The 57,671-nt window shown below is 35.8% G+C and carries 54 protein-coding genes, 3 tRNA genes and 1 pseudogene (1 of these 58 running past the window's edge); 28 read left to right on the top strand and 30 right to left on the bottom strand.

Annotation, left to right across the window (positions count from 1 at the left end; translation table 11 throughout):
- From C6988_RS09155 to C6988_RS09130, 6 genes are all read left to right on the top strand, one after another.
- Positions 1-811, top strand: the final stretch of a protein-coding gene (locus C6988_RS09155; protein WP_182134847.1) for a beta strand repeat-containing protein. The gene continues 4,412 nt to the left of window position 1, outside the view; only the last 811 of its 5,223 coding nucleotides appear in the window; its start codon lies beyond the left edge, outside the window; the stop codon is at positions 809-811.
- A 147-nt stretch (positions 812-958) separates the two neighbouring features.
- Entirely contained in the window at positions 959-1,906 is a 948-nt protein-coding gene (locus C6988_RS09150; RefSeq protein ID WP_182134922.1) for a methyl-accepting chemotaxis protein, read from the top strand.
- A gap of 30 nt (positions 1,907-1,936) precedes the next feature.
- On the top strand, positions 1,937-5,524 hold the full coding sequence (locus C6988_RS09145; protein WP_342752383.1) for a S8 family serine peptidase: 3,588 nt from the start codon (positions 1,937-1,939) through the stop codon (positions 5,522-5,524).
- A 119-nt stretch (positions 5,525-5,643) separates the two neighbouring features.
- A complete protein-coding gene (locus C6988_RS09140) occupies positions 5,644-6,252 on the top strand; it encodes a ubiquinol-cytochrome c reductase iron-sulfur subunit (protein ID WP_182134845.1) in 609 nt (202 codons plus the stop codon).
- Complete coding sequence (locus C6988_RS09135; RefSeq protein ID WP_182134843.1) at positions 6,233-7,813, top strand: cytochrome b; 1,581 nt, start codon at positions 6,233-6,235, stop codon at positions 7,811-7,813. Before C6988_RS09140 ends, C6988_RS09135 begins: the two co-directional genes overlap by 20 nt.
- Positions 7,814-7,861: 48 nt before the next feature.
- Entirely contained in the window at positions 7,862-8,326 is a 465-nt protein-coding gene (locus tag C6988_RS09130; RefSeq protein WP_255464460.1) for a cupredoxin domain-containing protein, read from the top strand.
- Here the strand turns inward: C6988_RS09130 and C6988_RS09125 are convergent.
- The 4 genes from C6988_RS09125 to C6988_RS09110 form a co-directional block, all read right to left on the bottom strand.
- Positions 8,323-8,670, bottom strand: a complete 348-nt coding sequence (locus C6988_RS09125) for a hypothetical protein (protein ID WP_182134841.1) — start codon at positions 8,668-8,670, stop codon at positions 8,323-8,325. The genes C6988_RS09130 and C6988_RS09125 overlap by 4 nt on opposite strands.
- A 45-nt stretch (positions 8,671-8,715) precedes the next feature.
- Positions 8,716-8,790 (bottom strand) — tRNA-Arg (locus C6988_RS09120).
- Between the two features lie 33 nt (positions 8,791-8,823).
- Positions 8,824-9,666: a DNA-3-methyladenine glycosylase 2 gene (locus C6988_RS09115; protein ID WP_182134839.1), complete on the bottom strand. Its 843-nt coding sequence runs from the start codon at positions 9,664-9,666 to the stop codon at positions 8,824-8,826.
- On the bottom strand, positions 9,667-10,932 hold the full coding sequence (locus C6988_RS09110; RefSeq protein WP_182134837.1) for an MBL fold metallo-hydrolase: 1,266 nt from the start codon (positions 10,930-10,932) through the stop codon (positions 9,667-9,669).
- Between the two features lie 112 nt (positions 10,933-11,044).
- On the opposite strand from C6988_RS09110, the gene C6988_RS09105 reads away from it, so the two are divergent.
- Positions 11,045-11,257 (top strand): hypothetical protein, encoded by a 213-nt coding sequence (locus C6988_RS09105; RefSeq protein ID WP_182134835.1) that lies wholly within the window; start codon positions 11,045-11,047, stop codon positions 11,255-11,257.
- 52 nt (positions 11,258-11,309) lie between these two features.
- On the opposite strand, the gene C6988_RS09100 is transcribed toward C6988_RS09105, so the two are convergent.
- Entirely contained in the window at positions 11,310-11,513 is a 204-nt protein-coding gene (locus C6988_RS09100; protein WP_182134833.1) for a hypothetical protein, read from the bottom strand.
- A gap of 125 nt (positions 11,514-11,638) precedes the next feature.
- Here C6988_RS09100 and C6988_RS09095 point away from each other — a divergent pair, with 125 nt between their 5' ends.
- Positions 11,639-11,941, top strand: coding sequence for an ATP-binding protein (locus tag C6988_RS09095; RefSeq protein WP_182134831.1), 303 nt, complete (start codon positions 11,639-11,641; stop codon positions 11,939-11,941).
- 31 nt (positions 11,942-11,972) lie between these two features.
- Here C6988_RS09095 and tgtA read toward each other — a convergent pair whose 3' ends face one another.
- Together tgtA and C6988_RS09085 are read right to left on the bottom strand one after the other, a co-directional pair.
- A complete protein-coding gene (gene tgtA, locus C6988_RS09090) occupies positions 11,973-13,484 on the bottom strand; it encodes a tRNA guanosine(15) transglycosylase TgtA (RefSeq protein WP_182134829.1) in 1,512 nt (503 codons plus the stop codon).
- A 33-nt stretch (positions 13,485-13,517) separates the two neighbouring features.
- A complete protein-coding gene (locus C6988_RS09085) occupies positions 13,518-14,069 on the bottom strand; it encodes an adenylate kinase family protein (protein WP_182134827.1) in 552 nt (183 codons plus the stop codon).
- 72 nt (positions 14,070-14,141) lie between these two features.
- On the opposite strand from C6988_RS09085, the gene C6988_RS09080 reads away from it, so the two are divergent.
- Both C6988_RS09080 and kae1 read left to right on the top strand, forming a co-directional pair.
- A complete protein-coding gene (locus C6988_RS09080) occupies positions 14,142-15,329 on the top strand; it encodes a redox-regulated ATPase YchF (protein ID WP_182134825.1) in 1,188 nt (395 codons plus the stop codon).
- Between the two features lies 1 nt (position 15,330).
- The gene (gene kae1, locus C6988_RS09075; protein ID WP_182134823.1) at positions 15,331-16,314 is read left to right on the top strand and encodes a KEOPS complex N(6)-L-threonylcarbamoyladenine synthase Kae1; all 984 of its coding nucleotides are present in this window, start codon (positions 15,331-15,333) and stop codon (positions 16,312-16,314) included.
- On the opposite strand, the gene C6988_RS09070 is transcribed toward kae1, so the two are convergent.
- Positions 16,308-16,634, bottom strand: coding sequence for a PH domain-containing protein (locus C6988_RS09070; protein ID WP_182134821.1), 327 nt, complete (start codon positions 16,632-16,634; stop codon positions 16,308-16,310). The genes kae1 and C6988_RS09070 overlap by 7 nt on opposite strands.
- Before the next feature lie 37 nt (positions 16,635-16,671).
- On the opposite strand from C6988_RS09070, the gene C6988_RS09065 reads away from it, so the two are divergent.
- Positions 16,672-17,292, top strand: coding sequence for a KEOPS complex kinase/ATPase Bud32 (locus C6988_RS09065; RefSeq protein WP_182134819.1), 621 nt, complete (start codon positions 16,672-16,674; stop codon positions 17,290-17,292).
- Entirely contained in the window at positions 17,276-17,842 is a 567-nt protein-coding gene (rdgB, locus tag C6988_RS09060) for an RdgB/HAM1 family non-canonical purine NTP pyrophosphatase (RefSeq protein ID WP_182134817.1), read from the top strand. The genes C6988_RS09065 and rdgB overlap by 17 nt, the downstream gene beginning before the upstream one ends.
- On the opposite strand, the gene twy1 is transcribed toward rdgB, so the two are convergent.
- Complete coding sequence (twy1, locus tag C6988_RS09055; protein ID WP_182134815.1) at positions 17,805-18,827, bottom strand: 4-demethylwyosine synthase TYW1; 1,023 nt, start codon at positions 18,825-18,827, stop codon at positions 17,805-17,807. The genes rdgB and twy1 overlap by 38 nt on opposite strands.
- A 138-nt stretch (positions 18,828-18,965) precedes the next feature.
- On the opposite strand from twy1, the gene C6988_RS09050 reads away from it, so the two are divergent.
- The 4 genes from C6988_RS09050 (at position 18,966) to C6988_RS09035 (ending at position 26,798) form a co-directional block, all read left to right on the top strand.
- A complete protein-coding gene (locus C6988_RS09050) occupies positions 18,966-22,097 on the top strand; it encodes a thrombospondin type 3 repeat-containing protein (protein ID WP_342752382.1) in 3,132 nt (1,043 codons plus the stop codon).
- 134 nt (positions 22,098-22,231) lie between these two features.
- A complete protein-coding gene (locus C6988_RS09045) occupies positions 22,232-24,997 on the top strand; it encodes a thrombospondin type 3 repeat-containing protein (RefSeq protein ID WP_182134914.1) in 2,766 nt (921 codons plus the stop codon).
- Between the two features lie 19 nt (positions 24,998-25,016).
- Complete coding sequence (gene dusB, locus C6988_RS09040) at positions 25,017-25,985, top strand: tRNA dihydrouridine synthase DusB (protein WP_182134813.1); 969 nt, start codon at positions 25,017-25,019, stop codon at positions 25,983-25,985.
- A 9-nt stretch (positions 25,986-25,994) separates the two neighbouring features.
- A complete protein-coding gene (locus tag C6988_RS09035) occupies positions 25,995-26,798 on the top strand; it encodes a hypothetical protein (RefSeq protein ID WP_182134811.1) in 804 nt (267 codons plus the stop codon).
- Positions 26,799-26,806: 8 nt separating this feature from the next.
- On the opposite strand, the gene C6988_RS09030 is transcribed toward C6988_RS09035, so the two are convergent.
- Positions 26,807-27,820 (bottom strand): magnesium transporter CorA family protein, encoded by a 1,014-nt coding sequence (locus C6988_RS09030; protein ID WP_182134809.1) that lies wholly within the window; start codon positions 27,818-27,820, stop codon positions 26,807-26,809.
- A 275-nt stretch (positions 27,821-28,095) separates the two neighbouring features.
- Here C6988_RS09030 and C6988_RS09025 point away from each other — a divergent pair.
- Positions 28,096-28,167 (top strand) — tRNA-His (locus tag C6988_RS09025).
- A gap of 40 nt (positions 28,168-28,207) precedes the next feature.
- Here C6988_RS09025 and C6988_RS09020 read toward each other — a convergent pair.
- From C6988_RS09020 to C6988_RS09005, 4 genes are read right to left on the bottom strand one after another with little or no spacing between them, the layout of a single operon-like run.
- Complete coding sequence (locus tag C6988_RS09020; protein ID WP_182134807.1) at positions 28,208-28,555, bottom strand: hypothetical protein; 348 nt, start codon at positions 28,553-28,555, stop codon at positions 28,208-28,210.
- Positions 28,556-28,593: 38 nt separating this feature from the next.
- Positions 28,594-29,337 (bottom strand): class I SAM-dependent methyltransferase, encoded by a 744-nt coding sequence (locus tag C6988_RS09015; RefSeq protein ID WP_182134805.1) that lies wholly within the window; start codon positions 29,335-29,337, stop codon positions 28,594-28,596.
- Between the two features lie 25 nt (positions 29,338-29,362).
- Positions 29,363-29,632: a UPF0147 family protein gene (locus C6988_RS09010; RefSeq protein ID WP_182134803.1), complete on the bottom strand. Its 270-nt coding sequence runs from the start codon at positions 29,630-29,632 to the stop codon at positions 29,363-29,365.
- Between the two features lie 24 nt (positions 29,633-29,656).
- Positions 29,657-29,965 carry a Rieske (2Fe-2S) protein gene (locus C6988_RS09005; protein WP_182134801.1) on the bottom strand — a complete coding sequence of 103 codons (309 nt, stop codon included), beginning with the start codon at positions 29,963-29,965 and terminating at the stop codon, positions 29,657-29,659.
- Positions 29,966-30,015: 50 nt separating this feature from the next.
- Between C6988_RS09005 and C6988_RS09000 the strand changes: the two genes are divergently transcribed.
- A complete protein-coding gene (locus C6988_RS09000) occupies positions 30,016-30,825 on the top strand; it encodes a GNAT family N-acetyltransferase (protein WP_182134799.1) in 810 nt (269 codons plus the stop codon).
- Here the strand turns inward: C6988_RS09000 and C6988_RS08995 are convergent, their stop codons facing one another.
- From C6988_RS08995 to C6988_RS08950, 10 genes are read right to left on the bottom strand one after another with little or no spacing between them, the layout of a single operon-like run.
- Positions 30,826-31,689 carry a fumarylacetoacetate hydrolase family protein gene (locus C6988_RS08995; protein ID WP_182134797.1) on the bottom strand — a complete coding sequence of 288 codons (864 nt, stop codon included), beginning with the start codon at positions 31,687-31,689 and terminating at the stop codon, positions 30,826-30,828.
- A gap of 5 nt (positions 31,690-31,694) precedes the next feature.
- Positions 31,695-33,407: a glutamate--tRNA ligase gene (locus tag C6988_RS08990; protein WP_182134795.1), complete on the bottom strand. Its 1,713-nt coding sequence runs from the start codon at positions 33,405-33,407 to the stop codon at positions 31,695-31,697.
- 1 nt (position 33,408) lies between these two features.
- Positions 33,409-34,371 (bottom strand): polyprenyl synthetase family protein, encoded by a 963-nt coding sequence (locus tag C6988_RS08985; protein WP_182134912.1) that lies wholly within the window; start codon positions 34,369-34,371, stop codon positions 33,409-33,411.
- A gap of 11 nt (positions 34,372-34,382) precedes the next feature.
- Positions 34,383-35,024 (bottom strand): isopentenyl-diphosphate Delta-isomerase, encoded by a 642-nt coding sequence (gene idi / locus C6988_RS08980; RefSeq protein ID WP_182134793.1) that lies wholly within the window; start codon positions 35,022-35,024, stop codon positions 34,383-34,385.
- 1 nt (position 35,025) lies between these two features.
- The gene (locus C6988_RS08975) at positions 35,026-35,769 is read right to left on the bottom strand and encodes an isopentenyl phosphate kinase (RefSeq protein WP_182134791.1); all 744 of its coding nucleotides are present in this window, start codon (positions 35,767-35,769) and stop codon (positions 35,026-35,028) included.
- Between the two features lie 23 nt (positions 35,770-35,792).
- Positions 35,793-36,737, bottom strand: a complete 945-nt coding sequence (gene mvk / locus C6988_RS08970; protein WP_182134789.1) for a mevalonate kinase — start codon at positions 36,735-36,737, stop codon at positions 35,793-35,795.
- The gene (gene amrB / locus C6988_RS08965) at positions 36,734-37,570 is read right to left on the bottom strand and encodes an AmmeMemoRadiSam system protein B (RefSeq protein WP_182134787.1); all 837 of its coding nucleotides are present in this window, start codon (positions 37,568-37,570) and stop codon (positions 36,734-36,736) included. Before amrB ends, mvk begins: the two co-directional genes overlap by 4 nt.
- Positions 37,570-38,193 (bottom strand): 30S ribosomal protein S2, encoded by a 624-nt coding sequence (gene rpsB, locus C6988_RS08960; protein WP_182134785.1) that lies wholly within the window; start codon positions 38,191-38,193, stop codon positions 37,570-37,572. Before rpsB ends, amrB begins: the two co-directional genes overlap by 1 nt.
- Before the next feature lie 8 nt (positions 38,194-38,201).
- Entirely contained in the window at positions 38,202-39,440 is a 1,239-nt protein-coding gene (locus tag C6988_RS08955) for a phosphopyruvate hydratase (RefSeq protein WP_182134783.1), read from the bottom strand.
- 1 nt (position 39,441) lies between these two features.
- Positions 39,442-39,678, bottom strand: a complete 237-nt coding sequence (locus C6988_RS08950; protein WP_182134781.1) for a DNA-directed RNA polymerase subunit N — start codon at positions 39,676-39,678, stop codon at positions 39,442-39,444.
- Between the two features lie 51 nt (positions 39,679-39,729).
- Between C6988_RS08950 and C6988_RS08945 the strand changes: the two genes are divergently transcribed.
- Positions 39,730-39,814, top strand: a tRNA-Leu gene (locus C6988_RS08945).
- 15 nt (positions 39,815-39,829) lie between these two features.
- Here C6988_RS08945 and C6988_RS08940 read toward each other — a convergent pair.
- Entirely contained in the window at positions 39,830-40,444 is a 615-nt protein-coding gene (locus C6988_RS08940; RefSeq protein WP_182134779.1) for a translin family protein, read from the bottom strand.
- Positions 40,445-40,517: 73 nt separating this feature from the next.
- On the opposite strand from C6988_RS08940, the gene C6988_RS08935 reads away from it, so the two are divergent.
- Genes C6988_RS08935 through cobT form a run of 3 tightly spaced genes read left to right on the top strand, consistent with a single transcriptional unit; the run spans position 40,518 to position 42,842 of the window.
- Positions 40,518-41,165 carry an NAD(P)H-hydrate epimerase gene (locus C6988_RS08935; protein ID WP_182134777.1) on the top strand — a complete coding sequence of 216 codons (648 nt, stop codon included), beginning with the start codon at positions 40,518-40,520 and terminating at the stop codon, positions 41,163-41,165.
- A complete protein-coding gene (locus C6988_RS08930) occupies positions 41,162-41,773 on the top strand; it encodes a hydroxyacylglutathione hydrolase family protein (protein ID WP_182134775.1) in 612 nt (203 codons plus the stop codon). Before C6988_RS08935 ends, C6988_RS08930 begins: the two co-directional genes overlap by 4 nt.
- Positions 41,774-41,777: 4 nt before the next feature.
- Positions 41,778-42,842 (top strand): nicotinate mononucleotide-dependent phosphoribosyltransferase CobT, encoded by a 1,065-nt coding sequence (gene cobT / locus C6988_RS08925; protein ID WP_182134773.1) that lies wholly within the window; start codon positions 41,778-41,780, stop codon positions 42,840-42,842.
- Here the strand turns inward: cobT and glmS are convergent.
- Genes glmS through C6988_RS08910 form a run of 3 tightly spaced genes read right to left on the bottom strand, consistent with a single transcriptional unit; the run spans position 42,829 to position 45,893 of the window.
- Positions 42,829-44,589 (bottom strand): glutamine--fructose-6-phosphate transaminase (isomerizing), encoded by a 1,761-nt coding sequence (gene glmS / locus C6988_RS08920; RefSeq protein WP_182134771.1) that lies wholly within the window; start codon positions 44,587-44,589, stop codon positions 42,829-42,831. The genes cobT and glmS overlap by 14 nt on opposite strands.
- Before the next feature lie 38 nt (positions 44,590-44,627).
- Positions 44,628-45,260, bottom strand: coding sequence for a 30S ribosomal protein S4 (locus C6988_RS08915; RefSeq protein ID WP_182134769.1), 633 nt, complete (start codon positions 45,258-45,260; stop codon positions 44,628-44,630).
- Between the two features lie 9 nt (positions 45,261-45,269).
- The gene (locus C6988_RS08910) at positions 45,270-45,893 is read right to left on the bottom strand and encodes a 30S ribosomal protein S13 (RefSeq protein WP_182134767.1); all 624 of its coding nucleotides are present in this window, start codon (positions 45,891-45,893) and stop codon (positions 45,270-45,272) included.
- A 107-nt stretch (positions 45,894-46,000) separates the two neighbouring features.
- On the opposite strand from C6988_RS08910, the gene C6988_RS08905 reads away from it, so the two are divergent.
- The 3 genes from C6988_RS08905 to C6988_RS08895 are packed head-to-tail and all read left to right on the top strand — an operon-like array spanning position 46,001 to position 49,283.
- The gene (locus tag C6988_RS08905; RefSeq protein WP_182134764.1) at positions 46,001-47,632 is read left to right on the top strand and encodes an AAA family ATPase; all 1,632 of its coding nucleotides are present in this window, start codon (positions 46,001-46,003) and stop codon (positions 47,630-47,632) included.
- Positions 47,619-48,965, top strand: coding sequence for a VWA domain-containing protein (locus C6988_RS08900; protein ID WP_182134762.1), 1,347 nt, complete (start codon positions 47,619-47,621; stop codon positions 48,963-48,965). The genes C6988_RS08905 and C6988_RS08900 overlap by 14 nt, the downstream gene beginning before the upstream one ends.
- A 6-nt stretch (positions 48,966-48,971) precedes the next feature.
- Entirely contained in the window at positions 48,972-49,283 is a 312-nt protein-coding gene (locus tag C6988_RS08895; RefSeq protein WP_182134760.1) for a helix-turn-helix domain-containing protein, read from the top strand.
- Here the strand turns inward: C6988_RS08895 and C6988_RS08890 are convergent.
- A complete protein-coding gene (locus C6988_RS08890; RefSeq protein ID WP_182134758.1) occupies positions 49,276-49,821 on the bottom strand; it encodes a hypothetical protein in 546 nt (181 codons plus the stop codon). The genes C6988_RS08895 and C6988_RS08890 overlap by 8 nt on opposite strands.
- A 105-nt stretch (positions 49,822-49,926) precedes the next feature.
- Here C6988_RS08890 and C6988_RS08885 point away from each other — a divergent pair, with 105 nt between their 5' ends.
- On the top strand, positions 49,927-50,961 hold the full coding sequence (locus C6988_RS08885; RefSeq protein WP_182134910.1) for a multicopper oxidase domain-containing protein: 1,035 nt from the start codon (positions 49,927-49,929) through the stop codon (positions 50,959-50,961).
- Positions 50,951-52,126 (top strand): ZIP family metal transporter, encoded by a 1,176-nt coding sequence (locus C6988_RS08880; RefSeq protein ID WP_182134756.1) that lies wholly within the window; start codon positions 50,951-50,953, stop codon positions 52,124-52,126. The genes C6988_RS08885 and C6988_RS08880 overlap by 11 nt, the downstream gene beginning before the upstream one ends.
- Here C6988_RS08880 and C6988_RS08875 read toward each other — a convergent pair.
- Complete coding sequence (locus tag C6988_RS08875; protein WP_182134754.1) at positions 52,123-53,481, bottom strand: cation diffusion facilitator family transporter; 1,359 nt, start codon at positions 53,479-53,481, stop codon at positions 52,123-52,125. The genes C6988_RS08880 and C6988_RS08875 overlap by 4 nt on opposite strands.
- 3,420 nt (positions 53,482-56,901) lie before the next feature.
- Between C6988_RS08875 and C6988_RS08865 the strand changes: the two are divergent.
- Positions 56,902-57,671 (top strand): annotated as a pseudogene (locus C6988_RS08865) (hypothetical protein); the annotation flags it as partial.

Below are 57,671 nucleotides of genomic sequence, written 5' to 3'. Positions count from 1 at the left end.
AACTGATGGATTCTTGCCAGCAGACGATGATGATGGTATTACAGTATCCTTTGAATTCTCAGAGGATGAGACTGTAGTCGGATCAGCATTGATTCGATGGAATATCGGTGAAGTTCAGTGGCTTGAGGCAAGCTACCCAGCAAAAGGTACAGGTGTTGTACGCGTAGTTGACCCAGACATGAACTTGGATCCAGAAGCAGTCGACAACTTTAACGTTGACGTCTGGTCTGACTCCGACGCTGGTGGTATTGACTTGACTGTAACTGAAACTAATGAGGCAACTGGAATATTCGAGGGAACAGTGTTCTTCACTACTACCGATGAATCATCCGGTCACAGACTCAGAGTCTCAGAAGGTGACACAATCACCGCAGAATATGAGGACAATACACTACCTGATCCATACACAACTGCAGACGAACTCGACATTACTGGCACTTCCATCATCGGAACAATTGTACCACCTCTAGAGAGAGCACCAGCTGCTAACGCTAGAGTTGTTGACGCCTTTGGCAATGCACTATCTAGTGTATCCGTAGACCAACAAGTACAAGTAACCGCTGATTTGGCAAACGGCCAAGATAGAGAGCAATCATTTGCATATATCGTACAGATTCAGGATGGAAACGGCGTAACAGTTTCACTGTCATGGATTGAAGGATCCCTAACTGCTGGACAATCATTTAGTCCATCACAGTCTTGGACTCCAAGTGCATCCGGAACATATGAAGCAACAATCTTCGTATGGGAGAGCATTACCAATCCAACAGCATTGTCACCTCCACAAACACTATCAATCACTGTAAATTAAGACTAGAAACATCAAACTATCCTTTTTTTCTTTTTTTTGAATTTAGCAGTTAACGAAAGTTATGCACAAATATCTGGATCATTTTAGCAGAAGTAATATCTAGTAGATGGGAGAAGTCATGTCGAATTGAAACTAATTATTATTGGTATGATGATTTTTCTTAGCTTAGGACTAATCCAAAATTCATACTCTGAAAATCTTAATCTTTTTACAAACAGTAAAGTGTATTCAGAAGGACAACCACTTCTGACTTATGGTAATGCACTACCTAACGAAGATTTACTTATACGATTATTTTCTCCAGATGGCACAATAGCAAACTTTGATCAAATAAAGGTAGACAAAGATGGTATGTTCAATCATGTATTGGTGGTTTGGCCGTCTCCTTCAGCTAATTTTCCATATGGAACATATACTGTTGAAGTACTCAGCCCAGAACAAAATGGAATCTCAAAAAGAGTTGATGTAAAGTTTACTTCTACTTCAGAGCTAGTTGATGTCCCAGTTGACAGACAAATAAACACCATTGTGTTTGTTCCTGAGACAGGAGTAAGAAATGAATCAATCCGTGTTTTTGTTCAAACAACTAGCGATGGATTGCTTATAGAAGGTGAACCCACTACCCTATTAGCCACTACACATGTGCACTTACCAAACGGTTCCGTAGAAAACCTTTCAAATTCATTTCAAACATTACATCAAGGATTGTATTATGTTGATTATATTCCTAAACTATTGGGAACTTATGTCTTTCATGTAGTAACCTTTCATCAAGGAACTGTATCTCATGGCTCTGCAGCCACTACTATACTAAGTCAAGATATCAAAGGAATATCTGAGCAAATAATTGAATTAAATTCAATTCTAGATGAAACATCTGCTGAACTAAATGTCCTAAAATCTGAAATTGAAGGATTTGGCTCTACACTAGAAAAAGCAAGTGGTAATATTGATGCAAGTGTATCTACTGTTTCAAACTCTGTAAGAAATATTGAAGAAGCTTCAGTCCAATTAAACTCATTACTCTTTCCAATAGTAGCATCAATTGGAATTATTGTAGCATTACAAATAGTAATCATTGCACGAAGAAGATAGCTATAATAGTAAAGATACAAAGAAATTTACATGATGCCACAAGTGGCAATTTTTTTAATAGTATTGTTGTTATTTCCGACTTTTTCAGCTCAAGGATTTTTGGGCGGTGATCTACCTTTATCCAATAATATCAATTCCCAAAGTCCATTAATCACAAAATCAGGAATTGTTGAAGTACCACCACAAATTCATGATACTATCCCAAAAGTAAAACGATATCTTGTTTTTGGGAATGAAAATGTAGATGTAAATCAATTCTCATCTAATCAAATTTACTCTATTAACTCTGGTACAGGATTTTTCTTTGTTGGTTTATTTTCTGATGAGATGATACCAAAATTACAAACAAGGGGGTATCACGTAATAGAAGATTTTAAAGTAGATTTTCATTCTAATTCAATTCAAGATGGATCAAAAGTTGCATCTATAATTAATTCTGAATTGGTTCATGAAAAATATGGATACACAGGAAATGGAGTAAACATAGCTATTGTGGATACTGGGGTAGATTTTTCAAACCCTGATGTGGAACATTCTCTTGCTAGGGATAAAAATAATCATCCAATTATGTTGGATGCAGATGGTCAAGGAATCATACTTACAAATGCAACATTTGTCGCAAACATTAATGATGATAGAATAATTAGAAATTATTCAAAAACATTACCTGATTTTGCAACTTCATCAGTGTACAAGACTCGTGATGGGGTCTTTCTTGATGTAAAGCAAGGTGGCAAAGGAACCATAATACAAATTTACAATTCATTTTTTCCACATCAAGGACCTACTCCTGTCTTTAATGGTACATTAAATGACGACATGAAGATAGGTAAAAACAGTAGGGAATTTATCGATTCAAAGAGTGGAATTTATCGCCTTGGAGTAATGTATCAGGGTGCACTGGAAGGACCGCTCACTAGATTACAAGTTGTACCTGTCTTAGTTGTTGATGCAAATATAGCTGGAGTATATGATACGATAATTCCTGACTTGTCAACATCATGGGAAGATTATGTTAGGTTTGAATTACCTAGAGGACAAAAACCAAATTATGATTTTGATTTTACAGATGAAAAACCCATTACACTTGGAAGTGGTAATGAAATTTTAAGGTATGATTTTGATAAGGATGGAAAATTTGATTACAGTGCCGGAACAGTTGGTGCAAGCGTAGTCGATGTCTATGGTGCTGTAACTGATACAAAATCACAACTTGATAAAACACTAAAAGCAATTAACGGAACAGTTCTTCCTCCTATGGATCCTAATGGACAATTTTTTGGTGTTATGACTGATTTTATGGGTCATGGAACATCTAGTGCAGCATCAATTACTTCCAAGGGAATTGAACAATACGATATTTACAATAATACAAAGAAATTTTCAATAAAGGGAATCGCACCTGATGCAAAAATTATACCTGTAAAGGCATTATGGTTTGGTGACAGTGTTTATGCTTGGTTATGGGCAGCAGGGTTTGATAATAAAAACAGCAAGTGGGAATTTCAGGGGCATCCTAGAGCAGATATCATCTCTAACAGCTGGGGAGTTTCAAATTTTCCATTAATGCAGTATGCACCTGGAATGGATTTACTTTCACAAATACTCAACACATTAACAATACCAAAATCATTAGATGAAAACTATCCTGGCGTATTAATGGTATCAAGCGCTGGTAACTCTGGCCATGGATATGGAACAATTGGATTACCAAATGCAGCGCCCTTTGGTCTTGCAGTTGGTGCTACAACAAATAATGTATTTGTTGGATATGGGCCCTTCAAAGATCAACCACGATTTGGAAATACAACCGATCATGCAAATCATATTGTTGATTTTTCCAGTAGAGGCCCTGGATTAATTGGTGATCCAAAACCAGATATTATGAGTATTGGAGCTCACGGTTTCACTCCATCTGCAGTAACAAAACTCAAAAAGGATTCCAAACAGGAGGCCTTCTCCCTGTATGGTGGAACCAGTATGGCCGCCCCTTTGGTATCTGGCAGTGCAGCAATAGTAGTTGAAGGACTAAACGATAATTCTCAGAAAGCAGATTCATTTAGAATAAAAAATATCTTAATGTCGACTGCCACTGATCTACAAAATGATCCTTTCACGCAAGGCTCTGGACTAGTTAATGTAGGCAGCGCAATAGAATTTGTAAAAGGTAAAGATGGAAAATTTATTGTCTATAATGATGCAACTTATACAAACATTAAAAAAATTTTAGATGGGCCTCTATCACTAATCAATTCTACCTCATTTGGTCTAGAAAGATTTGAAATGCCTTCAAAGATAATGCATACCTCTAATTGGTTTGGTGGTCAGTTGTTACAAGGAGAGAGAAGTTCTGCAAAATTTACAATTGAGAATCCAACTAATGTAACCTTGAAGATCCAAATCACACCAAAATATTTTGAGTTAATAAAGACAGATAAATTCAGTGGAGAAACTATTCCGCATGTTCAAGATCCGGTATTACAAAAACCAAATACATTTTCACCAAATTATATTCAACTTGCAGATGTAAAACAGTATGATGATTTAGCATCTTACTATTCTGAAAAGAAATTCATTCCAGAAGATGCATCATTATTGGTTCTTAATGCAAATTTTAATTTTAAACAATTCATGAATTTCACTAATGATATTTATGCAAATGATCTACGGATAGCATCGCTTTATCTTTATGACTGGTCTGATAACAACAACGATACCAAAGTTTCAAGTGATGAACTATCAATGGTAAATAGAGCAGGCTCATGGGGAACTGTTCAAGAAATGCGAGTAGCAGAACCTTCTTCAAAATTTTCTGATGTTCCATTAGTTGGCGTGTATCCTGTTCCAACACGATACTCATACTGGTTGGGTGACACACGACTAAATTCTACATCAATGGAATATGATCTTTCTGCAAACTATTACAAGAAAAATTTTTGGAGTACTATATGGCTTGATAACAATTTCATTGAAGTACCGCCAGAAAGCAAGTCACATGTTTATGCAACAATCTTTGTACCAACTGGATATCAAACAGGAACGTATCAAGGATTTTTAGAGTTTGCCAGTGATTCTCATACAGTAAACATTCCAGTTTCGTTTGCAGTAATACAAAAAATTCCTAAAGAAGATTCACTTGTGTTAATTAATGGAAAAGAAACAGATGATGTATTGTATGGAACAAGTTATACCAAGGGTGCATTTGACATGGTAAACCGATACATGGCGGGTGATTGGCGACAATTTTATTTTGACATTAATGATGCACAAATCAATACTGCTGCAATAGAGATATCTTGGGAAAATCCAGATACGAACCTTTCAGTATTTGCTGTAGATCCAAAAGGTCGAATAGTTCAAAGTAATGTTCCATCTGGAGTATTTGGTCATTTCATGAGCTGGGCCTCAAATGACTGGCTTGGTCCTTCTCCGTTTAGTCAAGGTGGGGGTTTCTTCCCAGTAAAAAACAAAGATGATACCTCAACTGTTTTGTATGTGCCAATTAATCAAACTGGAACATACAGTCTGATGACTCACACTACGCTATTTGGTGGTAACTCTACAACAGAACCAATTACAATAGCTGCAAAATTTACTAACATCTCTCCAAACCAATAATCGATTTTATCTAATATTGCGATCACAGATGAAATTTTCTTTTTGTTATAACTGGGAAGATAATTTTATCAAAAACCTGAAACAAGGTTTATAAACAATTTGGCGAGTACGGAGCTTGAATGTCAGAGCAGGGGCGCCAAAAGAGCGGTGGTTTATCTAGACGAGATTTTCTAAAATTAATGGGTGCTGCAGGAACTGGACTTGCATTTGCTCCTTTTGTTCCATGGGGAAATTTCATGCCAAACCCATCATCTGCGACTTTAGAAAAAGTTCCAGTTGAATTACCAGATGGAACACAAGCTAACGTCAAAACTTTTCCAATTAATCATGCTGAAGTAATCACTTATCCAAAAACTGGTGACAGAGTATTAGATGAAGAAGCATTTCGAAAATGGCAATTTATTAGATTACCAAAAGAACTAGGTGGAGAAAAACAAGAAGCTACATCATTTAGAGCTTTTAGCATGGTGTGTCTTCATCTCTGGTGTTTGTGGAAGTATTGGCCTGATGAGGGTAGAAGAAGAGGTGAATGTCCATGTCATGGAAGTATGTATAGTCCTACCACAGGAACTGCTTTTGCTGGACCTGCGTCATTACAAGCACCACCATCTAACACATTACCACAATTAACTTTTGAAGCTGATGCCGATGGATTCTTGTGGATTCAACCACCTACGTGGGGAGTAAATGAAAATGGAGTAATAGGATATGGCCGTTTCGTTAAATAGACATACGGGAGCAGTTGCTTTCTTTTACTGGATATGGGATGGATTAGATAGAACCATCTTTACTGCAATCAAGTTTTCATTCCCTGCAAGATTTGTAAGCCCATTTGGATTTTTGGGGATGTTAACATTCATCGTTTTTGTTATTCTTGGAATTTCTGGCGCTCTGTTGATGTTTTACTATCAACCAATACTAGATAGAGCATGGGATAGTGTAAAATTCATCAACGACGAAGTTCCATTTGGTTTTCATATTAGAAATATTCACTATCATGGTTCCAACGCAATGGTTCTCTTGGCAATACTACACATGTATTATCAATACTTTAGCGGAAGATACAAAATTAGAAATGAAATTCTTTGGGTTACTGGTGTTATACTAGGTACTGTAACTATTCTTGAAGCATTCACGGGATATGATATAATATTTAGCGAAAGAGCTGAGCTTGCGATTAGTATTGCTGCATCACTGACAAACTCTATACCTGTAGCAGGGCCTGTCATACGGGATACGATGTTCGGTGCGGGATTCTCGGACTTTGTGTTACGATTCTATGCACAACATGTGTTCTTGTTGCCTTTGGTAATGTTAGGATTGATGGCAGTCCACTTCCCACGATTCCTAGTATTTGACGTACCAATGGTAATGGCAATTTCTGGAGCTATTCTGATCACTGGAGGTGTATTCCCAATTGACATGGGATTCAAATTTGAACCCACGGTGCCGCCTGGCATCACAGTACCCGAATGGTACTTGACTGGATTGTATGCATTCCTTAGAACTCAATATGACAAGTTTGTTACTGGCGTTCTTTGGCCTGGCTTGTTCATTCTATCGTTGTTACTGATACCATTCCTTGATAGATACAAGAAATTTTCATGGAAAGATAGACCGATAATCACAGCATTTGGTATAACTGGAATTGCTCAAATCATGGTTACGACTTATTGGGGATTCTATATTCCTGCAGATACAACATTACCTCTAGTCCAACGACTAGTCATTGATCCAATTTACCTCTATTTGGTCATGATTCTGCTGGTTCCAATGGGCTTTGGATTTAGTTATATGATGATTCACTTGGCAAAAGAAGCGGAAAGAAAAGCCAAGATTGCAAAAGAACAAGGACCAAAGAAGATCGCATCAATTAATTTATCTCAAAAGTGGATTAACTGGGTAATTATTGGATTAATTGCATTCCAAGTTTTCCTAAACATTACGGCGTATAATGCTGCTATTTCAGGAATGAATAATCTGTCGTTATTCTTTGTAGGCTTGATACTGATTGTCTTTGCAGCATTCTTCCATGTCTATCGTTATGGACTAAACGAGGCAAAGAAGGCCCCACCTGCACCTCCAAGCATTATGACAGAAGAGCGACCAAAGGCAATTACTGAAGAGTCACAATCAGAGACCCCAAAATTACCTGAAGGCTCTCCTAGTCTAGATGACAAAAAAGAACCACCAAAAGCTGAAGTTGCAACACCCCAAGTAAAAGCAGACGTTGGTTTAAACAACGAAAAAGACACCACACTTGGAACTTCTGATCTAAAGAAATTCTAGTAATTTCTAAAGAAGCTTTATAATATCATCGACGAGTACTGAAATTAGTTGAGCACATCTACAACTTCTCATGCATACGGCATTGGAGTAATTACCGTAATTGTTGGATTAACAGTTGCAATCGGATTTTATCAGATGTTTTATTTGCCAGAATCACTTGCAAAACCTTCAGTTGATGAACATATCCTACACCCAGTAAAAAAGACAATTATTGATATGATACCTGGCTCTGCAAGTGCTGATCAACAAGATAATTTTGTTCCAAAACTTGTCAATATTCAGCTAGGAATAGATAATCATATAGTTTGGAAAAATCTAGATGATGTTCCACATACTGTAACTCCTGATCATCGTATGGCTGATTCTTACAGTGGAGACTTTGGCTCCCCAGGTGTAATCAAAGCTGGTGAAGAATATGAGTTCTTATTTACTGAACCTCATGTAGTTGAGTATCACTGTACACCACATCCTTGGATGACTGGAAAACTAGAGATTACTAAACAAAGATTCTAAGAAATCTTTGCAAAAACAACATCACTTTCAATCTCTTTATGTTGTTCTATAATTGATGCACGAAATTTCACTTCATGAATTTCTTTAGGAATAAATTCTATAACGGCAGTAAATTCTACTTTGTTTTCTGGCATCATATCTCTATTTACAAATAATCGTGAAACATTTTGTGAGATTTGCTTTCCATTATAGGACTTGTAGATGATTAACTCATTTGAATTAAGAATTTGGGTATTAATTACTACGCCATCGTATCTCCCAGGAAAATTTACTTTTATGATGCCTTTTATCTCTTCATTAGGTTTGAAATCTAAATTTTCTAGTTTTAATTCAATATCCTTCATGTAGAATCAATTATGTCAGAAAATAAATAATTTTGTAAATTTAAGCGGGCCCGAAGGGCTTCGATCCCTTGGCCATTGGATTAGAAGTCCAACACTCTATCCATGCTGAGCTACAGGCCCAAGAGTCTGAAAAATATTTACCATATTAAGGGTTTACAACCATTTTTTATGAAAAGCATCTCTTTCCATTTTGAAAAGAAATTGTTGAGAGTATCCTGCATATGGACCAAAATGTGATATGATTTTTTCATGTAACGTATTGTATCTTTTTTCTGTAATTGATTTTCCCTCTATTGGTAAAACATCTTCGTAATATTTTCTCAAAATTTTTAGCATCCAAGTATCCAATGGAAATGCCTCTAGTTTTTCTAATGAAAATAACATTATGCAATCTGCAACTTTATTTCCTATGCCAAAAATTCTTAGTAATTCTTTCTTTGCATCATCATAGCTCATTTTTTTTAGCAATTTCAAATCCATAATTCCATTATCTACTTCTTTTGCTGCTTTTTTTACAAAATCTGCCCTATAGCCCAAACCACATTCTAACAACTCTACATTTGATGCTTCTGCAAGACTGGCAGAAGTAGGAAATAAGAAAAATTCTTTTTTATCAAACTCTATCCTTTCTCCAAATTTTTTACATAATTTGTTTAATGTTGATTTGATGTTTTGAATATTGGAATTTGATGAAACAATAAATGAGATATAGCATTGAAATGGGTCCTGACGAAGCAATCTGAGGCCCTCATTTTGAGAGATTGCTGTTTTTACCACCTCGTCTTTTTTGAGACTTTTTAGAATTTTTCCAATATCATCAGATTCCCTAAAGTAATCCACCTTTACTCCAGAGCTTTTCACTTTCAAATTAGTAGAATCTATACAGAGTACTCTATCCCCATCAATTCCATACCAAAAACCACCCTCCTTTTTCCAAAGAAACACCTGACCGCTATTTATCGTTGAATCTAGATTTATGGTACTCTTTGATGCCATTTAGACTGTGATGATTTCATCAAATGTTGGTGCATGAGCTTCAAAACCAAATTTTTCATGAATCTCTTCTGCAAATTTTATACAAGATTGATTGTCTCCATGTACTGTCAAAACTTTGGGGTTTCCCTTGATCTGTTTTAGCATTTCAAATAGTTCACTTCTGTCTGAATGACCAGAAAACTCAAACTGTTTTACTTGTGCTTCAACTTTCAAATCCTTTCCACGTGTAGAAACTTTTCCAGTCTCCAAAAGTTTTCTTCCAGGAGTTCCTTCACCCTGATATGAAACCAAAGCAATTCCATTTTTGTTATCAAATGCCAAATGTTGAAGATAGTAAACTGCATTTCCACCAACCAACATTCCAGCTGGAGAAATTACGACGCATGGCTCTTCTAGCGCTCTTTTACGTTGTTCATGATCATGAATAGATACTGATTGATTTATTGCATCAGAAAACACTTTTGGATCTCGGAGATACTCTGGATATCTAAACATGATTTCATTTACCTTCAATGCCATTCCATCCATGATAATTTTGTGCTTAAAATTAGAATTTTTCAAAACACATGCAATCTCCTGTGAGCGTTCAACTGAGAAAGAAGGAATGAACAGCGTTCCTTTTCTGTCCATTACCTCATTTGCAAATTCAATCAATCCTGCTTCGGATTCTTGGCGAGGCATTTGATCTGTTTGGGAATAAGTGCTCTCAGTTATCAGCAAGTCAATTTCGCCTACATCAAGATCTGCCTTTCGAAGCATTCTGGAACCTTTAACGTTGATATCACCTGTGTAGAATAACTTCTTTTTTTCTGATTCTAGTAAAACTGTAGCCCCGCCAATTACATGTCCTGATTCTCTAAATTCAAAGGAAGCAGCACCGCGGTTTATCTTTTCTTTGTAACCAATCTCTTTGGTATTTTTAATCATGTTATTTACTTCTGGAATGTCAAATGGATGTGTATTTTTTTCAATTTTGAGCATATCTTCAATTAGTAACCGACTTAGCTCAATGGTTGGTGGTGTCGCATAGACTCTCGAATTTCCACTTACAAACATTGATGGAACATAACCTGAATGATCAAGATGTGCATGGGTGATAATTATCGAATCAACATCCTTTGGTTTGACGTGCAAGGGATATTGTGGTGGGGTCCCTCTTTTTCCAAATAAAACCCCATAATCCAACAAAAGATTTGTTCCATTACAATCGACTAAAAATCCAGAACGACCTACTTCTTGAGCCGCTCCAAGAACTCTTACTTTCAAGAGTCAATTGCTAAAACATCCACCTTAAAGTCTTGTTGATTTGATTCCGATCATTCCATTATGGATGTAATCTTCAAAAGCTTTAATTAGTGCAAGCTAAGATCCGATCCCCATGGGAAGAAGCTTTCAAGAATGGTTAAATCAACAAGACCCAGCATTCGTAGCAAAAGTACGTGCTGGCGATGAGAACAATAAACCACTTCTAAACCAAATTAACTGGATTTGGGTAAAGAACCTTATGGACAAAAAGGCAGACCTAAATCCTTCATCCGCAGAACTTTTGGACTGGGTTACCTCAGGCCAAATCGACGCAATGAGAAAGTAAAACGTGAACTTCACGTTCTTTTCTTTTGTTTTTTAGATATTTTTTAAAAAGATTATCCGCGTTTTGCTTCAATTTCTCCGTCTGTTATCCAACTTAATAGATCCTCTACTGTTGGAATAGACGATGATTCTTTACTTCCCAAAATATTATTCACCCAAAGATAGTTTATCAAATTGAGATGTGGTTTTTCATTCAATGGAATCATCTCCTTTGCTTCATCTGGTAAACTATTGAACCACTGATCAAAACTCCTCATGCAAACTAGTATTAGCTAAAACTAATAAAATTTCAAAACGCGATCACAAAATAGCTATAACCCTGTTATGGATTTCGATTATGGTTTAAATAGTAACTGAGCACTGATCAAAATAAGTGAAATAAATGCCAATAGCAATACTTCCAGACATCGATGAACAGAGATGTATCGGATGCGCACTATGTGTTGAAATCTGTACTTCTCTTGGCCCAGATGTACTTCGTGTAAAACCTGTTGAAGGTTGGAAGAGAGGTAAAGCATTTGTTTTCTATCCAGAGAGATGCATCTCAGACGGTGCATGCATTGGGGTTTGCCCAACAAAATCAATCTTCTGGATGAGACCAATGAATTACACTGCAGGACAGCCTGTACCTCTTCACAAGAACGGAGTTTTCATCAAAGGATGGGCAGAAGACGCCGCTCTATAAGCGCGGTATCTTTCGTACACTTTTTTCTTTTTTAATTTAGAGATTTTTTTCTAGCTGATCTTGGTATCTTTTTTGCAAAGAATACTAAAAATTCATCTTCTCTATCAAAGTAAACACTAGAAAAATTATTTTTTGCAAAGAATACTTCCCATGTCTTTCCAAATTCTGTATAGTCTTTTGAGTCCCTTTTTTTATCTGCCATTACATAATGAGATGCAGGAAACATATCTGAAATCTCAATTGGAACCAATCCCAAAAATGGATTGTAGATGCAAAACTGCACCAAATCAACATCTTTGAATTTATTTTCCAGTCTTTTGTATTCTGATGACAAATACGCTGGCTTTAGTTTAGTCTCTTTGAAAATTACTAATGTCTTGTTTTTGGTTCTAAACTTTCTAACTATATTATGAAATGATTGAATCTCTGGTCTAAACTGGTCTTCTTTTGAAAATAGAAAGATTGCCTTTTCTTTGAATTTGGGAGTTGTTTTAATGAAATATTTTGCATTATGGGTAAAAACATCAATAGTCTCAAAGAGTTTTGGATGTGCACGTGCCTTTTTTATGACATATTCCCACAATCTGCCTTCATGAATTGACTCTTTGACCCTCTCTACTTCAGATTTTATTGCATACAAATTATGCAATGCAAGATTGTTCTTCTTGTCTTCATAGGATAAACCCGACAACTCACTAGGCAAAAATTTAGAGCATACCTCACAGTTGCATGAAAATTGCTTTATCTCTGTAAGATGACGAGTGCCATCCTCTGTAATGTATCTATCTTGTTTTGCATATAGCATGTAAGAGGCAGAATCAAATGTATCGCAACCAAGTGCCACCGCAAAGGGAATTGTCAGTGGATGTCCGGCGCCAAAAAGATGTAGTGGAATAGAAGGAGGAATCTGCTTTTTTGCAGCCACAATCATCTCTGCTAGTAGCTTGTACTCATATGATTCCATAAATTCAACTGGACTTCCAAGTGCAAGCATTTCAAATCCCTGGTTTACAAGTGCTTGAGTTGATTTTTTCACCAAATCAAAATGCTCTCCTCCTTGAATTGGGCCAACCCAAATTTGCCCGTTATCCTCACTTGACTCTAATGTTTTCTTTGATACATCAAGTGTGTGTTTGACATAATCTAAGGCAAGCTTCTTTGGTAATCCAAATCCTGTTGGCTTGTCCAAAGGAATTGCAATGTCTGTTTTGATTCCAGTCTCAAATTTTGCCATCTCTTCATGTGAAACTTTGACCTTTCCGTATTCAAGAACTTGATACCCTCCTGAATCAGTCATTACTGAACCATCAAAACCAATTATGTCGTGAATTCCTCTTTGGATGGCTTCCTCTCCATAATTATTTTTTGTAATGTATGCATTAGTTATTACAAGATCAAAACCAAGCTCACGAAATTTTTTTGCTGGAATAGATTGTTTTACAGGATGAATTACAGGAACAAATGCCGGCGTCTCAATCTTTCCGTGATTTGTCTGTAGTATCCCAATTCTTGCAGCAAGATCACTTTTTATTATTTCAAACAATGTAAGATACCAAATATTTGATTCATTATTAAATCAGTAGGAAAAGAATTTTTTTAAATGATCTTTATCTGCTATTAGACTGAGCCAGTCAACATTATCGCTTTTTTTATTTCCATTTGCTGCTTTCATTACGTCCTGAACCGTTTTTTTAATTGTCTTATTAGTGGTATCAATTTGGATGCATTTTGTTTTTCCAAATTCTTTCATGGAATCATAAGCTATGATTCCTAAAATTTCACTATCAAGATTCTCTATAGATTTCTTTTTTGAATATCTTCTTTTTTTATAAATTGAATTGAGTTTGTATGGGTTTTTTCTTAAAATGATTACTTTACTTACTTGATCCTTTGATAACACATATGGCGCCAAATGGCCAACTGTAATTGAATTTTTCAAAACTTTTTTCTTCAAGTAACGCTTGATTTTTTTTACATCTACATCAATCACACCATTATTTTTTTCATAAAAATTTGATTCTAAAGCAATTTTGTTAATATCACAAATTTCAGAATTTAATTTTGTTGCAATTATATTTGCTATGGTGTGTTTTCCAACTCCAGGATTTCCTGTAATTACTAGCGACATATTCTATCAGAAAAGAATCTAGATTAAATCATTGCTGCAATACTAATATGTATAATCTGATTTTGATTTTCCATGCAAATTGGGCTGTTGGGAAAAGCAAACGTTGGAAAATCAACATTTTTTTCAGCAGCTACTGAAACATCTGTCCCAATTGGTAACTTTCCATTCACCACCATTGAGCCAAATGTTGGGGTGACACACATCAAAACTGATTGTGCATGTAAGCACTTTGGAATTTCTCATAATAGTCAATTCTGTATTAATGGAACGCGATTTGTTCCAGTAAAATTAATTGATATAGCTGGTTTGGTTCCAGATGCACACAAAGGAAAAGGATTAGGAAATCAGTTCTTAGATGATGCAAGACAAGCAGATGCGTTAATTCATGTTGTTGACATTGCTGGAACAACAGACATTCAAGGCCAACCTGTCAGTGTTGGCAGTCATGATCCTCTTGAAGATGTCAAGTTTGTAGAAGAGGAATTTGTACAATGGTTTAATCAAATCCTAAAACGAGAATGGCAAAAAATTTCAAAGGAGATAGAACAAAAAACTACAAAGCTTGTCGAGGGTATTACAAAACGCTTTAGTGGACTTGGAATAAAGGATTTCCAAGTGCAGTCTGTTTTGCAACACACAGGACTGCAAACAAAAAAAGTCTCAGAATGGAATGATGATGATCTTTATAATTTTGCCAAAGAACTGCGTAAAATTACAAAACCAATCTTGATTGCAGCCAACAAGGCCGATTTGTGTAAAGATTTATCCATCATAAAAAAAATTCAGGACACAATTGTTATTCCTTGTAGTGCTGAATCTGAGCTCTTACTAAGAAAGGCCTCCAAATCTGGAATGATTGAATACGTTGCAGGCAGTGAGAAATTCACAATAAAAGAAAACTCACTAAATCCTCAGCAAAAAAAGGCATTAGATCTAGTTTCGTCTGTATTAGAAAAGATCACTACAACTGGTATACAATCTGCACTAAACAAAACTGTTTTTGATCTCTTAAAATTTATCGTAGTGTATCCTGTAGAGGATGAAACCAAATTTACAAACAAAGACGGCAAAATTTTCCCAGATGCAAAACTTTTACCACTTGATTCAACTGCAAAGGAATTAGCAAAGATCATTCATGCTGATATCGCAAAAGGATTCCTTCATGCCATTGACTGTAAAACAAAACAACGAATTGGTGCTGATCATAAATTAAAAAATGGAGATGTAATCAAGATTGTTTCAAGTATGAGTAGAGGATAACATGTTATGTTTAGGCGTTGAAAGCACTGCACACACATTTTCTTGTGCAGTTCTTGAAAAAAATAATAAAAAAGGAAAAATTCTCTCTGATATCAGAAAGATCTATAGGCCACCGGAAGGTGCAGGCATACATCCTCGCGAAGCATCTAGACATCACATTGAAAATAGCGCACAGGTTTTACAAGAAGCATTACAAAAAGCAGACGTATCAATTTCTGATTTAGATATCATTGCATATGCTGCAGGGCCTGGACTAGGACCATGTCTACGTGTTGGTGCAATAGTTGCACGTTCCCTAGCATCATATTACAAAATTCCAATTTATCCTGTTAATCATGCACTAGGACACATTGAGCTAGGAAAGCTATTAACCGGATCTAAAAATCCATTGGTACTATTAGTTTCTGGTGGACATACAATGTTGCTTGCATTGACATATGGTAAGTGGCGCGTATTTGGTGAAACACTTGACATTACGTTGGGACAGCTATTAGACCAATTTGGTCGTTCACTGGGATTTTCATCACCATGTGGAAAACAAATTGAATCACTGGCTCTTCAGACAAACTTGTATGCATCACTACCTTATTCTGTCAAAGGAAATGATGTTTCTTTTTCTGGATTATTATCTGCAACAAAGTCTCTAATCCCTAAAGGAAAAGAAATTGCATGCTTTTCATTACAGGAAACTGCGTTTGCAATGATATCTGAAGCAGTAGAGCGCGCTTTGGCATTTACACAGAAAAAAGAGCTAATGGTCGTCGGTGGTGTAGCTGCAAATAAGCGACTCTCACAAATGCTTCATCAAGTTTGCAAACGACAACATTGTAAATTTTTTGTTGTGCCATTGGAATATGCTGGGGACTGTGGCTCACAAATAGCTTGGACTGGTCTACTTGAATCAACAACTAAGAGTGGCGCAAAATTAGATGAAACCTTTGTTAGGCAGTCATGGCGATTAGACTCTGTAGAAATCAGTTACTGATTTTTCGCTTCTTCAATGGCATCTTGAAATGTTTCTAACCAACTACCGTTACTGAAAACACCAAATTTGTAAGACTTTTCTCCATCTTCGGTTTCTACTGAAAAACATACTTTTTTCATAAGTAATCCTTCCTTCCACACTTTTTTTATTTTTACGAGTGGCACATCAATTACAGTATCTCCAAATTTCTTTGAAAAGTCCATTATTCTTCCCCTAGTTTTATCAAATGCAATTCTTTTGTTTGTAATAGTAAGAATTCCTGGACCAAATCCATCCTCGCTGCAATCTTCTTGCCTGATTTTTTTTTCATCACTTTCCATAATTAGCTTTTAATCACATCTTATGGATATAATTTTAATGAAATTACTCAAAAAAGGAGCCGAGGGGGACCTTTTTCTTACCAAATGGAATGAAAAAAAATCAATACTCAAAATTCGTAAGAAAAAAGACTATAGAATTACACAGCTTGATGAAAAAATTAGAAAACAAAGAACAATTCATGAGGCAGAAATAATCTCCAAAGTCAAAGAATTTGGTGTGTCTACACCATTAATCTATCAGGTAAATCTTAGTCAGTTTAGCATTTTGATGCAATTTATTGATGGAAAGACCATTGGTCAACTTCCACCTAAATTGATAGTTGAAAAGTGCAAGCAAATTGGGAAGATTGTAGGAATTTTACATATTAATGGTATAATGCATGGTGATCTAACTACCTCTAATTTTATTTATTTTAAGAAGAAAATTTTTCTTATTGATTTTGGATTATCAATTAAAACAGAAAAACCAGAAGATCATGCTGTAGATCTTAGGCTGTTTAAGGAAATTCTAAACAGCGCTCATGCAAAAGTAATTGATTCTGCATGGAAAAATTTCTTATCTGGATACAAAAATACTATGGGTGCTTCGCGATTTAGTAAAATTATTCATCTAGTTTCAGTAATAGAGAGCCGAGGTAGATATGCGACAGTCGTATGATTTGATGTTTGCATCTTCAAATAAAAACAAATACAATGAAGCAAAAGAGATCCTTACAACTTTTAACATTGCCTTGGGATTTTACAAATGTGAATTAGAAGAAATACAATCTGATTCATTAAAAAAAATTGCATCACATAAATCACAAAACGCATTTTCAAAATGTAAATGTCCAGTCATAATAGAAGATGATGGACTTTTTATTGATGCATTAAATGGATTTCCAGGTCCATACTCATCATATGTCTTTAAAACAATTGGAAACAAAGGAATTCTTCGACTAGTAAGTTCGGATCTGAGAGCAAAATTTACTTCTATCATATCTTTTAGTGATGAAAAAAACTCGTCAAAAATATTTGAAGGAACCATTTTAGGGAAAATTTCACAAAAAGCATTAGGAAATGGATGGGGTTATGATCCAATCTTTATTCCAGAGGGAGAAACAAAAACATTTGCGCAGCTTGAAAATAAAAATGTTTTATCCCATAGACACAAATCATTAGAAAAATTTGCTAAGTGGTTTGGTAAGCAGGTATCCATCGATCGATGAATCGTTCCATATTTTGCAAGACTACTATTCTTGATATGGTACTAACATCCATTACAGAAAACATTTTACTTTGTCGCGCAAGTTCTTTGGAAAATTGTTCCACTTCATTAAACTCTAACATATTGTCTCGTTCTAACCTGTTTCGTGAGCGTCCAATATGCATGTAGGACTTTATTTCTATAAAGTTTGGGCTTGATTCATTAATCATTTTTGCAAAACTAGGAATCATTTCGTTGATGTTATTGTAATCTCGAATTAGAGTTATTCTAAGAACAGTCCTAGTGTCTAGATGTTTTAGCATTCCTAATGTTTTGTTCCATCTTTCCCATGAATCATTGTACCGAGGACGATTTATCTTCAAAAATGAATTGTAATCAGCTGCATTAGTTGAGAGATATAGCTGTGTTGGTAAAGCATCCTCATCAGCTAATCTTTGTATCATGTTTGGCTCTTGGCCGTTCGTCACTAGGAAAATTGATTTTGTACTTTTTAGTGATTTTAGATATTTGATCAACTCTGGTAATTTTGGATACATTGTTGGTTCACCAGACAATGAAATTGCGTAATGACTTGGTAATCTAGACTCATCTAATTTTTGTTTGTCATTTCTTTTATCACCATAATATCCCATGATCAATTTTTCTCTTTCTTCCATCAACTTTGTCAGAATTTGTTCTGGTTCTGCAACTTTTTCTGGTTCCATTGCTAATGAATCATAAAATTCCATCGGTCTCCAACAATATACACATCTATTTTCACAATGCATTCCGGCAGGAGAAAACTCCATGCATCGATGTGTGGAGATTCCATAAAACTTGTGCTTGTAGCAATCTCCTTCATTCTTGAATGATTTCTTTGTCCAATGACATAATTCTACAGTAGAATGATCTGAGACTCCGTACTTTGCTTTTTTTAATTGCTGCATTACATTTGGCTTTATCTGAATAAGCTCTTCTTCTTCAACAATTTCTCCTGAGCAACTCACGTCGATAATTTTCTGATTGATTTACTTAAACTGATCGCAATATCATTGATGAAAATTTCAAATTCTCAAAAAATCCACTTTGTGTGGAAAATTTTAGAGTGAGGTTTAATAACAGGATCGTGAAGGTATGGTTGGGCGTTGACATCAAAATTCACTCTTGGCTTCATATTTTTACTAATTTCTACTCTGACTAGCATTCCTATGCAGTCAGTCTATGCTGCAGATGATGACTTAGATAATGATGGAGTTCTCAATGATTCTGATAGATGTCCAAATTTACAAGAAGATTATTTAGGTAATATTGATGGATGTCCATCAAAATTTGTTCCATGGTATGATAAGGACTTTGATGGAATTGAAGATCATATAGATGCATGTCCAACTCAAAGAGAGCGTTATAATAATTTCCAAGATGAAGACGGTTGTCCTGATGTTGCTCCATCCAGTGGAGGAAAAGGTTTGCCAGATACTGACGGTGATGGTTTTGTTGATGATGTCGATTTATGTCCTAACCAACCAGAAACATTCAATGGCATTTCTGATAGAGATGGTTGTCCGGACAAATTAATGTCATCAAGAGACTCTGATAGAGATGGAATCCCTGATGATGTTGATCAATGTCCACTTAGCGCTGAAACTTACAACAAATTCCAAGACCTTGACGGTTGTCCTGACTCTATAACAAGTTCTACATTTTTAGACTCTGATAACGATGGCATTGAAGATAAATTTGATTTATGTATCTTTGAACCAGAAACATTCAATGGTTACAATGACTTGGACGGTTGCCCTGATGCTGAATCTGATTCATTTTTCTTAGATACTGACGGTGATGGCATTGCTGACAAATATGATACATGTCCCACTGAACCAGAAACCTTTAATCGATTTGCAGACTATGACGGTTGTCCAGATACTATACCAAACTTTTCAGCTAGTTTAGGTGACACCGATGGTGATAGAGTCAAAGACATTGATGATGCATGTCCACTCGAACCAGAAAGATACAATGGATTTGAAGACGAAGACGGTTGCCCTGATATTCCACCATATTCAACTGATAGAGACTCTGACAGAGATGGCATTTTAGATAGTAATGATTTATGTCCTGATGCAAAAGAAACTTACAACAAATTCCAAGACTCTGATGGATGTCCAGACTTTGTTTCATCAGGTAAAGATATAGCTGACTCTGATGGTGATGGAATACCTGATGTAGATGACTCATGTCCTAACCAACCAGAAACATTTAACGGAATTTTAGACAGAGACGGCTGTCCAGATTCTTCATCAACTAAAGACTCTGATAGAGACGGAATTGCAGATGCAAATGATGCATGTCCAACCGCTGCAGAAACTTACAATAAATTTGAAGACTCTGATGGATGTCCCGACTTTGTTGCTAGTGCTGGATTATTAGATGCAGACGGTGATGGAATTGCCGATATTAATGATTCATGTCCACTAAAGCCTGAAACTTTCAATAACTACAAAGATCAAGACGGTTGTCCTGACACAACTCCATTCCCTGATGCAGACAGAGATGGTGTTGCAGATGCTAGTGATGCATGTCCAGGAGAACCCGAAACTTGGAATAGGTTCCAAGATGATGATGGATGTCCTGATTCTGATGGTGGAGACACTGACGGAGATGGAATTCCAAACTCAGTAGATGCATGCCCACTTGAACGTGAGAGATTCAACAATTTTGAAGATACAGACGGTTGTCCTGACATTCCACCTTATAGCTCAGACAAAGACACTGACCGAGATGGAATTTTCGATAGTCTAGATCTATGTCCTAATGCTAGAGAAACTTACAATTTCTTCCAAGATACAGACGGTTGTCCTGATTCTGTAGTGTCTGGTAAAGATGTTTCTGACTCTGACGGAGACGGAATAATTGATCTTGATGATAGATGTCCTAACCAACCAGAAACATTTAACGGAATTTTAGACAGAGACGGTTGTCCTGATAACAATTTATCAAAAGATACTGATGCAGATGGAATTGCAGATGCAAATGATGCATGTCCAACCGCTGCAGAAACTTACAACAAGTTTGAAGACTCTGACGGTTGTCCTGACTTTGTAGACTCTACAAAAATATTCGATGCTGACGGTGATGGAATCACTGACTTGTTTGATAGATGCCCAACAAAACCTGAAACAATGAATAATTACATGGATGACGATGGTTGTCCTGACTTGGCCCCATTCCCTGATGCTGACGGTGATGGTGTAAGTGATAGTCAAGACCAATGTCCAACCGAGTCAGAAACTTGGAATCGTTTCTTGGACCTTGACGGTTGTCCTGATGCAATAAGAGAAAATGACTCTGATTCTGATTTCATTTTGAATATTAATGATGCATGCCCACTTGAACCAGAAAGATACAATGGTTTCCAAGATGAAGACGGCTGTCCTGACATTCCACCATATACAATGGAAGGTGATTCTGATTATGATGGTATTCCAAACTCAGTTGATCAATGTCCTCTAATCCCAGAACGTTACAACAAATTCCAAGATGAAGACGGCTGTCCTGACTATGTTGCATCTGATGCAAACGTTCCTGACTCTGATGGAGACGGAATAATTGATCTTGATGACAGATGTCCTAACCAACCAGAAAACTATAATGGTATCTTAGACCGTGACGGTTGTCCTGACACATCATCATCTAAAGACACTGACTTTGATGGAATTGCAGATGCAAATGATGCATGTCCACTTGCAGCAGAAAACTATAATCGATTTGAAGACTCTGATGGTTGTCCAGATTTTGTAGATGTATCGATATCTGTTGACTCTGATGGAGACGGAATTATTGATAAAAATGACATTTGTCCAAATCAACCAGAAACATTCAATGGTATTCTTGACTCTGATGGCTGTCCAGACGAAACCCCATTCCCTGATGCAGATGGTGACGGTGTCAGAGATAGCTTAGATTTGTGTTCTACTGAAGCTGAAACTTGGAACAGATACATTGACTTTGATGGCTGTCCAGACGAAATTCCATCAGTAGCATCAAAGTTTGACTCTGATGGTGATGGAATATATGATAATGATGATCTCTGTCCAGCAGAAAAAGAAACATGGAATAAATTTGATGACTCTGATGGATGCCCAGATGTAGTTCCAGAGCAATCAAGATATCTTCATGATACTGATCTAGATGGAGTTCTCAACGAAAATGATCTCTGTCCTACAGAGCCTGAAGATTATGATGGTGATAGAGACACCGATGGCTGTCCTGATCCATAAACCTCACATTTAGTACATTTTTCAGAAATCTAATTTTTGATCTTCAAAACTGAAATTCTAAGAAATTTAGTCCAACTAGCTAAAAATTTACCGTGACGTTTAATAAAGACGTCTTGGCAAAACCGACGGGGAGTATGAGAAAACACCACATTTTGGGATTCCTATTGTTGCTAGTATCAACTATTTCAGCAGTACCAATTGCCTCACATGCAGCACCAAATGATGTTGACGGTGATACAATTGCCGATGCTGTAGATGAATGCCCATTTGTAAAGGAGGACTTTGATGGACCTCTTGATGGATGTCCATCTAATTTTGTTCCCTGGTATGATGCAGATTATGACGGAATTCAAGATCATTTAGATAACTGTCCAACAGTAAAAGAAAATTATAACAAATATCAAGATGAAGACGGCTGTCCAGACGTTCCAGTTACTGGAAGTCCCGATGAATTCATAGATTCTGATAAAGATGGATTTACAGATGCAATTGATTTATGTCCTAACCAACCAGAAACATTCAATGGATTTTTAGATTTTGATGGTTGTCCTGATAATTATTTACCACTAAAAGATTCTGATCAAGATGGTATTCCAGATGCTGTAGATGAGTGTCCATTTGAACAAGAAGTTTACAATAAATTCCAAGATATCGATGGTTGCCCTGACTCTGCACCATCTGTAAGCACTGATTACACATTCCCTGATACTGACGGTGATGGAATTGATGACAGATGGGACTCTTGCATAAACGAGCCTGAGAACTTTAACAATTATTTAGATTGGGATGGTTGTCCAGATGTCCCTGGACATACCTCTGATGGATTAATTGATACTGACTATGATGGAATTCCAGATTCATCAGATCAATGTCCAACAGAACGAGAAAATTATAATAAATTTGAAGATGAAGACGGCTGTCCTGATGTATTAAACCTCCAGTCAACAGGTGATTATGATTCAGATGGTATTGGGGATCTTTTAGATAAATGCCCATTCAGTAGAGAAGTTTACAATAAATTCCTTGATGAAGACGGCTGTCCTGATTACATTGGTACTGAGAAAGCAACACCTGACTCTGACGGCGATGGAATTAATGATTACTTGGACTTATGTCAGATGCAACCAGAAACATACAATGGATTCTTAGACCAAGACGGCTGTCCTGACAAAGTATCCAGTGGTGACTCTGACAGAGATGGCATTCCAAATAACATTGATCAATGCCCAAATGTTCCTGAAACATTTAACAAATTCCAAGATTGGGACGGCTGTCCTGATTCTGTAAGCTCTGACAAATCAGCATACCAATTTGCAGATACTGACGGTGATGGAATCGAAGACAGATGGGATTCTTGTATTTCAGAACCTGAAAATTATAATCAATATTTAGACTGGGACGGTTGTCCCGATGTACCTGGAACCACTGGTGGTAGCGTTATTGATACTGACTATGATGGAATTCCAGATGATTTAGATCAATGTCCAACTGTTGGTGAGCGTTACAACAATTATTATGATGAAGACGGTTGCCCAGACATCCCACCCTATCTATCTGGCATCGATGCAGATTCTGATGGCATACCTGATAACGTAGACCTATGCCCACAAATCAAAGAGACTTACAATAAATTCCAAGATGATGATGGCTGTCCTGATTATATTGGAGGCCAAAAATCTACTCCAGACTCTGATGGTGATGGTATCGTAGACGTTTTAGATTCATGTCCTAACCAACCAGAAACATTCAATGGATTCTTAGACCAAGACGGTTGCCCAGACACTTCATCAACAAAAGACTCTGACAGAGACGGAATTGCAGATAGATTTGATCAATGTCCAAATGTTCCAGAAACTTACAACAAATTCCAAGACCAAGACGGTTGCCCAGATTCTGTGACCTCTGGAATGGCAGAATTCCAATTCCCAGATACTGACGGTGATGGAATCGAAGACAGATGGGACTCTTGCATAAACGAGCCTGAGAACTTTAACAATTATTTAGATAAAGACGGTTGCCCAGATGTTCCTGGCGTCTCTGTTGAGGGATTACTTGATTCTGATGATGATGGAATCCCTGACTTTGAAGACATGTGTCCAACTGCAGGCGAAAGATACAATGGATTCCAAGATGATGACGGTTGTCCAGATGTACAACCATATTTAGTTGATCGTGATACTGACTTTGATGGTATTCCTGATAGCGTAGACCAATGCCCACAAACTAAAGAAACTTACAACAAATTCCAAGACTCTGACGGTTGCCCAGACTTTGTATCTGGCCAAGCAGGAATTGCTGACTCTGATGGCGACGGAATTGCTGATGTCATAGATTCATGTCCTAACCAACCAGAAACATTCAATGGATTCTTAGACCAAGATGGATGTCCTGACACTACTACTTCAAGAGACTCTGACAGAGATGGCATTCCAGATAATGTTGATCAATGTCCAAATGTTCCTGAAACTTACAACAAATTCCAAGACTCTGACGGTTGCCCAGATTCTGTGACCTCTGATGCAAAATCATTCCAATTCCCTGATGCAGATGGTGATGGTATAGAGGACAGAAAAGATCAATGCAAAAATGATCCTGAAAACTATAATGATTATCTAGACTGGGACGGTTGCCCAGATGTAATCCCTGCTGGTAACACAGATCCAACTCGCCCAGATGCTGATAATGATAACATCCCTGATGATCAAGATTCCTGTCCAACTCAACCAGAAACATGGAACAAGTACAAGGATAATGACGGCTGTCCTGATGTTGTACCTGAGCAATCAAGATTTGTACACGATGATGATTTAGATCAAATCATTAACGATGAGGATCTGTGTCCTACTGAGCCTGAAGATTATGATGGCGATAGAGACTCTGACGGTTGCCCAGACCCCTAACCTCCTGTAGTCTTTCATAATGAGTCAATTACCTAAGTTTTCCAGTAAGGCATTCTTAGCTCCAATGGCTGGAGTTAGTGATCCTGCATTACGATTATTGTGCAAAAAGATGGGTGCTGGCCTGGTAGTTACTGAATTTACTAGCATTCACAGTATCATTGCAAAAGAGAAACAATTAAAAAAAAATCAAAAACAAATTTGTGAATTCATTGAATTTTCTGAAGATGAGAGACCATTATCGGTACAACTCTTTGGCTCTGATCTAAAGGCATTAGCAAAAGCTGCAAAAATCGTCGAACCGTTTTTTGACATTATAGACTATAACATGGGGTGTCCTGCACCGCACATCACACAGCAAATGGCAGGAGGTGCATTATTACAGGAATCAAATCTTACAACAATGATATTCGAAACGCTAGTTGAAAGCGTTAACAAACCTGTCACATTAAAAATTCGAGCAGGTGTAACCTCTGCAAATCGATTTTTGTTCAAAGATATTGCACAGATAGCCCAAGACAAGGGAATTCAGATGATTACTTTGCACCCAAGAACAGTCAAACAAGGATATTCTGGTTATGCTGATTGGAGTCTAATTAAAGAGCTCAAAGAATTAGTTGACATTCCTGTAGTGGGAAACGGTGACATTACATCTCCTGAGATTGCTAAACAAATGTTTGAATCAACAAAATGTGATTATGTGATGATTGGTAGAGGAGCAATGGGAAATCCACATCTTTTCAAACAAATTAACGAATATCTGGAAAATGGAACATACGAAAAATCCTCACTCAAACAAAAAATTGGAATCTTCTTTGAGTATCTAGAAATTGCAACAAAATTTAAGATAAGATTTTCAAATATCAAAGGTCAAGCAATGAGTTTTACTAAAGGCATCAATGATGCAACTAAGCTTCGAGGAAAAATCACACTTTCAAAAAATATCAAAGATCTCGAAAGTATAATGTATCAAGCATATTCTCAATATTGAAGAAAATTAATGAAAAATAAATTCTACGTAATTATTCCGATAGTCGCATTTGTAGTGATTTTTTTTAATGCGTTCTTTGGACATTTAATTTTTAGCTCTGGATCTGATGAAACAATTAACAAATATTCGATCTATGTGCACTTGCAACCTGAATGGAATAGCTACCCTGGGAATATTCTCTTTGATGTAACTACAACATGGACACGACCAAATGCCAACATATACTCATTTGATTATGATACAAACCTTGAACCACAGGAACAAAATTTTAACCAACTTGAATTTCTTGGGGAAAAATCATTCATCGAATTACAGCATGAGTTTAGCAATTGTGAGTCAAGCTGGAAGCCCATTTTATACAGATATGCTATAGATACTGTCAGAAACAGAATTGAATTTTTTCAGGGAAATGAACTCAACGGGGATCCATATGCATCCTCATTTCCAATCAAAAAAAATCTCAACTATGATCTAAACTCACAAAATGAAAAAATTCGAGGTGGGTATGTACAGTTTGTTCCCATCTGTACTGATAAAGAAATCACATCCTATGAATTCAGTCTTAAAATTAATGACAAAAAGAATGGATTTGATGTCTACTTTGTTCCCTCAAATGAGTCAATCAACGAATTTGTAAGTGGTGGAAGTTTTTCTCACTACTCGGAGGCTTCCTGCTTTGGGCAAAATTATCAGAGCTTCAATGGATATTGCAATAATGTGGACAAAGACAGTGGGTTGATGATTGTAATTCCTGATGAAATGAATCTGTCACTAACTAAAGTGGTTGTCAGCCTAATTGAGAAAAAGCAGTGAGTGATTTCTTAATCACTTAGCCAGCCCAGCTTTCTAAAGTACATGAACATCAATCCTGCAGGTATTACCGAGGCAAGAATAACTATGATGAAAGTAGTATATCCACCATCACTTCCAACACTTTCAATTCCTCCCGGAAGATTTACGTTCATTCCATAGAACGTACCGATTACTGTGGCAGGAATTGCCAAGGTGAAAATTATGGTCAAAACGGCAAGAACTTTGTTTGTCTTTTCAGTACTGAGCATAAAATCAGTATCTTTGTAAATTTCCATGGTTTCTCTTGACTCTTCTAATGTGTCAATCACCTTGTCTATGTGGTCTATGATGTCATCAAAGTATAATGTAAGATCTGTTTCAGAGAATCTTGGAATGTGTTTTGTAGTTTCCAAAACAATTCTTTTCAAGGGGTTGACAATGCGTCTTAACATCGTAATCTCTCTTCTTAAGACTGAGATCTTTCTTGCAGCAGATTTCTTTTCATCAAATACACCCTCCTCAATTTCATCTAAATTAGCTACAATCTTTCGTAAAGTGTGTAACAAATCGTCTACTAGTACATCAATTATTTCATGCAGTAACATACCAGTTGATTTACCTAGTAATCGTTTTTTTCTCTCTGGATCAAAATCCCCTTTGCAAATATTTACCAGATCAAGTAATGGTTTCAAATCTCCTTGATGAACAGTTATCAAAAAATTTTTTCCCAAAAATACAGAGAGCTGGCTGTACTTGGGCATGAATTGACTTGATGCCAATGGAGGAAAATGAAGTATAAGAAAAATATGCTCAGAATAACTATCAAGCTTTGGTAATTCAAATTTTGTAAGACAGTCTTCAATGTTTAGAGAGTTTAGGTTATACTGTTTTGCTAATTTTTCAACATATGCCCTATCTGGATTTTGCAAGTCAATCCAAGTAAATTTCTCACTTTCTACGGTCTCTACCTTCTGCTCTATTCCAGAACTCTCTGATAATTTCTTTCCTGCACGTAATTTTTTTGTAATAAATTCCCGTTTCAAATCGTCAACTTTGCAGATAATTCAAATAAAAATCTGTGCGTCATATTTACGCACAAAATCATAAAAATCATTTACACTGTGGAGATAGATTATTTACAGCCAAGGAAGATAATAATTAACTCCAGCCCATGTAACTGCTGCTGCAATTGCCATGCCTACCCACCAACCTTTGGATTTCATATTTCGAATACTGTTTTACTTTATAATAAATCTAAAGATAATTTTCTGATTAAAAATCAAAGATTATTACTGGAAAGCATGAATTGATGAGCGTGGCCCTCGTAGTATAGTGGTTAGTATAGGGGACTGTGGATCCCCGGACAGGAGTTCGATTCCCCTCGAGGGCCCTCAAATAATTATCAGGTATTTTCTGAAATCAGTATTTATCTAAAATATTCCGTACTTGCTAGATTCCATCTCTTCTTTAATTGCTAACTTGAATCGTGGAGTCTTATTTTCAATTTTTTGAGTTAACCAAGTTAAGAATTTTTTATCAACCCCTTTGCCTTTTAATCTACTAAAGTCATCTCCCATTTGCACTGCCAATTTGTTGACAACTTCTCTGTTAACGCTTACAACAAAGAAATGCCAGCCAAAGGCAAATTCTGAATCTGTAATAACAAATTCATCCTCTCCATGAACCATTTCTTCCAATAATGATAGAGTGGATGTTATCTGCTTGCTAGTTTTATCATAATCGACTGCAGAAACATTGATGTTGATTCTTTCTTGCATATTTGAATAATACCTCTTACAAAATAAAAGGATTACAGCTATTTTTTCAACAAGTGTTCGATCTCAATATTGAAGAAATTTCGCAATATGCCAATATACGTTTTAATTGATTCTGGAATTTCATCACCACACGCGACTCCTAAATTTTTAGCGTTAATCCAAATCACTAGAGATTGAATAATTGTCAAAAATCTATCATTTTCAGATTCGGGACCACTTATTGCTTTGGTGTATCGTTCAGCAAATTCCCATGCTGTGACAAAGTCAATACACTTAACCCCGAAAATTGCTAATAGTTGTTCCTGCAAATCCGTAGCCTTTTTGAATGGGACCTCGTTGATTATGTATGGAAACTGTACTTTTTCTGGAATGCATTCAGGTAAGGGACTCCAAATTGTAATGATTCTACAATTATTTAATGAAACAAACTTTTTCATCATTTTTTCAATAATTGCTTCATCAGTGAACCAAAATAGGATTACAGTAGCATCAGAAATATCTGATTCTGAAATGTCTTGACAAAATAAATCACAATCTACTCTTTTCTTTGCTTGTATGATTTTTTCTTTGTTGGTATCTATCCCAACGGCTTTTCTTACATTAAATTCCTTTATAGCAATTTCAAGTCCTTGTCCTGTCCCGCATCCCAAATGATAAAAAATATCCTTTTCTGATAATTCGGCAAATCTAAAGATGTCTCTTAAGGAATTTGTCGGAAGCTCTACGTCTTCCCCAGAGATAATTTCTTGGGGTAATGATTTTAGATAATCTTCAATTTTCATTGACAATAATAATCATCAAAGAAATTTATTCTCTTATTCCTTCCAGCTTTGATACTGCCTGCCAAAGTGTTACACGAACATATGATGGCATGTTTGGATCTTGTGTTATATCATCTAGCATACTTATTGCATTGGCAGCCCTAACTGACATGGAATATTCTTTATTTCCTAAATCTGCTAATAGATCAGTGATATTTTTTTTGATGGTCTTTGGAGTTGAGGGGTTAGATGCTATTTGATTAAGAGTATCTATTGCTTCCTTCAATGATTCTTTATTTTTATCGTCGCTTGCCATAACTCTTCTTTAATATCTCTGATATTATACCTCAACAAATACATCGTCTGATTCTACTACAACTTTGTAAGTGCCCAAATTTCTGATTTTAGCTGGAAATTTTTCTAGATTGCCATTTTTACAATTAAACTGTGCCCCATGCCATCCGCAAGTTACTGTGGAGCCTTCAATTTTTCCTTCAGACAAACTGGCCCCTGCATGAGTACAGGTATCATCTACTGCAAAATACTCACCATCCAAATTAGTTACAAGAATATCTTTACCATCAATTGATACTTTACAGAGCTTTCCTGGGGTAATGTCTGATACTTTACCCACAATAATCTTACCCATGGGCGATCTCAATTAACTATTCTTAATAATTTTTCTACTTGAATCTCTTCATGCAAGTACTAAATGCCCTAAAATCTGATAAAAACGATGTAATCAAATTTTGCAAGAATACGTTTTCCTGGGGTGATTATATCTCTGAAATATGGGATTATTGGTATTTAGAGGGTAATCTGTTTGTAGTACGTGAAAATAATTCTCCAGTAGCATTATCTCATGCATCTATCTCAAAAAAGTATCGGCAAGTATGGATTGAAGGCATAAGAGTAAATCCAAACTTTCGCAGGAAAGGCTATGCATCATCACTTATACAACATTCTGAAAAACAAGCAATAAAAAATGATTGCTTAAGCTCTTTTATGTTAATTGAAACAAATAACAAAAACTCTTTGGAATTATCTAAAAAGCTTGGATATGTCATAAAAGAAACGTGGAATTTTTTTTCATTATTGCCGGAAAAACCAATCTCTTCTCAGATTGAATTTATTAACACCAATACTAAAATTTTTGACCTGATGAGATCCCTAGAACTTTTCTATGTAGACTCTTGGCGGTGGTATCCATTAAATGATCAGCAATTATCACGACTAGTTGAAAATCAACAAATAATTTACTCCAATGATAATAATGAATACTCCGTTGCTGTAATTACATCTTCAACGCATTTTGCCAAAACGATGATCGTTACTTTGCTCTTCGGAAATGATTTGGGAATTAAAAAACTTCTTGACTATTCCAAACATCTGGCTAATACACAGAATTTTAAGCGCATACAAGTTCTAACAAAATTAAACAAAATTAATAATTCACAAGTCATTATAAAAAAATTATCTTTTTACTTGATGTGGAAAAAACTTGAATGATTAATCATAAAATTTTATTGTGTTGGTTATCATTCCTAAACTCTCAATCTCCATTTCAATTTTGTCTCCATCTTTTAGGTAATCAAATTTTGAGCTGTTTAAAGCAACACCAGCAGGAGTACCGGTCGAAATAATGTCTCCTTTTTCCAATGTCATTACTTTGCTTAATTTTGAAATAATTTCTGGAATTTGAATTGACATCTTTGATGTGTTTGAATCCTGTCTGGTTTCGCCGTTAACTTTTGTCTTGAGCCAAAGATTTTGTGGATCTTTAATCTCATCTTGAGTGGTTATCCATGGGCCGCAAGGTGCAAATGTATCAAATCCCTTTGCTCTTGTGAACTGTTTGTCTTTAAATTGAATGTCTCTTGCAGATACGTCATTTAAAATCATGTAACCGAAAACTGAATTCATAGCTTCTTTCACATCAAGGTCTTTAGATTTTTTGCCAATAATTAGAGCTAATTCCACTTCATAATCTAACTGAGTAACAAAGCTCGGGCAAACAATTTCAGAATCTGTAGAATTGATAGCCGTTCTAGGCTTAATTACAATTGCCGGGTCTGTTGGAGGAGTAAGTCCTTGTTCTTTTGCATGATCAGAGTAATTGAATGCAAGGCATATGATCTTTGAAGGATTAGGAATTGGTGCTAAAACCTTGAATTTAGATAGCGATTCATCATATGGCAGGCTATCGAATTTTTCTCTGACCTCTTCATACCACCCATCAAAAAGAAAATCCTTGATACTAATAGGAATGGGAATTCCTGTGGCATAAGTAATCTCTTCTTTGGTAGCTACTTTGCCATTTTTGATAATACCATAAGTTTCCTTTTCTCCATTCAATAATCGTACTATCTTCAAATTAATCACTTGTGGGTAAAAATTGCTTGATTTTGGGAGTCTTTTCTGCAGTATCCAAATCGCATAAATTGTATTTTTGCATCCTCTTTTAGTTCTAGGAAATGTGACTCTGTATAAACTTCTAACTCTTCTAAACTGTCTTCATTGTACGTCTCTTCGATGAATAATTGTTTTGGGATGAGGATTTTTATTTTATGTACATTTTTTTCTGGAATCCATTGTGCTTTTGGAAAATCAACATCCATGTTATCATCAGTATATTCTGCAATGATTTCTGGAGCATTATTAACAATTTTGATGTTACCTAGCCCCATCAATCGCAAATGTGAATTTATTTCAAGATTGTTTTCAGCTTGTACTTCGACCAAAACGTTTTCTTCAACTTCTATTCTTCTTTTACCTAGATCTTTTGTTGGGTGATTTGGAACTTCTACGTGTTTTGAAGGAAGTTTTTTTATTGTTATCTTCTTTGGATTTTGTATCATAAACAATCTAATGCTTTCCCCATCGATAATTTTCCTGTTGAATGATTCTAAAGCATCAAACGGTGCCAGAGTGTCTGATTTGGTAAATCCTAGCGATAAGATGAATTTTCTTATTGCTTGCGGTGTGATACCTCTTTTTTTCATAGCCTCTAGAGTGGGTAGTCTTGGATCGTCATACGATGCAATTTTTCCCTCCTCAATTAGGGGTCTTAGGACTCTTTTTGAGACTGGCATTCCTTTAAACTCCAGGCGTGAAAATTCTCCCATCTTTGGCTTGCGCATTTTTAGTGCATCAAGAATTGCATCATACAACTCATTTCGCAGTTCATATTCTTTTGATCTAAATGCGTGGGTGACTCCATCTATACTATCCTCAATTGCTACTGCAAAATCATAGCTTGGCCAAACTCTATATTTTTCTCCTAAAAGCGGATGTTTTCCCTCAATAATTCTAAAAAGTACTGGATCTCGCATTACAGTATTCTCTGAATTCATGTCTCCACGAAATCTTACTATTGCTTCTCCGGGCTTGTACTTTTCAAACATTTTATTCCATCTTTCATTATTTTGTTTCAAGTCACCTTTACTGCATTTACATGCCTTCATCGCTCTTCGATTTTTACTGATATCGTCTCTCTTACACGTACAGACATAGGCACTATCAGAGTTGATTATTTGCATTCCTTTTTCATACAATAATTCCATATCATCAGAAGTGTTTTTTACCACATCATAATGAATTCCAAGCCATTCTAATCCTACTTTGATTGCTGCGTAATATTCTAGTCTCTCACTTTCTGGATTGGTATCATCCATTCTGAGAATTTTTTTTCCGCCATACTTGTTTACGTATTCTTCATTGATTATTGCAGCTTTTGCATGACCTATGTGGGGATATCCATTTGGCTCAGGCGGAAATCTCGTCACAACCTTTCCATTTTCAGCTCCTTCTAACGGGGGTAGTCCTTGTTCTTCCTTGGCTTGTTTCTCTTTCGGCTCTAAAATATCTGGAAACAATGATTCAATCTCTGATCTTTGCTCTTCAAGTGAAAGCTTGTTAATCTCACTTACTATTTCTGAAATCTCTGAAATAATCTCTTTTGCTTTACTTCGATATTCTGGTTTTGTTCCTAGTATTTTTGATAAGACAATTTTGTCTTGAGTCTTTCCATCATGCTCAAAGGCATTTTGTAAGGCAAATTTACGAATATCATTTTTTAACTGATCATCCAAATTACAGACTCCTTTTTACAACAAAATCTAACAGTGAGATGAGTTCATCCTTTGAAGGTCCTGAATAGGTTCTCAAAGATTTTTTTGCAAGCTGCGCATATCTTAGGGCTTGGGCTCTGACAGTTTTCTCAATTCCTAATGAACGGATAATCTTGACAGAATTTTCAAGTTCTTTTTTTGTAGTTTTTGCATTTCCAAATGACTTTAGTAATGCTATCTTGTCTCTTCCCTTTGCTTTTTTAATTGCCAGTAAAATCGGTAATGATTTTTTCCCTTCCCTTAAATCATTGCCTACTGGTTTTTTTGTAATTTTGGGATCACCCATTATTCCAATCAGATCATCTGTAATTTGAAATGCAATCCCAAGATTTTTTCCAAATGATGACAAATTCTTGATGTCCTTGCTCTTTCCATTTGCACATATTGCACCCATTGAACATGATACGTCAAATAGCGCAGCAGTTTTCTTCCCTATCATTTTAATATATTCAGCTTCTGAAGGAATTTTTTTACTACTTGCCATTCCAATATCTAGTAATTGGCCTTCACAAACATCGACACAGGCTTTTGCTAATCTTGCAACAAGTTTTGATGAAATCTCTGGTAAAAGATTTGATGTAGAAATTAACTGATAAGCTTTTGAAAATAATACGTCTCCAGCTAAAATGGCAATTGGCATACCAAATTTATTATGAACTGTTGGAACTCCATGCCTCATTTCATCATTATCCATTATGTCATCATGAACAAGTGTGAAATTGTGTATCATTTCCACAGCTGCTGCAGCTGGCAATGCTTCAGAATCTTTGCCCTTTAGAATTTGAGAACTCTTCATGACCATAAATGGTCTAAGTCTTTTTCCTCCATTTACTATGAGGTGTCCTGCAGCGTTATAGAGTAACTTTGGTTCTCCTTTTAGCTTTGTTTTTAGGTATTTGTTTACATTTTTTGCATTATTTTTCATTGATTTCTCGTTCAATCACTTACATGCCTCCAATTGTTGTCTGGAAGATGAAGTTTAATTGCCTTTTCTAATGTTTCTCTGATTTCTTTTTGTGTCCAATCCTTAAAAATTTCATTGAACTTTTGTAATGCATCTTTTTTTGATAATGGTATGAGGTAAAGTGCAATAAGCATCCAAGGGCAGTAGATCTTTGTATTATCTTTCAATTCAAAGATTAATTCTTTAGGTGTAATCCATTTCAATTCGCTAATTTCATCATCCACCAAACTAAATTTTGCATTTTTATCTACAATCCCAATTAACGTCCCACACATTTCATTCTCCGAACCTATATCCTTGTAAGGCACATGGTATTCAAATTTGAAAAGATAATCCATCTTACACGGTATGCCAACCTCTTCAGGCATTCGTCTTTCAGCTGATGAGATGTAGGTCTCTGATTCTCTTGGGTGACTAGCTACTGTGCCATCCCAATCTCCAGGCCATAACATCTTACTAGAACTACGTCTGGTGAGTAGTAATCTTCCCTCTTTATCAAAAAGTAGCGCTGTAAATGCCCTGTGTAACTTGCCATTTGGTAGATGACACTTTACTTTTTCTTCCTTTCCAATAGGATTATCATTTTTGTCGACTAGTATGACATATTCTTCCATTTTATTTACCTCGAAACAACGTGCCCTCAAATTTCTTTCCATTTACGGCTGTGACTATTCTTTCAGGTTTGTTACCATTTACAAAAAATACATCTAATCCAAATCCTGAAATTTTTGTTGCTTCCTGAACTTTTCTAGTCATGCCGCCTGTAACATCCATTGAATTTTCTGTTATTGACAGCTTTTGATTTTTTACCTCCTGAATTAATTTCTTAGATTTTAGGTCTGAATATAATCCATCCTCATTTAAAACAAAAATACTCAATCTTGGTTTTAGTATTTTTGCAAAGATCGTCATAATTTTATCACCTGACAAAATGAATGATTTTTTATTCCCGTACCATAACGCATCACCAAATGTTATTGGAATAAGATTGGATTTAGAAATTTTTTCAATCTCATGAATCTTTTTGGATATTGGTTTATTGCCAAACATAAAATCTGTTGGAGGGATTGAATATGGATTTAATTTATTTTTTAAAAATGAGTCAAGTATAATCTTGTCTAATTCAATCATTGAATTTTTTACTATTGAAACACCTCTGGGACTGTAAGATGCCGGCTTTGTGTGCATATCGAATTTAACTGACCAGTAATGCCCAAACGAACCTCCGCCATGAACTACGATTATTGGCTCATGAATTTTTTTGATATTTTTTATGATCTTATCTATTACTTTTGGTTTAGGGGAAAGAGGTTTTTCTTTATTAGTGATAATTGAACCGCCTAGCTTTATCAGGATCATGTATGTTTGAACAAAATAGGGAATTAAAAAGTATTCAATCCTTCAACCCCAATTTTTGTAGTAAAGCATTCGTATTTTTCTCGCTTTAAATTTTGTAGGGTTTCATTGATGTTAGAATCATTTACCAATGCAATAATGCATCCACCGCCTCCTGCTCCAGTGATTTTTGCTCCAAATGATGATCTCTCTGCAATTGCAATCATTGTTTGTAGTTTTTCATTTGATACTCCGATCTTTTCTAAATACATTTGATTTTCATTCATACATTTTCCAAGACTTACAATGTCATTATTCATAATTGACTCCTGTGCTTTTTGAATTAGTTTTGATTCTTGATTACACAGCTCTGAAAATTCAACATTATTTTTTTTCCTAAATTCATTTACTTTTGTTACAACTTTATTTGTTGAATGAATGATCGTCGAGTTGGCAATTACTAGACTAAAACTAATTTTTGATTTAATAGGGTGAAATTCGCCCATATCATACTCTATAATTCCTCCATGTGCGCTGATTGTGGTATCTGCTCCTGATGCTCTTTCAAATACAGTTTTTTCTGCATCTATAGATAGCTGAACGATTTTCTCTTTTGAAAGTTTTGAGAAAAGTGCAGAAATCGAACCTGCTGCTGCAACACAGCATGCAGAGGATGAACCCAATCCTACCCCTGATGGTATTTCTGAATTAATTTCGATACTTATTCCTGCATTGTGATTAAATTCTTCCATCATCTTCTTTGCTATGAAAATAAACGGCTTAAACGATGATTTGATTTTTGAAATAGGCTCTGAAGAGTTAACTGAAATTTGTCCTAAATCTGATTTTACGATTATCTTTTTATCACTAATTATTTCGGAAGAAACTGTCACTCGCTTATCTATGGAGCATAATATTGCTTTTGTTCCATGTACGACAAAATGTTCTCCAAAAAGAATGACTTTTCCTGGGGCTGAAGCTGTTGATTTCAAGAAAAAACTATCGACCCATATCCTACTACAGAACTCTTTTCTCCAGTGATATCTCCACTTGTTGCATATTTTAGAAGTTTTCCCTCTGTTGCTCCTAGTTCCTTAGATGCCTGCATTGTTGCAGCAATAGCACCATAGCCACATGCACTAACTTGTTTTTCTTCTAAAACTTTGTAGAACTCATCGATATCCAATCTCAAAATTGGCTCGATTAGTGCTTTATCTTGCTTGTGTGCAACATCATTTGGCTCGTAGTGAGTAAAATCTGATGAACCAACAATCATGACTTTATTTTTTTTTGAAATTTTTGCAACTGCCTTTCCCAATTCCACTGTTGTTTTTTTCGTTTGATCAATTAATGATATTGGTAATATCTTAAATGCATTTTGGAATGCTTCTTGCAACATTGGAATCTGTACTTCAATACTATGCTCTTTTGTATGTGAAAACAAATCCAACTCAACAAAATTTATTTCATTAACTAGCTCATCAGCTAATTTGGAATCAACAATTACTTCTCCAAGAGGAGTTTCCCAAGTACATTCTTTGATGGATGATACATTGCAACCAATTCCCCAATGATTGGGTCCAATTATGATAAATGTTTCATATTGATTTGCTGATATTTCATAAACTGAATGACATGCAATTGGTCCAGAATACATGAATCCAGCATGGGGACAAATCATGCCGATAATATTTTTTTTCGATGAGCTTGGCGGTAAGCTTTTTGGTCCAAAGGAATGCAGGTAACAATCATGAATGGATTTTTTTAATTGATTTTTTTCGCCGGCGTAGAACATTCCGGCTACTGCCGGTGTTCTAACCTGCATCAGTCTAAGGCCTCATCAGAAATTTTGGTCTCAAAGTCATCAATTTCGTACTTCATTGATTCATCTTCTTTGAGATCACCCTTTTCAATTAAAATTTCTCTGGCCAATAACCAGTATACTGTTGCAAGTGCTTTCCTACCTCTGTTGTTTGCAGGAATTACCAAATCAACTTTTGATGTGATGTTGTCTGTGTTTGCGACTCCAATCACAGGAATTCCTGCATTGGTAGCTTCTGTAATTGCCTGATCATCTACTTGAGGATCAGAAATTAACAATAATTTTGGTTCAATATAGTATGGTAATGATGGATTTGTCAGTGTGCCTGGCATAAATCGTCCTAATTTTGCAGATGCCCCTGTCAGTTCGCAGAATTTCTCAATTGGCATATTGGCATACTCTCTTCCTGAACAAACGATTACTTTGTCTACTCCAATTCTGTTGATGAATTTTGCAGCTGTCTTGATGCGCTCTAATGAAATGTCTAAATCAATCATGTAAAGGCCTTCAGGACTGGCTTTAGTGATGAATGGTTTCATGAATTTGGTTTTTACCTGAGTACCAACTCTGATTCCTGTGGATAGGATTTTCTTCTTAATATCTTCAGTTTCTGCTTGCTGACTCATATCGATTTTTAAATTTCAGCCATACCGCGTATTAAATCATGCTCTGATAATCTGATTAATTCATTGAGTTTTGATACCCTTTCACCACCTACGACACCTACTTTGAGCATCTTTGACTTGGTAGCAATCCCTATGTGGGAAATTTGACTATCTGTTGATTCGCCTGATCGATGTGAAGTGATTAATCTTATGTTATTGCCATTTGCCTCCTTTGCAAATTCTAATGCATCATAAAGACTTCCTGCCTGGTTAACTTTGAGGATAGCTGCATTACAAGCTTTTTTCTCAATAGCTTTTTGTAAAATTGATTTATTTGTTACTGTAAGATCGTCACCTGTAACAAGTGTATTTGGAAATCTTTTGGTGATTTCCGACATGTCATCAAAAGCTTCTTCATGTACCGCATCTTCTGCGTAAATTAGTTTGTATTTTTTTATAATGTCTGAAACAAATTCAATTTGCTCTCCAGGAGAATTTTCAAATCCAGACCTATCATAAACATACTTGCTTTTTTCTTCTTTCCATTGAGTGGATGACGCAAAATCTACCCCTAGGGATACTTCCTTACCTAACGTAAATCCTAAATTCTCGCATGCTTTTGCAGACAGCTCTAAAGCTTTATCGTTATTCATTTTTGGTGCCCAACCGCCCTCATCTCCTCTACCGTTTGTAAAACTAGGATCTTCTTTCTGCAAAATATTTCTTAATTCTTTATGAACTGCCAAATTAGTATCGATGGATTCTCTTATAGATTTTGCACCTGTAGAGCATATTAATATCTCTTGAATGTCTGGGGTTCCAGGACCTGCATGAGCTCCTCCACCAAGTATGTTCCCTAATGGAAATGGAAATTTTAACTCAGTCTTGTCTGCTAGTATCTTGTAGAGAGGCAAGTCCAATGCCTTTGCAGATGCATCCATTGATGCAATGGTCACAGCAAAAGCAGATGCACCTCCAATTTTGGAGTAATATTTTGAATCATCAATTGAGCGAATAGTGTAGTGGATGGATTTTAGATCTCCCGAGTCTAGTCCGATAAATTTTTGCTCATTAGAGTTTAGGACTTTTGCGCTTTCTTCTGGTCCTCCAGCAGGAAAACTTTGCGCTTCATACTTTCCAACACTTGCTCCAGATGGGGCGCATACTCTTCCTAAGATTTTATTATCTAGAGTGATGTCTACCTCGATAGTTTTACTACCTCTACTATTGTATAGTACTCTTGCCTTTAATGATGAAATTTTTGACAAGCTATTCTAACTCAGATTGAACTTCTTGGTGTCTTCTCTGAATTGCTTCATAAAATGGAACAATCTGTTGAATTGTTTCCACTGAAGTTAGTAACATTCTTCTGCAGCAATATCTTTTGATATTCAAAGAATCAAGAACTTTGGCAGGATCTTCACCTGATCTGATTTTAGTTTGATAATCATCAAATTTGTCAGCAATTAGATTTCCACAAGTAAAACATCTGACTGGAACTAACATATTTTCGAAAAGTAACCAAGGATTATAAAAACCCTGCACGAAAATTTCGTTGCGGGTGTCGCCCAGCCTGGCCAAAGGCGCTAGCTTGAGGGGCTAGTCTCTTAGGAGTTCGTGGGTTCAAATCCCATCGCCCGCATATTCATTATCAAAATTATTTCTCGAGTTTTTTTATTGCATTAATTAAATCAGATCTTCGAATTTCTTCAGTAAGAGCAGCTCTCACATCTTCCACCAAAATTCTATTAACATCTAGTTTTCTTCGTGTTTCTCTTACAATTTTATCATATGTAGCTAATGGATACAAGTTTTGATAAAGATCTTCCATCACTTCAAAAACTCTGATAGCTTCTTGTGGGTCTCCTTTGCGGATTTTATCATACGTTAGTCTTTTTAATTCGCCAACACAATCAAGTAGGCCAAGAATATATGATTCAGGATTGACTTTTAGTGTATCAATAGACGGTACAGGTTTTTTTTCAGCAATGGCGATTAATGCAAACGCCTCAACCAATTCCTGCTCTGGAATTATTACGTATCTTTGAAGTTCTCCCACTGCTTTTTTCTTTTGTGAGTTTAACAAAGTATTTGCCTTCTTGGCTTTTTCCTTTGCAGATTTTAGATCTTGTTTGTGGACTGCAATAATGGCCTGACTTGATAAAATTACTACTTCTCTCGTATTTTTAATTAGAAACTCTCTTGCATCCTGAGTAACGGAAAAACTTTTTGAGATTTTGTCTAACGATGACTTGACATTTTTTAATGACAATAATCATGCGTCAAGAAACCAAGATAAAGCCGTTTGCCAAAGCGCTTATTTTATGTTCTAGTTTAGGGCATCTATGGAAATTACAGTCGATCAAATGTATCAGATTGAAAATAACGGACATGCTATGGGATTTTTGAAAAAATTCATGATGGAAAATGCTGGTGCGTCTGCTGTTAGGCGACTAGTAGAAAAATTTGGTGACGTACAATCTAAGAATATTTTGATCTTCGTTGGCATGGGAAATAATGGAGGTGATGGTCTTGTGATGGCAAGACATTTAGCTGGATATGGGGCAATTGTTACAGTAAGACTTCTTGGTACTCCCGAGAAAATTAAAACTGAAGAAAGTAAATGGAACTGGTCAATTTTAGAGAAAATGCAATCTGTTCAATTACTTTATGGAGATAAATTGAATTTTAATTTCAAAGCAGATGTTATAATTGATGGAATTCTGGGGACTGGCATTACTGGTGACATAAGAGAACCTTATGCATCAGCCATTAATTTCATCAATAACTCAAACTCTTATAAGTTAGCAGTGGATGTTCCGTCAGGATTAGATCCACAAACCGGAGAAACTGCAAACGTTTTCGTGAAAGCAGACATGACAATAACATTTCATAAAATGAAGCAAGGAATTCCAAAAAGAAAAGATCTCACTGGAGAATTATTTGCTGAAAAAATTGGAATTCCACCTGAAGCTGAGATTGGAGTATTATGATAGTCCATCAAATACTAGTTGGAAACATGCAAAACTTTTGTTATATTGTCTCCGACGAAGAAACAAACGAATGCATTGTTATTGATCCCTCATGGGATCTTGAAAAAATTGAAGAAGTTGTTACTAGAAATGATCTGACTATAAAGTACATTGTTAACACACATCATCATTTTGATCATACAATTGGAAATAAAGCAATGAGTGAATCTACTGGAGCAAAAATAATTCAGCATGAAGCATCAACTTTAGAACACGACATATCAGTACAAAATAATGAAAAAATAAAATTTGGTAAAAGTGAATTAACTGTAATTCATACTCCTGGCCACTCCAAGGACAGTATTTGCCTAATTGGTGATGGGAAAATCTTTTCTGGTGATACCCTGTTTGTCGGAAATTGTGGTAGGGTCGATCTTCCAGGTGGTAGTGCACGTGAGTTGTATCATAGCTTATTTGATATACTGCATAACTTAGATGATTCACTCACTCTTTACTGCGGGCATAATTATGGCTCATCTCTTACATCTACAATTGGTAAAGAAAAGAAAATGAATTTTGTAATGCAACCAAGATCTGAACAAGAATTTGTAGAAATGATGGGACAGTGATAAAGTGAAAGATATTGAATTTTTCGGAAATATAAAAAATTGTGAAAACTTTGTAAATGCTGTTAAAGAAAAAGACTTTTTATTTTCACTAGTAATTTCTTATACGTCTACTAGTGAAATTCCTGGAATTACCATAGCTGGCTCTGATTCCGAACTTGTTAAATTCACCGCCCCAGCTGATGCAGAATTCCTTCATTATGGATATTGCAAATCAATTAAATCGATTCCAATGACTCCTGATGGGAAACCAACTCCTGCATTAATAACTAAATCTGCATTAGAATCAGCTAGCATACCTCTAGTAGTAATTAATGCTGGAAGTAAGATTGAACCTCAATTACCATTTATTCAGACTGGTTTGAAACCTGGAAATAATATCACACAAAACTTTGGGCTAGACGAGGAATCATTTCTTCATGCAATTGATTATGGCAGAATTATTGGTCGTACTCTAGCATCTCTAACTGATTGTCTTGTTATAGGTGAAAGCTTACCTGGTGGGACTACTACTGCATTAGCAGTAATGAGGGGTTTAGGAATTGATGCTAAGGTAAGTTCTAGTATTCCAAAAAATCCTGTTGAGCTAAAAAATCGTATAGTAACAAATGCTTTAAAGAAATTAGACAATGATGATCCTTTCAATGTGGTAAAAGCAGTTGGCGATCCAATGATTCCAACTGTCGCTGGGATGTTAAGCAGTGCATCAGAAATTACCAAAGTTCTACTTTCAGGTGGTACTCAAATGGCAGCTGTTCTAGCATTTGCAAAATCAATAGGTTACAAATCTGAAAATGTAGCAATTGGAACTACATGTTACATAACAGATGACACAACTGCAAATTTTTTAGAAATAATTAAACAAATTGATGACATACCAATCTTAGTTGTCGATCCAAAACTTGAAAGATCAGAATTTCCTGGTTTGAAATCATTTTCCGAGGGATTTGCAAAGGAAGGAGCTGGTGCTGGAGGATCCTTAATTGCTGCAATGCTCAAGGCAGGACTTGATTCTGAAAAACTACTTCAACTAACTGAAAATCAGTATAAGCGAATTTTTACTTCACAGTAACTGATTTTGCTAAATTCCTTGGATAGTCAGGATCAGTTTCTTTCTCAAGTGCAGAATAATATGCCAATAATTGAATCGGAATTATTTCAATTATCGGAAACATTGATTCTTCTATTGTAGGAATTTCAATCCAATAATCATAAACATCACTCTTCTTATCTGAGATACCAATAATCTTAGCTCCTCTAGCTTTAATCTCTCTTGCACTGGTAATTGTATCATTATAGGTTGAGTCATTGGGATTGATGATTACAACAAAAACATTTGAGTCCATTAATGCCAATGGTCCGTGTTTTAATTCTCCTCCTGGAATTCCTTCCGCATGGATGTAAGTTAATTCTTTTAATTTCAGTGCAGCCTCTGATGCGATTGGATAGTGAATCCCTCTTCCCAATATGTAGATGTCAGATACATCTTTTAGCTGCTTAGCGACCTCCATAATTTTTGAATGACTAGATAGAATTTTTGCAATTAATGCTGATATTTTTTCAAAGTCTACTCCTATACATCCAGCACATATTTTTTCAGTTACTTTATAGATAATTCCTAATTGTGATGTAAAACTCTTCGTTGCTGCAACTCCAATTTCAGGACCGCAATTCATGCCAATTACTACTGAAGACTCTTGAACAAGTGAGGAAGTTAGTAGATTCACTATTGATATGATCTTTGCACCTGATTTTTTTGCAATGTTTACTGCTTCTAAAACATCTGCACTTTCTCCACTTTGGGAGATAGCGATTAGAATTGAATTGGGTTCTATAGAATCAGGAGAAAATGGAAGCTCACTAGAGATTATTGGCTCTAATTTTATTTTTGCATATTTTGACATGAGATATTTTGCTACTAGTGCAGCATTGTAACTTGTCCCACTACCTGTGATGTAGACATTTTTTGCGTGTTTGATATAGTCCGTTGCCTGTTCTATTGCTTCAATGGTATTTTCTCCTGCCTTGATAATAGTATCTGGTTGTTCTGAAATTTCTTTTAGTGTAAAATGTGCGTAATCTCCCTTATATGCATCCGCAAATTCTTTTGAAACTTTTGTTATCTGTTTTTTTACGGGTGTACCATCAAAATTACATATTTGCAATCCTGCCGAATCGATTAACACAAAATCGCCATTGTCTACATAAATTGCATCATCTGTTTGTTCAATAAATCCTAAAACATCACTGGACAAAAAATAAGACTCCTTTCCAACTCCAATTATTAATGGTTCATGAAATCTTGCAGCTGCAAGCGTACCATCTTCAAACATTGCCACAAAGGCATAATGTCCTTTTAGATCTCTTAGTGTTTCTATCAAGGACTCTTTAACATCTGATTTTTCATCATAATGCATCTGTAGTAAATTTGCAATTACTTCACTATCTGTTTCACTTTTGAAAGTATAATTTTTCTTTTCAAGAATTTTTTTTAGTTCAGAAAAATTCTCAATTATTCCATTATGTACTATGGCAATTCTTCCTGAATTGCTTGGGTGTGGATGAGCATTCTTATCTGTCACTTTACCATGGGTTGCCCACCTAGTATGCCCAATTCCAATGGTACCTGGAAGCTTGTCAAGTTGTTCTGTATTGTTAACTTCGGAGACTTTGCCGACTCCTTTCTTTAGATTAATCCTGTCTTCGGATTTAGTGGCTACACCAACACTATCGTATCCACGATACTCCATTCTTTTTAGGCCTTTCACTAGTATTGGAGCCGCTGTATCAATTCCGTAATAACCAATTATTGAACACATTACTCGTCTATCACAATTAACAATATTTACTGATAAGCTTATTCTTCTGATTTATCGGTTGAATCATTTTTACCCTCATCAGAGGCAGATTCCACATTTTTATCATCAATGTCTGAGGATTCATTATCTACTTTCTCAGCTTTGGTCTTTTCGGAAGATTCATTCTTGGAAATTTTTTCTAATAGCTCCTTTAATGAAGAACCTGGTGTTAGTTTGATATCTTTTTCTTCATTAACTGTTACAGTATATGATGGAACATTTACTATCCTATCCCCAATCATAATGTGTCCATGAATTACAGCTTGCCTTGCTTGATATGGTGTCTTGAAACCGAGTTTTTTCATAACAATCGTTTGTAATCTTCTACCTAACAGTTCTTCAACGTGAAGATTCAATACGTCATCCAATGTTGAACTTTCTCCTACTAGTCCAATTCTTCTCAATGATTTCATGAGGATTGGTTCTTTCTCTTCTCTAATTTCTTGTCCTAAAGCTAACAATGAACGAGCCTGATGTCTAATTCTAGATAGTTCCGTATGAGCTTTCCATAATTCTCTTTTTGTTTTTAATCCAAAAGTACCAAGAGTTTTCAACTCTTCCATCTTTAACTCATAATTCAAAGGACGTTTTGGTTTTCTCCACATTCGTCTTGGATATTTTGGATCTCCCATTCACAACACCTACTCTTTCTTTGCAGCTGGCTTTGCACCTGCTGCTGGTTTTGCGTCAGCAGCTGGCTTTGCACCTGCTGCTGGTTTTGCGTCAGCTGCTGGAGCTGCACCTGCTGCTGGAGCTGCACCTGCTGCTGGAGCTGCACCTGCTGCTGGAGCACCTGCACCACCAGCTGGCATAACTTTACCGCCTTTAGCAACTCCTACTGCTCCACCTTTTCTTCCAGTGGTTCTAGTCCTCTGACCTCTAACTTTTAATCCAAACATGTGACGGTAACCTCTCCAACTTCCAGTAGTTCTTTCTCTTTCAACATCATTTCTTACTGTAAACTCAATATCGGATGTAATCAAATGAATATTTCTTCCTGTTTCAACATCCTTTCTTCTATTTAGGAACCAAAGTGGAAAATTTGCAGAAGCTGGATCTTGTAAAATCCCTTCTATTGCCTGAACTTGAGATTCAGAAAGATAACCTATACTGTCATTTGTATCAATTTTTAATTTATGTAATATTGCATTTGCAAAATTATATCCAACACCACGAATCTGGGTTAAGCCCACCAGCATCTTTTTACTTCCTGGTATATCATTTCCCACAATTCTAACGATGTGTCTATATTCTTGTGTAGCCAAGTATGCAAGATTCTAAGTACCCCCGATAAAAACCCTGCTGGAAATTTTGAATTCTTTGCCGTTTTGTCTAAAGTAATATTATAAACACCATTTGGATATTCAGTTTATTGCCTGATGACTTTGGTACGATGGTAAATCAATCATATTCCACACCCCCAAAATATTCTGAAATTCAGGCTGGAGTGCCAGAAGACTTTGCTGATATCAGGACGCTAGGTGACCTGTTATCGATCAATTACAAGTTAATTGATTCAAAAGAACAATTACGAAAAAATCTGATTTCTAAAATGAGATCTGGGGAACCAAGATATCCGGGGATTATAGGATTTGACGATGATGTAATTCCTGCATTAGATAGGGCGATTTTATCAAAACACGACGTCTTTTTGGTTGGACAAATTGGTCAAGCAAAAACCAAGATTGTACAAACAATAGCTGAAACTTTACTGTCTCCTATTCCTATAATTCGAAATAGCCTCACAAATGACTGTCCATTAGAATTACCACAAGAAGAATTAATTTCATTATTAGAAGACAAAGAAGTAACAAAACAGAATCCCACTTTTCACATTAGTCCTGAGAGCTCTGATCAAATTAGGGATGACAAACTAGATACTGCAATTGAATGGGTAAATGGAAAAAACAGATTCAAGTATGTTTTAGCTACTCCTGATATATCCGTCAAAGATCTTGTTGGATATTTGGATGCAATCAAAGTTGCCAAGAAAGGAATTGAAATGTATAAGATTGATTCGTATTCTCCTGGACAATTAATGCAGGCAAAACATGGTATTTTTTGTATTGATGAATTACCTGTTTTGGATCCTAGAAAACAAGTTGCATTGCTTTCTGTTTTACAAGAAGGAAGATTTACTACTGGTTCTTATCCTGTAATTTTTGAACCAAAGATCACATTTTTTGCAACTGCAAATCCAATAGACTACACACATTCAGGAAAAGTAATAGAGCCACTTTATGATAGACTGAAGAGTCATATCCATACACATTATCCAAATTCCCTTATTGATGAAATGATGATCATTCTACAAGAGGCAAAAGTTTCTAATTCGCTCATTTTATCTCCGATTTTATCAACTCTCACAAAAATAATTCAAAAAACTCGATGTAACTCACAAGTAAATCAAGAACGCGGAGTAAGTGTTCGTTTGGGGGTTCACGGTCTTGAGCTTTTGGTAGGTGAAGCTGAACGAACTAGAAGCATTTCACATAGTCTTTTGGCAGTTCCAAGAATTTCAGATTTACATTGCCTCACACAAGTTGCCAAATTTGAAATTTCAGAAATGGATGACACTATTGAAAACAGACACAAATTATTCAGCAATATAATCAATGAATCAATCAAAGAAACATGTATAGAATTTCTTGGTGAGCAATCAACTGAGACCCTAAATACAATTAAACAAGAATTTGGAGAAAACATGTTTCCCATTTCACAAAAAATGCTTTGGGTTAATGGACAAACATCATTAAAAAATCAAATAGACAAATTCCCAAATCTAAAAAAACTAGTAGATTCTAAAATGGAAGATATTCAAAATCTGCAAACTCAATTATTAGAAAAAATCTCTTCAAATAGGATTAGCACTAATTCATTAAAGATTGATGAAAATTCTCATTCAGAAATATCTGCCTTGTTAGTTGAAATGATTCTGGAAGGATTGTGTTGGACCGAACCAAAAACCCTTGATAGGCGTGAGGCTGGCTATGCCGCATCATGACTATAACAATTTAGTATATTTTGCAAACAAAACAAAAAAGGATTCATCAAAAGATAGCAATCCTCTATCAGAAGAAGACTTTGAAAAAATTCTAGAATCTTTGGCAAAACAAACTATGAGAGAAAAACCTCCCACCATAGAAGAGCTAGAATCTATTCTACAAGATTCTACAGGTTTCTCAAAAGGGGATGATAAAGAAAATCAAAGTGACTCACAAAATATAGAAGAGGAACAAGGTTCTGCTTCCATTACAAAACTTCTTCAGAGTCAAGGATACCTGCGAAATGACACACAGTGGCTCACTAACAAAGCATTCTTCCAAATTGGAAACAAAATCTTACAAGATGTAATGAAAGATCTCAGCACAGCTGAATTTGGATTACATGAAACCAAAATATCCGGATCTGGTAACGTCGTAATCGACTCTACAAAAAAGTTTGAACCAGGTGATGAAATTAAGCAGCTAAGTGTACCTCAAACTTTAATGAACTCAATTCAAAGAATTCTAAAAACCCAAGAAATCAAATTTCCAATTTCAATTGAGCCAGAGGATCTAGAAGAATATGAAACTCTAGAAGATGTCAGAACATCTGTAGTGTATTGTATAGATCTAAGCTCTACTATGAAGCAATCCCTTGGTTCAAATGTTAGCAGACTAGTAGCTGCAAAAAAAGCGTTATGGAGTCTTTATGTTTTAAATAAAAAATTCTTTCCTAGCGATTCAGTTTTTGTTGTGGGTTTTGCCTCTATGGCATCTGTTGTAAATCCTTTTGATATACCATTTCTAAAAACATTTGATGCAAATGATAATTTTTTACATTATACCAATTATCAAGCAGCATTACGTTTGGCACGAAAAATTCTCCAAAAAAATTACTCCCAAAATAAAAGAATTGTCTTAATTACTGATGGTCAACCTAGTGCATGTTTTATTGAAAATGAATTTCAAAAGAATGAAATAATTTCTGAAAAACCATATTCAAATTTTTATTCTCCCGACCCTGCCATACTCTCTAAAGTACAAAGAGAAAAAAAGATGAAAATTGAAAATAATCCTGATAGGCTAGTATACCTATGTTATCGTTACAAAAAAGTCGATCCTAAAATTGATAAGCGAACCATGATTGAGGCTAAAAAATGCCTCCGGGAAGGAATCCAGATTGATTCTATAGTTGTAAGTGATGAATTTGAATTATTAGATTATGTTAAAGAATTAGAAAAGGAGCTAAAAGGCAAAACCTATCATATTGATAATTCAAATATGGACAAAGTTCTAGTCACCGATTACTTGACAAATACAAAAAAAGTTTTAAGCATTTTAAAACACTGGTAAACTAATATGGAAAAATCATATGATCATCAAAAAATAATCGATTCCATCTTTGATCCAATTACCTCTCAAATCTTATCAGAACTTGAAGGTGGGGAAAAGAACATCTCAGACATATCTAATCAAACGGAGATATCTGAAAATGATATCCAAGACAGATTATCATATCTTGTAGAAACTGGTTTTGTTAAACAAACTAAAGACGGTGAATCCATTTCATATTCAGCTAATGGAGAAAAACTATCAAAAGTCATTGAAGATGAGCAAAATTTTGATGGTGCAATTGATGGATTAACAAAAATGGATAGCTATCTTAACTGATTCTTTTTTTACGTTTATTTTTAATCGCAACCAGTCCCATGATGACAATTCCTATTAGGCCAACAATTAGGATGTAAAATCCTGTGTAGCCTATGACTAGTTTATCAGAACTAGGTAAATGACCTATCGCAATAATAATCTCAGTTTCACTACCGGAATTTTCAACTGATAATCTGTAATTTCCTTGGGTTTGTATCTCAAATTGTTTTTCATATGATTCCTTCTCGATAGTTGATGAATCAATTATGGCTCCAAAGGGATCAAAAAGACTCACTGATACTGCATTCTCTTGAAAATTCATCACCTGCACCACATAAACTCCCGTATCTTCTATTACTGGATCAAGAAATGATTCAACATCTAGGCTATTCCCTGAACCAACTTTGGCAGTATTCTGGATAAATCCTTCAGTAATCATCTGTGAGCCATAAAACGATAGTGCAATTCCTAACACAATAATTCCTCCTACAATGACTAAGAATATGCCTGACTTTTGCATTGATTCTGCAGTTGTAATCCTGTAGTTAAAACTTGGCATTATACTCAAACCTAAAATTAGCCTAGGGTAACAAATTTAGCCTCGGCTAATTTTAAATAAGGTGTTTAAAGAAAATTATTGATGAACAAAACTCGCTCAAAGACAATGTTTTCAATTATATCCATTAGTGTAATTTTAGGTTCGTTATTCTTTGTTTTACCTGTAATTTCTGAAGCACAAAAAGAAGAAAAGACGTTTGTTACTCATTCTGGTAGGGTTGTCACTACCTCTGGTGAAATATTAGATCCTCTTTACACAAGTACCACTTTGGAGTTTGATCCTATGGAATTTCTTAGAGATTTTAATTATGGAAGAGTGTCCGAACTTCCTGATGGAACAATTCTGAGAGAGTATACGATTATTGCAGAGGATGACGGAATTATGGAGGTTTCTCCTGGGGTTTTTTACAATGTTTGGACGTTTAATGGAACAGTTCCAGGTCCAACTATCAGAGCAACAGAAGGAGATTTGGTTCGAATAAAATTCATCAACAATGGTGAAAAGGAGCATACCATGCATTTTCATGGAATTCACGAAGCGCATATGGATGGAGTCTTTGAGCCAGTTGGTCCCGGTGGTGGAAAATTTGTCTACGAATTTAGAGCCGGACCTGTTGGTGTTCATCCATACCATTGTCATATAATGCCATTAGAGGAACACATTGTCCATGGATTGTACGGTGTTTACATCGTAGATCCTAAAGAAGGCAGAGCACCTGCAGATGAAATGGTAATGGTTCTGAATAGTCTAGATACTGACTTTGATACCGAAAATAATTTCTACGCTGCAAACACAATTCCATTTTACTATCAACACCATCCAATCCAAATTAGCACTGGTGATTTAATCAGAGTCTATGTAGTCAACATGGTCGAATTTGATCCAATAAACAATTTCCATTTACATGGAAATTTGTATCGTTATAACCCAACTGGAACTGACACAGACTCTTTTTACACTGACATGATTACTCTTTCACAAACTGAACGTGGAATAATGGAATTTTCATATGATTATCCTGGGAAATATCTATTTCATGCTCATAAAGTAGAATTTTCAGAGAAAGGCTGGGTTGGATTATTCCTAGTAGACGGGGAGCCATTAGCTGAAACCATTGGAAGTATAAACTATGGAAATTAATCAAACATCTAAAGCAAAAATCATTGCAAGTGGGGTCATCCCTTTTGCATTTCTGATTATTTTGGTCGCATACATTTTTGGTCCAGGTGCTGAACTTTTAGACCTTGGCATTGCTTTACCTGAGATTAGTATTGAAAAAGTTGAATTTCATAAATCTGAAATTCATGCAATTGTAAGAAATACTGGACCTATTCCTGTAGAGGTTGTAATGGCTGATGTTAACGATAGAATTCATCCTGCCGCAGTAGAACCTGACAGATTTCTAGAAAGATTTGAGACTGCTTTAGTAAGAATCCCATTTGAATGGAATGCAGCTGAACCATACATTATTGGTATAACTATTGAGGACGGAACAAGATTTGAAAAAGAGATAGAGGCTGCAGCCCCTGCTGTCCAACCTACTATTGAATTAACAGGGTATTTTGCTATTATCGGAACTTATGTTGGAGTAATTCCTGTCATGATTGGATTACTTTGGTTGCCTTTTATCAAAAGAATAAGTAAAAGTAAATATCATTTTTTTCTAGCTTTAACGGCTGGACTATTACTCTTTTTGGCAATTGATTCTATTGAGGAAGCAATTGATGTATCCAATGAAAATCTCTCAGGCAGTTTTAATGGAGATCTGCTTGTAGCCACAGTAATCACTCTATCATTTTTGGGATTGTATTATTCTGGTTCGAAACTTACACAAAGTGTAGTATCATCTCGTTTTTCAAAACCAATTGCAATAGCACTTATGATTTCAATAGGAATTGGATTACATAATTTTGGTGAAGGACTCGCAATCGGAGCTGCTGTGGGACTAGGTTCCATCGCATTTAGCACTTTTCTAATTGTAGGATTTGCTTTACACAATACTACTGAGGGTATAGCGATTGCTGCACCAATGTCACGAGGAAAATTAATGATAGGAAAACTCATTGGTCTTGGATTAATTGCAGGCTCTCCTGCCATATTTGGTGCCTGGGTTGGAGGTTTCGTTTATTCTCCATTTACTGCAGTTGTATTTTTATCAGTAGGAGCCGGTGCAATATTTCAGGTAATTGTTGTATTGCTAAAATGGCTCAAGGAAGAGGGTGACAAGAATCTTTCTAGCGCATCATTTGCTTCAGGTTTTGCATTAGGAATGCTAATCATGTATCTGACAAGCATATTGGTTTAGACTGGTTCTGGATGAATAGTAATTACCGCTTCACTAAATCTCGTTCTAATCTTTTGTTCAATCTGTGAAGTAAGATCATGAACCTTTTCAATTGATAAGTTTCTATCAAATGAACAGTCTATGTCAATTTTCTGTATGTCATTATAATGAAGTATGATTATACGACCAATTTTCTGGATTTCCTTATATTGCTCTAAAATTTTTGTAATTTCGTCCTCAGCTTTTTTTCCCTCCATCTGTAAATTATTAGGAATTGTAATGTGTGGTTCTATGTGAACAGTTACATGCTCAATCTCTGGAAAATTTTTCTGAATTTTAAGCTCAATTTTTTCAGAAATTTTATGTGCTGATTCTAAATTTATTTCTCTATCCACCATTACATGCAAGCTTGCAAATATTTTTCCTTGAGATTTGTACGTGCTTACATTATGGATATTTTTTACTCCAGAAATCGAACCTGCAATCTCATTAATCTTCGAATCTAATGGAACTTGTTCCCAATTTGGTTCAAAATGAACTGTTATTGTAGAGTTTGCAATATTTTTTTTAATGTTTTTTTCTACATTGCTAGATATCTCATGTGCCCTGTCAAAACTTACATCTCCTCTTAGCGATATGGTGATATCTCCAAACAGAGTATCGCCTGATCTTCTCATTAGAACTGATTTTGTATTCAACACTCCGTCAGTATTAATCGCTATGTTCTTAACTTGTGATACAAGCTCAGGAGAAATAATATCTGTTAACTCCATTGCAGTTCTGTAGATTAATTTTAAACTTAGAACCACTAAAACAATTCCTAGGATAAATGCGGCAATAAAGTCTCCATAGTAAAATCCGTAAGTAACAAAAATAATTCCAATTATTGCTACCATCGTAGAACCAAAATCAAGAAAGGCATGATAGAAATCAGCCTTTAGTGTTACTCCGCCAATTTTTTTTATCGATTTTCTTAGAAGAATTATGCGAAATACATCTACTCCAATTGTGTAAAAGCCTGCAATTAATGCAAAAAATCCTGGCAGTATCAATGGAGGTGGACTAGTTGCCCGTTCAACTGACTCATAAATGAAAAATATTGCAATTAAAAATATTGCAATTCCACCAATTAATCCTCCAAGTGATTCAATCTTTCCGTGGCCATAGGTGTGCTCTGCATCAGGAGGCTTGATGGACATTCTTGCAGCTAAGAGAAGAATTACTGTAACTACACTGTCTAAGAGAGCATGAATACTGTCTGTAATGAGGGCTAGGCTATTCGAAACTAACCCGAATACTAGTTCTACTACAAATGCCGATAATATTGCAAAAAGTGAGATTTGTAGAACTTTGCTCTTATGAAGAAAGACACTCATTGCATTTTTGATTAAAATGGCAACTATATTACTAGTATTAGGAATATTTCGAATAAATTATACGACAACGTTATTTGTTTGAAAGACTGCTTTTCCTCAAGTTGACGCCGTATTCATTATGCCTATTTCCAATTTTATTATTGATATTTGTGATTCCACCTGCGTTTGGTGCATCGAATGCAAATCTTTTTGTTTCTGCAGAAAACCCTCTTTTTTCGAATCATTTTGCTGGCCCAATGGTAGTTGAGGTTGTCATTAGAGATCCAATGATTGCAGATACTAGTGAGGGAAAGGGGGAACCTGATGTGTCTATTAATGGGAAAAAACTAAGAATGATTCAGGGTTCTGATGGAAGTTGGTATGCGTATTTTGCAAATAAGGCCAAAGCCCAAATTGCAGATGGGATCGCATACAACAACGGCGGGGGGGTTGGCAAAGGACTTGACTTTGGAGAATTTTGTGGAAAAGATACTCCCAGTTCAGTTTTGGGAGTTAGTTTCTCAAATACAGAGGGAGTAGCAATACCTAGATCAGGTACAACTGGAGCGACAAANNTTCTGGAATCCCAGTAGGGCAGGTGGGTCTTGAACAAAATGCATGGCCTTTAATTCAATTGTTTTCTTTTGATAATAAAATCACAATTCAATACAACAAAGCAGGTGGAACACAGAAAGTCGACTTGCAATATAACGAAATTCAAAATATCTCTTTATCGCTTGATCGTAATGGTTACCCACAAAGTGCGGAGGTTATTGTACTGCTTAACGATATTCAATTAAATCAAGATCCTACCGATGAAGATTCTTGGACCTTCAAAGTTAATTCTCCACCTGCTACATTTTATCAAGCATTTACTGATTCGGGTACAAATTCTGCTAACGGGGGCGCAGGATTGGTCAATCTGATTCCTCATTTATCAAATCTAGGGTTTGAAGACAATGGCATCCTGACAATGAGCTTGGGAACTGTAGTTGAGCTGCAAACAAACAACCGTCAACCAGTAAATTCTGTTTCAGATGGAACTAACACATTTAACAATATTATAACTTTGGTTGAATCTCAAAAAAACTCTGGAATTTTTGAAAGTTTTGACTCTAACAATAATTCCTTAATTGGAATCAAATCCGATGCACCAAGAGGACAATCAGGCATTATAGAATACAATTCAAGAAAGACCTCGATTGTGTCTGGCACCTTTACTGCTTCATTATCACTAAATGATGGAAAAGGTCCTCAGCCAGGAAAACGAACACCGATAACTTTGTCTGATAATGATCAGAATATCAATCCACAAAAACAGGATGACTTGGATGTTTTTCGAAGTACCAATATTATTCCTAGCCTCAAAATTGGGGAGCCAATCACACTAGAAAAATCTACTAATGTTAGATTCTATCCTTCCGGTGGCAGTAATTTAGTTTCTGGTGGAACTTTAACCCCGTCTTCTGTTCCTGATAAGAACTCCAAAAGACTAGTAATTGATTCTGGCCAGACAACATTTCCAGCCAATTTTAATTTTGAGATGATTTCTATTGAATTGAATGTATCTGCTAATGATCTAAAAGAATTATTGCTCAATACAAGTGTAAGTGGAACATCAGGAACAAACTGGATTAACTATGATTTGCGCTCAATATCTAATCAATTAGGGATAACTGACTTCTCCAAAACAAACATGACTCTAAATTTTGGCTTGTCTGATACAACTCCAATACAAATTCTTGATCCTGGCGACATAAATTCCGCAAAAGGTCTCATCCAAATAGATAATGCCGATGTTCAAGCAATTAACTCAAAATCAGGAAACGTATTTTTGGTCATAAATTTTGATTCTGGAAATACTGGAGTTTCTGGTCTAATCTCAAGTGAAACACAAAAACAACCAATAGTTTTCGATTTGTTTTCATTTGGAGAAAAGAACAGTAACACTGTAAATAATGCAATTTATCGATTTGAGCTAAAAGAGACAGGTGTCAACTCTGGAGTCTTTTCTGGTACAATGGAATATGTGATTACTAATCAGGTTAACGTATTTGATCCAAATTTGATAAAATCTCTTAGAACTATTGATGATGATATAAGATTCTTAATTAGCAACAGACTTCTAGATGAAAAAGGAATTAACATCTCATATTCAGATATTTCTCAGGTAGGACAAGAAGTTCCTACTTCTTCTAAAAGTGACATTTTGACTCATTCTGGTACTGTGGGATTCAGCTCTCCGTCATACCGATTTGGTCAACCGGTATTAGTGAGACTAATAGATCCTGATCTAAATACTAATTCAGATCAAATTGATATTTACTTGGTAAACAATGATCCAAATTCATCAAATGTTGATACTGTAGGTGATTCTTCTGGAGGACTATTACTGGAAATAAAAATCAAAGATACAAGATACAAACGTTGTACAATAAATGGTGTAGAATATGGTGGACTAGCTGCAACCGGATTCACACTGATGGAAACTGGAAAAAAGACTGGTGTCTTTGAAGGTGTTTTTAAAATGCCAACCCAAATTTGTGATAAGACTGGAACCAAGTTAATTTCTACTGCGGGTGGAACTTTAGATGCAAAGTATAATGATTTTAGAGATAAATTTGGACAACCAAATATTTTTGAGACTGGAAGAAATCAACAACAGCAGACACTTGGTTCTCCACCAATTCTAAATAATGATGTATTTACAATTCCTAAATACAAACAAACCGCTGAAGTAGTTCTTACAGGAACCCTTGATAATCATAAAAGAGGAACTCCGTTAACTGCTACCTTGGTAGAACCAGATCAATCTCTTTCATCATTTGGTGTATATCCAACTTCTAGTGGAGAATACAAAGTTGTCATTACATTAAATCATGATTCACTAACTGGACATTATGGTATTAACTTGGAATATCTTGGCAAGTCAGTTGGAAGTACATCTTTCTTAGTTACAAAAAACAGTATACCTGAATGGATAAAGAATAACGGAAAACTTTGGTCATCAAATAAAGTATCTGATACTGAATTTATCAATGGCCTAGAGCATTTGATCAAAGAAAATATTCTTAAGGTATCAGCATCAGCAACTACTGAAAAACACTCCCCTGTTGTTCCTGATTGGATTAAAACTACAGTATCACTTTGGGCTGAGCATAAAATTTCTGATGATGAATTTTTGTCTGCCATGGAATACTTGGTCCAAAAGGGTATCATTCGAGTTTAGTCAAACCATTATCTTAAATTAATCAAAATTTCTCAGACTAGTAAATCTGAATTTCGTACCTTGTTTAATATCAGTATTTCAAATTTGCTGATTTTTGCAAAGTATCACTTTATTATATCTCGGTTCATGCTGGGTCACATTCTAGTATAATCGAGTCAATTTTTGTTTCACTGAATACATAAATACTCTCATACGTTGGTACATTCCAGCAAATGACGATTACCGGGCGTATGGCATTAGTTATGTTGGCAGTTTCTATACTGTCTTATGGTTTATCCGGTGCTAGTTTTGCCCAGACTTGTGGACCTGAAGAGGTAATAGTTGCTGGCGAATGTGTTCCAGCATTTGATGAAAAACCACATGCATTAAATCTAAAAACAAATGCCAAAATTTACACTGACGGTGCGACTTTAACAATTACAGGTAAAATTCCAACATTAAGTGATTTCAAACAAGATGTCACAATAATAATTAAAACACCTTCCGGCGATATAGCTGGAGTAGGTCAAGTCTCCCATGCTGCTGATGGTTCCTTTACATATGTCACTGTAACACAAGGACAAAAATGGAAAGTAGCAGGGGATTATGAAATTTTAGCACATTATGGTACTCAAAAAGATTCTATTAAAATCGACTTTGAAGGAGGAGAAGGCATTGTTGCTCCACCTCCAAGTAAAGGAACTCCACCGCCCCCAGAGGAGCCTAAATGTAAAACAAATGAAATATTGGAGAATGGAAAATGTGTTCCTAAACCACCTGTATGTACTTCCAACCAAGTACTTGTTGATGGAGTTTGTAAAGATAAAGAACCAGAGCCTGAACCTGAACCAGAACCAGAACCAGAGCCTGAACCAGTCTGTGGCCCAGGAACTGTGTTGAAGAATGGAATCTGTGTGGTTGCTGAAACAGAGAAGCCAAGAGGCGGTGGATGCTTAATCGCAACTGCAGCATATGGAACTGAGATGGCACAACAAGTACAGTT

Origin of the sequence: Nitrosopumilus sp. b1, assembly GCF_014078545.1 — an archaeon.
Taxonomy (GTDB): Archaea; Thermoproteota; Nitrososphaeria; order Nitrososphaerales; family Nitrosopumilaceae; genus PXYB01.
Note: the sequence above shows the minus strand (reverse complement) of the source record. Positions and strands in the feature narration are given on the sequence as shown.

What these genes read in the sequence shown, in the direction of transcription:
- glmS (WP_182134771.1), bottom strand. Translation starts at nt 44,589, where the DNA reads ATGTGTTCAATAATTGGTTATTACGGAATTGATACAGCGGCTCCAATA.
- C6988_RS08885 (WP_182134910.1), top strand. Translation starts at nt 49,927, where the DNA reads ATGTTTTCAATTATATCCATTAGTGTAATTTTAGGTTCGTTATTCTTT.
- C6988_RS09085 (WP_182134827.1), bottom strand. Translation starts at nt 14,069, where the DNA reads ATGTCGCTAGTAATTACAGGAAATCCTGGAGTTGGAAAACACACCATA.
- C6988_RS08880 (WP_182134756.1), top strand. Translation starts at nt 50,951, where the DNA reads ATGGAAATTAATCAAACATCTAAAGCAAAAATCATTGCAAGTGGGGTC.
- C6988_RS09080 (WP_182134825.1), top strand. Translation starts at nt 14,142, where the DNA reads ATGCAAATTGGGCTGTTGGGAAAAGCAAACGTTGGAAAATCAACATTT.
- rpsB (WP_182134785.1), bottom strand. Translation starts at nt 38,193, where the DNA reads ATGAGTCAGCAAGCAGAAACTGAAGATATTAAGAAGAAAATCCTATCC.
- C6988_RS08930 (WP_182134775.1), top strand. Translation starts at nt 41,162, where the DNA reads ATGATAGTCCATCAAATACTAGTTGGAAACATGCAAAACTTTTGTTAT.
- idi (WP_182134793.1), bottom strand. Translation starts at nt 35,024, where the DNA reads ATGGAAGAATATGTCATACTAGTCGACAAAAATGATAATCCTATTGGA.
- C6988_RS08900 (WP_182134762.1), top strand. Translation starts at nt 47,619, where the DNA reads ATGCCGCATCATGACTATAACAATTTAGTATATTTTGCAAACAAAACA.
- C6988_RS09065 (WP_182134819.1), top strand. Translation starts at nt 16,672, where the DNA reads ATGAAATTACTCAAAAAAGGAGCCGAGGGGGACCTTTTTCTTACCAAA.
- C6988_RS08975 (WP_182134791.1), bottom strand. Translation starts at nt 35,769, where the DNA reads ATGATCCTGATAAAGCTAGGCGGTTCAATTATCACTAATAAAGAAAAA.
- rdgB (WP_182134817.1), top strand. Translation starts at nt 17,276, where the DNA reads ATGCGACAGTCGTATGATTTGATGTTTGCATCTTCAAATAAAAACAAA.
- C6988_RS09150 (WP_182134922.1), top strand. Translation starts at nt 959, where the DNA reads ATGATGATTTTTCTTAGCTTAGGACTAATCCAAAATTCATACTCTGAA.
- C6988_RS08890 (WP_182134758.1), bottom strand. Translation starts at nt 49,821, where the DNA reads ATGCCAAGTTTTAACTACAGGATTACAACTGCAGAATCAATGCAAAAG.
- C6988_RS09115 (WP_182134839.1), bottom strand. Translation starts at nt 9,666, where the DNA reads ATGGCATCAAAGAGTACCATAAATCTAGATTCAACGATAAATAGCGGT.
- C6988_RS09100 (WP_182134833.1), bottom strand. Translation starts at nt 11,513, where the DNA reads ATGAGGAGTTTTGATCAGTGGTTCAATAGTTTACCAGATGAAGCAAAG.
- C6988_RS09000 (WP_182134799.1), top strand. Translation starts at nt 30,016, where the DNA reads ATGCAAGTACTAAATGCCCTAAAATCTGATAAAAACGATGTAATCAAA.
- dusB (WP_182134813.1), top strand. Translation starts at nt 25,017, where the DNA reads ATGAGTCAATTACCTAAGTTTTCCAGTAAGGCATTCTTAGCTCCAATG.
- C6988_RS08915 (WP_182134769.1), bottom strand. Translation starts at nt 45,260, where the DNA reads ATGGGAGATCCAAAATATCCAAGACGAATGTGGAGAAAACCAAAACGT.
- C6988_RS09095 (WP_182134831.1), top strand. Translation starts at nt 11,639, where the DNA reads ATGCCAATAGCAATACTTCCAGACATCGATGAACAGAGATGTATCGGA.
- C6988_RS08875 (WP_182134754.1), bottom strand. Translation starts at nt 53,481, where the DNA reads ATGAGTGTCTTTCTTCATAAGAGCAAAGTTCTACAAATCTCACTTTTT.
- C6988_RS08935 (WP_182134777.1), top strand. Translation starts at nt 40,518, where the DNA reads ATGGAAATTACAGTCGATCAAATGTATCAGATTGAAAATAACGGACAT.
- C6988_RS09035 (WP_182134811.1), top strand. Translation starts at nt 25,995, where the DNA reads ATGAAAAATAAATTCTACGTAATTATTCCGATAGTCGCATTTGTAGTG.
- C6988_RS09005 (WP_182134801.1), bottom strand. Translation starts at nt 29,965, where the DNA reads ATGGGTAAGATTATTGTGGGTAAAGTATCAGACATTACCCCAGGAAAG.
- C6988_RS09140 (WP_182134845.1), top strand. Translation starts at nt 5,644, where the DNA reads ATGTCAGAGCAGGGGCGCCAAAAGAGCGGTGGTTTATCTAGACGAGAT.
- C6988_RS09070 (WP_182134821.1), bottom strand. Translation starts at nt 16,634, where the DNA reads ATGGAAAGTGATGAAAAAAAAATCAGGCAAGAAGATTGCAGCGAGGAT.
- C6988_RS09125 (WP_182134841.1), bottom strand. Translation starts at nt 8,670, where the DNA reads ATGAAGGATATTGAATTAAAACTAGAAAATTTAGATTTCAAACCTAAT.
- C6988_RS09015 (WP_182134805.1), bottom strand. Translation starts at nt 29,337, where the DNA reads ATGAAAATTGAAGATTATCTAAAATCATTACCCCAAGAAATTATCTCT.
- C6988_RS08895 (WP_182134760.1), top strand. Translation starts at nt 48,972, where the DNA reads ATGGAAAAATCATATGATCATCAAAAAATAATCGATTCCATCTTTGAT.
- C6988_RS09145 (WP_342752383.1), top strand. Translation starts at nt 1,937, where the DNA reads ATGATGCCACAAGTGGCAATTTTTTTAATAGTATTGTTGTTATTTCCG.
- C6988_RS09045 (WP_182134914.1), top strand. Translation starts at nt 22,232, where the DNA reads ATGAGAAAACACCACATTTTGGGATTCCTATTGTTGCTAGTATCAACT.
- C6988_RS08985 (WP_182134912.1), bottom strand. Translation starts at nt 34,371, where the DNA reads ATGAAAAATAATGCAAAAAATGTAAACAAATACCTAAAAACAAAGCTA.
- kae1 (WP_182134823.1), top strand. Translation starts at nt 15,331, where the DNA reads ATGTTATGTTTAGGCGTTGAAAGCACTGCACACACATTTTCTTGTGCA.
- C6988_RS09105 (WP_182134835.1), top strand. Translation starts at nt 11,045, where the DNA reads ATGGGAAGAAGCTTTCAAGAATGGTTAAATCAACAAGACCCAGCATTC.
- C6988_RS09010 (WP_182134803.1), bottom strand. Translation starts at nt 29,632, where the DNA reads ATGGCAAGCGACGATAAAAATAAAGAATCATTGAAGGAAGCAATAGAT.
- C6988_RS08950 (WP_182134781.1), bottom strand. Translation starts at nt 39,678, where the DNA reads ATGTTAGTTCCAGTCAGATGTTTTACTTGTGGAAATCTAATTGCTGAC.
- amrB (WP_182134787.1), bottom strand. Translation starts at nt 37,570, where the DNA reads ATGCAGGTTAGAACACCGGCAGTAGCCGGAATGTTCTACGCCGGCGAA.
- C6988_RS09135 (WP_182134843.1), top strand. Translation starts at nt 6,233, where the DNA reads ATGGCCGTTTCGTTAAATAGACATACGGGAGCAGTTGCTTTCTTTTAC.
- C6988_RS09020 (WP_182134807.1), bottom strand. Translation starts at nt 28,555, where the DNA reads ATGCAAGAAAGAATCAACATCAATGTTTCTGCAGTCGATTATGATAAA.